Below are 52971 nucleotides of genomic sequence, written 5' to 3'. Positions count from 1 at the left end.
GTCCGCCCCGTTCGCCCCGCTGGCCCCGCCACCTTGACCACCCCGCCACCTCGTCCACCTTGGCCGCCCCATCCACCTTGCCGCCGTGCCACCGTGCCGCCGTGCGATGAGCTTGGTGGCCGACATGCATCCCGAACCCCGAGCCGGCCGAGAGGACTCGATGCCAGGAGCGAGGCCTGTGCGTTGTGTACACCTGGTACATCCGGTACCGGATGTACTAGGTGTACACAACGCACAGGCTCCCGCACAGGAACCGTGGTGGCGGTGGCGACCCTCCAGGAAACCCAGGGTGCCGGTGACCTTGCGGTGGAAGTGGCGGGCGTCCAGGTCAGAAGCTCTTGGTGGCCGGCCACGAGACGCACACGGCCCCAAGCTCATTCAGCCAGTGACCTCCCCGCACAAAGGTGAGAGCCCAGACGCACCGCGCCAGGACACCGGGCACTCTTCGACTAACTGAAGAGCCCGACCCCGCTGGACACCTGAGTACCTGCGGGTTCGCAGGCGCGGATCATCCCGTGGGGTCTGCCTGGTAGACGTCGGGAACCCCGTCGCCATCGCGGTCGGCGCTCTCCGCCTCGTGCAGGCGCCGGTACGTGCGGTTGCGCAGCCGCAGCACGACGGTGGCCAGAACCGCAGCGACCAGGCTGCCCGTGAGCACCCCGACCTTGACGTGCTCGTCCCGCAAGCTTCCCGCCCCGAAGGCCAGTTCGCCGATCAGCAGAGACACGGTGAACCCGATCCCGGCCAGCTGAGCCAGACCGAAGACATCGATCCAGCTGAGGCTTTCGTCGAGTTTGGCGTGGGTGAACCGGGACATGGCGAAGGTCGCGGTGAAGATGCCGATGGTCTTGCCCCCGACCAGGCCGGCGACGATCCCCAGGGCGATCGGGTCACGCAGCGCATCGCCGAGACCATTGAGGCCACCGACGGCGACCCCGGCGGAGAAGAAGGCGAAGACCGGCACCGCGAACCCGGTCGAGATCGGCCGGAACCGGTGCTCGAAGTGCTCGGCCAGACCCGGACCGGCCTCCGGCCCCCCGGCCGCCGGGCTCCGGACGACCGGCACGGCGAACCCGAGCAGCACTCCCGCGACGGTGGCGTGGATCCCGGAGGCGTGCACGAGGGCCCAGGTGATCACGGCCAACGGCAGCAGAAGCCACCAGGAACGCACGCGACGCTGGACCAGGACGGTGAAGAGCCCCAGGGTCAGCGCGGCGAACAGCAAAGGCACGAGGCTCAGGTCGGAGGTGAAGAACACGGCGATGATGACGATGGCCAGCAGGTCGTCGACCACGGCCAGGGTCAGCAGGAACGTGCGCAGGGCCACCGGCAGATGACTGCTGATCACGGCCAGCACCGCCAGGGCGAACGCGATGTCGGTAGCGGTCGGGATCGCCCACCCCTGAAGCGCCCCGTCCCCGGTGCCTCGGTTGAGCAGCACGAAGATCACGGCAGGCGCGATCATGCCGCCGACCGCAGCGGTGACCGGGAGCGCGGCCCGGCGGGGATCGCGCAGATCACCGGCGACGAACTCCCGCTTGAGCTCCAGCCCGGCCACGAAGAAGAAGATCGCCAGCAGACCGTCGGCAGCCCACTGCCCGAGCGTCAGGTCGAGGTGCAGGCGGTGCGGGCCGAAGGTGGCGTCGCGCAGCGAGGCATACCCGTCCGACCACGGTGAGTTGGCCCAGATCAGGGCGAGCACGGTAGCGATCAGGAGCAGCGCTCCCCCGACGGTCTCCTTGCGCAGGACATCAGCGACCCGCCGGGCCTCGGGCCAGGTACCGCGGCCGAACAAGCGAGGCGAAGGCATGGGTGTAACTCCTCAGGAAGGATCGACGAAGACCTTGCCGACCAGACTTCCCGGCGCACCACCGGCCACTATAGCTAGCACCCCGGCCAACCCTTCGCGGCCACCGCCCCAGGAGCGGCTGACCTCTCACTTCGGCGACTGGACCGTACCTGAGAGGATGCCCCGGTGCCTCTGACGCCCTCACCCAAACGCACTGCGGCCTCCTGGATCACCGGCAGCGACGAAGACTGGCCCCAGATCGCCGATTTCGGCCCCAGCGGCCTGTCGGTCCACGCCCGCCTGCTCTTCCTGCCCGACCCCGAGGGCCCCTGGCAGAGCGAGGCCGAGGCACCGGCCCTCCCCGGAGCCCTGTCCGAGAACGACCGGCTGCGTCTGGCCCTCCAGGTCCTCAGCCGCCACACCACCACCCCGGAACTGGCCTATTTCTGCCTCTGGGACGGCTGGGGCATCCCGATCCCGGAGGCCGCGTCCCTGGTACGAGTCCCTCACCGCACCTACCACCTCTTCGAGGGAGCCCTCACCGACCTCGGCGGCTGGGGCGCCCCGTCCGACGAAGACCCGCCCCTGCCCGCCTTCATCTGGCCCGCCGACCGCACCTGGTGCATCGCCAAAGACGTCGACCAGCACTGGGCCGGCATCGGCGCTTCCGAAGGAGCCCTGGAAGACCTCCGAGCCATTCCCGACCTCAACATCGTCAAGGCCGACCCGGCCCAGCCCCAGCCCTTCTACGTCTGAGGCGAAGTCACGGGCGCAGCAGGATCTTGCCGTCGCGCCCGGCCTGGAAGTTCGCCGTGTTGGCCTTGCGCACCTCGTCGAACGAGTAGACGGCGTCGACCGGGAGGGTCAGGGAGCCGTCGATGGCCCGGGTGACGAGCTCGGTCAGGAGCTTCTTACGGTGGTCGGCGGCCATGGCGCGGCTCACCTTGCTGCCCCAGAAGCCCTTCACCGTCACGTTCTTGAAGATGATGGTGCCGGAGCTCAGCTCCATGGTCGGGGAGGCCATCGCGCCGAAGACCACCAGCGTGCCGTCCTCGGCGATCAGCGACAGCACGTCGCCGGCCGAAGAGCCGCCGACGGAGTCCACGCCCACGACGACCGGTGCGCCGCCGGTGATCTCGCGGGCCTTGTCCTGCCAGCCCTCGGCGTCGGTGGCGACGATGTTGCCGATGCCGTGCTTGGCCAGCTCCTCGACGCCCTGGGCGCGGCGCACCAGCCCGAGCACGTTGATGCCACGCGGGGCTGCGAGCTGGGCGACCAGACGGCCGACGGCACCGTTGGCGGCGTTCTCGACCAGCCAGTCACCCTCCTTCAGGCCCAGCGAGTCGATCAGGCTCAGCGCGGAGAAGGGCATGGAGACCAGCTGCGCGGCGATCTCGTCGGACAGTGCGTCAGGCACCGGGATCAGCGAGGTGGCCCTGGCCACGAAGTACTCCGCCCAGACACCGAAAGTGGTGCTGGCTACGACCCTCTGGCCGACGGTCAGACCCTCGACACCGGCGCCGAGCGCATCGACGACCCCGACCGCCTCGGTACCGGCCCGGGCGGGCAGCTCGGGCTTGAAGCCGTAGGTGCCGCGAATGGTCCACAGATCGTGGTTGTGCACGGCGGACAGGACGGTGCGCACGCGCACCTCGCCCTCGGCGGGCTCGGGTGTGGGCACCTCCTCGACGACGAGCACCTCGGACGGGTCACCGAACTCATGATGGACGACTGCGCGCATGATCTTCTCAGCTCTCACTTTCGGGTTGGGTCAGCGTGTGAAGACGAAGTCGAAGATGCCCGCGAGATCGGCAGCCACGTGGGACGACTCCCCGGCGGAGACGGCATTCAGATGACGGGTGAGCACCCACACCACCCCCGCCGCGAAGAACTCCCAGAAGATGTCGTCACGGTGCGCCCACGGCTGGAGCAACGGCTCACGCCGTAACCGCTCAGCCGTGGACGCCACGACACCCGCGTGGAAGAGCTGCCCACCGGAGCTGCCGTTGATGCGGGAGTAGAACTCCGCGTGCGGCTGCATCCGGTCGACGATGACCATGAGCACCGGCGCGAACGCGTCGTGCAGACCGGTCGGGGCCTGCGAGGCCGGCTCGATCCCGACCATCGACTGCTCCAGGCGCACCAGGCCGGCGGCCGCGAACAGCGCCCCCAGGTCGGCGAAGTGCTGGTAGAAGGTGGGCCGGCTCATCGCCGCGGTCTCGACGACATCCTTGACCGAGATCGCCGAGGCGTCCCTTTCGTCCAGCAGCACGGTCGCCGCACCGATCAGCGCGGTCCGCGACCGGGTCACGATGGGGTTCTCGCGCGGCGTCTTACACACGTAAAGAATTTAACATGTGTAAGAGTTGGCCGCGCCCGGAGTCACCCGAACGACACCTGGGACGAGCGGGACGGCACCGCGTCGAGAACCACCAGAGCCTCCTCGTCGAAGGCACCGGCATCCCCACCGATGATCAGGGCCGCACGAGCACCTTCAGGCTCTTGCGGTCGGCCATCTGCCGGTACCCGGCGGGCACCCCGTCCAGGTCGGTGCTCACGTCGAAAACCTTTCCCGGATCGATGCTCCCGTCGAGCACGGCCGGCATCAGCTCGTTGATGTAGGCCCGGGTCGGCGCGGCCCCACCGGTGAGCCGCACGTTGCGGAAGAACAGGCTGCCCAGGCCGATCGGGGCCTCCTCGTACTGCGGCACGCCGACCCGGCTGATCGTGCCGCCGTTGCGCACGGACCCTACCGCCTGGTCGTAGGCCGGCCGGCTGCCGACCGCCTCGATGACCACCGACGTCCCCTGGCCACTGGTGAGTTCCCGCACCCGTTCCGCCCCTTCGTCACCGCGGGCGGCGATCACCTCGGTGGCGCCGAACTCCCGGCCCAGGTCGGTGCGGGCCTCGTGCCGGCCCATCAGCAGGATCTCCTGCGCGCCCAGACGCTTCGCGGCGAGCACGGCCAGCAGACCGACCGCGCCGTCACCGATCACGGTGACACTCGAGCCCGCCGTGACCCCACCGCGCACGGCGGCGTGGTGACCGGTGCCGAACACGTCCGACAGGGTGAGCAAGGAGGGGATCAGCGCCGAGTCGGCCGCGACCGGCAGCTTGACCAGCGTGCCGTCGGCGTAGGGAACGCGGATCGCCTCGGCCTGGGCCCCCTCGTGCGGCCCGTAGCCCCACAGCCCGCCGTGCACGCACGACGTGGTCAGGCCCTCCTGGCAGTACTCGCAGGTGCCGTCGCTGAAGACCCACGGCGAGACGACCAGGTCGCCCTTGCGGACCGACGTGACCTCCGACCCGGTCTCCTCGACGATCCCGATGAACTCGTGACCCATCCGGGCCGGACCGGACCCGGCGGGCATCTGGCCGTAGGGCCACAGGTCCGAGCCGCAGATGCAGGCCGCGGTGACCCGGACCACGGCATCGGTCGGCTGGGCGATCACGGAGTCGGGGACGTTCTCGATGCGCACGTCGCCGGCGCCGTACATCAGGGTTGCGCGCATGGCTCTTGGCTCCTGTTGTCGATGACGGCCCGGAACCGGGCCGATCACCATGCAAGCCCCGGCGCGATCAGGGTGACAGGCTCAGATCACCGGGGGTAGAGGTGCCACCTGCCTCAATGACCGAACCCGACGTACCGTGGACGACGTGAACAACCGAGCATCCGTCCGCGACTTCCTGATGAGCCGCCGGGCCCGCATCACCCCCGCTCAGGCCGGTCTGCCCGTTTCGGGTCACCGCCGGGTGCCGGGGCTGCGCCGCGAGGAGGTCGCCGTGCTCGCCGGGGTCAGCAGCGAGTGGTACGCCCGGCTGGAGAAGGGGCACATCGCCGAGGTGTCCTACGACGTGCTCGACGCCGTGGCCCGCGCGCTGAGGCTCGACGACGAGGAACGGATCTACCTGTTCGACATGGCCCGGGCCGCCCGCGCCGACGAGCCCGGCCGTGCCTGCGGACCCCGCCCGGCCACCGATCTGCCGCCGACCGTGCAGTGGCTGCTCGACAGCATGGCCCTCTCCAGCGCGATGGTCAGCAACAAGCGCCTCGACGTCCTGGCCGTCAACCCCCTCGGCCGGGCCCTGTACTCCCCCATGCTCGAGAGCCCCACCACGCACGAGCACGGCCAGGCGAACCTGGCCCGCTACCACTTCGCCGACCCGGGCTCCCACGACTTCTACGGCAACTGGCACGTCACGGCCGACGTGCTCGTGGGCCTGCTGCGCACCGAGGCCGGCCGCGACCACTGCGACACCGGCATCACCGACCTGGTGACCGAACTGTCGCAGGTCAGCCCGGAGTTCCGCACCCGCTGGGCCGCACACAACGTGGTCATCCACAACCGCGGCACCAAGCTCTTCCGCCACCCCACCGCCGGCCCGCTGACGCTGGCCTACCACTCGATGAACCTGCCGATCTCCGTGCAGGAGGCCGAGATGCTCACGGTCTGCACCGCCGAGCCCGGCTCGGCCGACGAGGACCGGCTCCGGCTCCTCGCGAGCTGGTCGGCTCCCCAGACCCAGTCGTCCAATTAAGGACGATCCGGTCGCCTCGGTGCTGTCCGGCGAGTTCCCGGACGGCACCGAGAACCCACCGGGCCTGATCAGTTGATGTCGTGCCGGGTGATCTCGCCGGTGAAGGCATCGATGCGGAACTTGTGGCGCACCTTGCCGTTCGTCAGCTCGATCCGGTACTCGGCCTTGTCGCTGTGCTCGTCCTTCAGCTCGAACTTGGTGATCGTGCCGCCACCGGCCGCGGTGAGGGCGATCGCCCTGGCCTGATCGGCCGTGATGATGGTCGGCGAGGGCGTGGCCGTCGGCGTCTCGGTCGGAGTCGGCGTCGGAGTCGACGTGGACGTCTCGGTCGGCGTCGGCGTCGGCGTCGGGGTGTCGTCGACCGCGATGCGGGCCGTCACGCTGATCGGCTCGGAGGCCTGCGCCGCGGCCGCGGTCACCGTGGTCCCGACGGCCGCCACCACGACGAATGCGCAGGCGGCCAGGACGACGTTCGTTCCCTTGTTCATGAAACCCCTTACGGAGATGGGCATCGGCGCCCTCACAGCCGTGACCTCGACCGCGCGCCACTCCGGCAACGTAGTTGACGCTTCCGGCGATTCCCAGCAATGTGCCGGAAATGTTCTGATTCACTGCCCGAAAACTGACCTGCGTCCCCCGGGGGCCCGCTGGTTCAATGACCGGATGAGTACGCGTCCATGGGTCAGCGTCCCCAAGGCCCGGGCCGGCGACCGCGTCGCCGTGCTGTCACCGGCGTTCGCCGCCCCCGCGGTGTCGGAGACCGTCCACCAGCAGGCGCTACGGCGCCTCACCGAGGCCACCGGACTGATCCCGGCCGAATACCCGACCACTCGTCAGCTCGGGGCGAGCGCGCAGGCGCGGGCCGCCGACGTCACGGCCGCCTTCGCCGACCCGAGTATCCGGGCCGTGCTCGCGACGATCGGCGGGGACGACCAGATCACGGTCGTCCCGCACCTCGACGCCGAGGTGGTGGCCGCGAACCCCAAGCCGTTCCTGGGCTACAGCGACAACACCAACCTCCACAATTTCCTGTGGAACCTGGGCGTGCCCAGCTACTACGGCGGCTCGACCCAGGTGCATCTCGGTCCGGGCCCGCACCTCGACGACGTGCACCTGACGTCGCTGCGCGCGGCCCTGCTCGACGGTGGGGCCCTGGAGATCACCGACCCGGGCGAGGCGGAGGACTTCGGCGTCTCGTGGACCGACCCCCGTGCCCTCACCGCGTTCGGCGAGCGCGAGGCCACCGAGCCGTGGGCCTGGGCCGGTCCGCAGGTGGTGGCCGAAGGCCGCAGCTGGGGCGGTTGCCTGGAGGTCATCGACCAGATCGCGCTGGCCGGGCGCCTGCCCGCCGTCGCCGACCTCGAGGGTGGGGTGCTGCTGCTGGAGACCAGCGAGGAGCTCCCGCCGGCGGACGCGGTGAAGCGCTGGGTGCGGGGGCTCGGCGAACGTGGTCTGCTGGGGGCCGTGGCCGGGGTACTGGTGGCCCGCCCGCCGGCGAGTTCCCTGGGAACGGCCCTACCCTCGGCCGACGACCGTGCGAAACTGCGCGCCGAACAACGCGACACCGTCATCGAGCAGGTGACCCGGTACAACCCCGGCGCCGTGGTCTGTGTCGGGGTGCCCTTCGGCCACACCCGTCCGCAGTGGATCCTGCCCCACGGCGGCCCGATCCGCCTCGACGGCGCGACCCGCACGGTAAGCGCCGACTACAGCTGAGGCGCGGTCCGGGTTGGTCAGGAAAAGCCGTCCGGCCGTCAGCTTCCCGGCAACGACGGGTTCACATCGCCCCCTTCGCACCGCCACTGGATCCACCAGCGTGCGGGGGCGGTGCCGGACCTGAACGTCGAGAAGGAACGTCGTGACGAACAACCTGATCACCAAGCGGATCCACGTGGTCGACATCAGCTTTCCCGATCATTACGGAATCAACTCCGTGAAGACGGGGCTGATGCGGCCGGAGACCCTGGCCATCCACACCGAGATCGCCGCAGTACGGGAACCTCCGAGATGCCCCTGATCCCGGTTCCCCTGAACCCGATCCGGCACGTCCTGGAAGAAATGTCGCTCGCCGCCTTTCTTGAACGGACGATCCAGATAGCCTAGAGTGCTCCGCATGGCCCGGGTGCGCGAGTTCGATACCGAGGCCGCCGTCGTACGGGCGATGAACCTGTTCTGGACGCGCGGCTTCGAGGCGACGTCGGTGCGTGACCTGACCGAGCACCTGGGCATCGGGCAGGGGTCGCTGTACGCGGCGTTCGGCAGCAAGGAAGGCCTATACCAGGCCGCGCTCACCCACTACCGCGACACCCTGGCCGACGCCGCCCTGGCCGATCTCCAGGCCGGCGGCGACGTCCGGGCGGCGATCCGGACGATGCTGGTGGAACGGATCCGGATCGCGGTGATGCACGGCGGCCAGGGCTGCCTGTTCGTCAACGCGGCCTCCGAGCGCCTGCCGCAGGACGGTCCCACCCAGAAGGCCGTCCGGGATGCGCTCGCTGTCAGCCAGGAATCGCTGGCCGACGTGCTGCGGGCGGCGGCCGCGCGGGGAGAGGTGTCCGACCGGCACGATGCCCAGACTTTGGCGGCCTTCCTGGTCACGTTCCTCAACGGACTACTGGTGTCGTCGAAGGTCACGCCGGACGCCGACGCCCTCACTCCGCTCGTGGAGGTCGCCCTGGGCGCCCTCGACTGACGTTTTCCTGTCCTCAATCTGTAACGATCGATCAAGATAGGTGGCCCTCATGCTCGGCGCAGACCGCTGGAACCAGATCACCGGCACGACGTCCCTGACCGCCCGCGAGTACATCGCCCTCACCCTGCCCCTGCTCCAGGGCACGATCGAGGCCCTGAGCGACCTGGACCGGGAGGTGCTGGCCGACCAGGTCCGCACCACGCTCGCCCTGGGCACCCGGGAGAGCACGATGCCGTTGCGGGCCGGGCTGTCCCGGGCCAACGACGAACTGCTCGGCCAGGCCGAGAGCATCGGGCAGGAGATCGCCGAATGGGCCGTCGAGGCCCTCGACCAGCTCCTGGCCGACCGCAGCCCCTTCCCGGCCGGCCCCCTGGTCGTCCGCAGCCACTGCTACGGCGAGACCCTCACCCGCCCGGCGGCCGAACTCCTGCTCGGGCGACGCGGAGGGCCCGTCGCCATGCAGAACTTCAACGAGTGGATCCACCAGACCGTGCTACTGCGCGACGCGTTGCTGCCCTTCACCAACTGGCAGCAGGTCCCCGTCCACGTGACACCGCTCGGCCTGCGGCATCTCGAGCCGGCCCGCGAGCAGCTCTTCGCCGAGGCGATGTTCCGCAAGATCCGGCACACCACGATCGTCGGATTCGCCCAGCAGGTCGTCACCGGCGAATCCCGTTCCGCCGGATACGGTTTTGACCACAACGGCGCGACCGTCCTCCCCGTCGTCACCGCCGCCCCGGTGCGCACGGCACCCCGCTATCTCCTCTCCTGGAGCCCTTCAAAGGATGCGGTACACACCGCCACCTACGTCAGCGAGCTCGCGGACTACTATGCGGCACCGCGCACGACCCTGTCCTCCCTGCCCCCGGCTACCGCATCCACCGGCGCCCGCCTCGTCGCCGGGCCGGTGATCGAGGGCGTGCGCCGGGCCCGCATCGAGACCGGTTCCTGGTCGGTCGATCTCGGCCAGGCCCTGCGAGGCCACCGCTACGCCCGGTCAGCCCCGGACCTCACCCCCGAACCCGATGTCAGCGCCGCGTCCGCACTGGCCGCCACGGGCCTCGTGGTCGGCAACGGCGCGATCGACACCGCCGGACTGGACGAGCTGTCCACCCTGGCCCTACTGGGCCGCACCTATCCGGAGAAGGTGACCCTCCGTCCCGACGCGATGTCGCTCGACCACGGGGTCAGCTTCCAGCCGTGAGCACGATGCGGCTGCTGCTGTCGGCGGGGCGGTTCCAGGCCTCCTCGACGTGCTCGAGGGCGATCGCCGTGGTCTTCATGGCGAAGGTGCCGCGGGCGATCTCGGCAGCCACGGCGGGAATCTCGGTCGCCATGTCGGCCGTGCCGAGCGATCCCTGACCGCTGCCGAGGATCTGAAGGCCGGACGAACGCAACAGCCCGGCGGGAACGGATGCCTGCGCCCCGGCAATCTCCCCCAGCTGGACCCAGGTCAGGGGCCGGGCGGGTTCGGGCCGGTTCTGGACGAGGGCGGTCATCGCGGCCACGGCTGGCTCACCCCAGACGTAGTCGAGCACGACGTCGACCTCGGCGCCCACCCGCGCGACGGACTCCGGGTCGCCCAGCAGCGCGATGTCGTCCACACCGGGAAGAGCCGCCAGACGGCCGGTGTCGCGCCCCACGGCGATGACCCGGCCGGCGCCGAAATGCCGGGCCACGGGTACCGACATCTGCCCGGTGCCTCCGGTCGCGCCGAGAATCAGCACGTTGTGCCCCTTCTCGAACGGGATGCGGCGACTCAGGACGAGCCAGGACGCGATCGCACAGTTCAGGGTCCCGGCCACCGTCACGGGGTCGGTGCTCTCGGGCAGCATCAGGGCGCGACGGGTGTCGATGACGGTGCGCTCGGCCATCGAACCGGCCCGGGCCCCGAGGGACATGAAGTACCAGAGCCGACCGTCGGGTCCGCGTCCCACACCGTCGATCCCCGGTACCAACGGCAGGTCCTCGGCGCTGCTGGTGTAGTGCGAGCCCTCGGCCTGCATGCGCACGCGGGGATGCAGACCGGCGGCCAGCACCTCGACCACGAGTTCGTGCTCGCCGACGGCCCGGGGTTCCGGGAGATCCAGGTAGCGCGGTGCCTCACCGTAGGCGGTGACGACGGCGGCCTTCACGAGTGACTCCTGCGCAGAAGCTCGGCTACGGCAGAGGCCGCGGCCGGTCGGCCGGGGGCGGCGAATCCACCGTCCGGATCGAGGTAGGCACCGTTGGCCGGGGTTCCGAGAACGGCGAAAAATCGCGACGACAGCAGGTCTCCGGTGTCGAGGGTGTCGTAGCCGAGCGTGTCGATCAGCGCCGCGACCGTGGCCTTCGCCCCGGTGTCGTCGCCGGCCATGGGCAGGGCGCTGCGATCCGGGGCCCCGGCGGGGCGACCGAGCGTGGCCAGATGCCGGAAGAAGATGTTGCTGAACGCCTTCACCACGTGGGCGTCCGGCAACTGGAACTGCATGAGCTCGTGCGGTGTGGTGAGACCGGCGTCCACCGCGGGCAGGTGGCCGGGGTGCTCGGCGGGCTTGTAGTTGGCCGTGTCGATGACGACCTTGCCGCGCAGGGGCCCGGCCGGCACCTGCGCGTAGGCGGTCAGGGGCATCGCCACCACGACGATGTCGCCCTGCTCGGCCGCCTGCTGCGGGGTGGCGGCCCGGGCACCCAGCTCCGCGGCCAGATCGTGCAGGCTGTCCGGCCCCCGGCCGTTACTGAGGACGACGTCGTGACCGGCGTCCACGGCCAGCCGGGCGAGCGTGGAGCCGATCTTTCCGCTGCCGATGAATCCCAGGGTAGGCACAGTGATGTCCTTCGGACGGGGAGGAACCCTTAAACTGCAGGGAGCCCTGCGCCTTACCGCAGGACTGCCTTGACTTTAACGAAGGGACCCCTGCGGTTGTCAACGCCGCGGGGCGACGAGGGATGTGCCATGGCTCCGGAAGACAGCACGACGCGCGTTCGCCGTCCCCAGCGGGCGGACGCACGCCGTAACTTCGACACCCTGCTGGAGGCCGCCCGTGAGGTGTTCGCCCGCGACGGGGCGGCGGCATCCCTCGAGGAGGTCGCCCGGCGGGCCGGGGTCAACATCGCCACGCTCTACCGCAATTTCCCCACCCGGCAGCACCTGTTCGAGGCCGTCTACCTGGACGAGGTCGCGGCCCTCTCCGAGAAGGCCGCCGAGCTGGAGGATCTCGATCCCTGGGAGGCACTGGCGACGTGGTTGCGGCAGTTCGTCAGCTACGCCACCACGAAGAAGGCCATCTTCGACGCGCTCAATCACCAGGACCCGATGTTCGTCGCGGCCCGCGAGCTGATCCACACCGCCGGCGAACCCCTGCTCGCCCGCGCCCAGGATGCCGGAAGCGCCCGGGAAGACGTGAGTTTCGACGATGTCCTGTTTCTGGTCCGCGGCATCAGCGGAGCCGATGCCGTCGAGCCCGCCCAGCGTGACCGGGTGCTGGGCATGGCGCTCGACGGCGTCCGGAAGCAGAAAGGTTAGTCCAGGCAGAACTCGTCAATGGGATGTCATGTTCGAACGCTTGTCACGCTTTCCGTAACGCTGGCGGGCAGCCTCGCCCGAAGTACCCAGGAGGTCGCCGATGGAGCGCCATGAATGCCCAGAAGCGTGCGCTTGACGCACCAGCACGGCAAGCGCACGCTCGGCATCCGATCTCGCCAGCACCGCCTCACGTAGCGCCTCCAGAGAGTCCGCCTCCCGCGCATCCGACGAGGCGGGCTCAAATTTCTCAAATCGGGCGGCGAGTTCGTCCGCATGATCAAGAATCTCTTGCACTGTTCGTGGCACTTGGCATCACCTCAGAAACTTCGGGCGAACGGGCATCGCATGCACGATCACAGGAGCAAGATCCCCCTCGACCACTCCAACTTCAAGCAGCCGAGCCGTTCGATCCGGGCCGATGAACATCCGCAACCCCTCATCGACGTCAAAGATCCGGATCGGATTCATATACGCATGCTGCATGTCCTCGTCACCGACACCATGCTTACGAGCGCTCCCAGCAATGATCGGTTTCATTACGGTAGCCCCCCGACCACCTCGACAACAAGTTAACTTGCGACCGCTCGCAACCCGGGCGCACAGTCGGGATCGCCCCGAGCCCCCGCTCTCCGGGAACTACGCAATCCACAGAGGCTGCTGTCATCGAGACGCGAGTTTCAACAACGAGCCGACTTCAACCGCCACAGGGTTCAAGCACCAAACATGCAGTGCCACAGCCAGTTGCAACTAAAATCACGGCACGCGTCAACTCTAGCAAATTTTGGCAAAACACCAAAATCAGTCGTCTCGGGGGTGTCCGTTCATCCGGAGGAGACCACCCTGCGGTGGAACGGGTCTCAGGGGACGCGGGCCAGCCACTGCGGGTCGCGGTACTTGCTCGTCGCCAGTTCCTCGGCCTCGGCCCGGGTGGCGTCGTCGAGCTGTACCGGGGTGAGGCCGTAGCTGGCCCGGAAGTGCTCGATCATGGCCTCGATGACCTTCTCGCGGGGCAGGCCGGTCTGGCTGCGGATCGGGTCCACGCGCTTGACCGCGCTCTTGATCCCCTTGTCCGACAGCTTCTCCCGGCCGATCCGGATGATGTCGAGCATCTTCTGCGCGTCGATGTCGTAGGACATCGTGACGTGGTGCAGCACCGCGCCCGAGGCCAGGCGCTTCTGGGCGGCGCCGCCGATCTTGCCCGACGGGGAGGCGATGTCGTTGAGGGGCACGTAGGAGGCGTCCACGCCGAGTTCGCGCAGGGCCCGGATCACCCAGGCGTCCAGGAACGCGTACGAGTCGGCGAAGCTCATGCCCTCGACCAGGGTGGTGGGCACATAGAGCGAGTAGGTGATCGTGTTGCCGGGCTCGACGAACATCGCCCCGCCGCCGGAGATGCGGCGCACCACCGTGGCTCCGTGGCGCTCGGCCGCCTCGATGTCGACCTCGTTCGACAGCGACTGGAACGACCCGATGATCACCGAGTTGGACGCCCACTCCCACACCCGCAGGGTGGGGGCCCGCTCACCGGCACCGACCTGCCGGGCGAGCACCTCGTCCAGAGCCATCTGCATGTGGGGGTGCTGCCTGCCGCTGTCCAGGACCTCGAACCGGTGGTCGTGCCATGCACTGGATCGGCCCAGGGCCCGCAGCACCGTCAGGCCCACCGCCCGCGGGTCGAACCCGACCATGACCGCGTCCCGCCGGGCCGTCTCCACCGCCTGTTCCAGCGTGGCCAGCGTCGCGTCGGCCGGCAGGCCCTCCAGCGCCTGCGAGAAACGGCCCAGTGCCTCGTCCGGCTCGAGGAAGAAGTCACCCGACAGCACCACGTTCGACAATCGGCCTTCGCGGACCGTGAGGTCGGCGACCACCAGCTTGCCGCCGGGAACCTTGTACTCGCCGTGCCGGTGGGCGTCGCGCTGTTCTGGCTCGGAAGATCCTGAAGTCACGCCAGCGCCAACAGCACGGGGGCACCAAATCATGCCCGCACCCCCGCGCAACCGGTCACCGACCGATCGTCGTGACCAGATCGTCCGTAATTCCCGCCAGGTGCGACAGCATCCGCTCGGCCGGCCGGTGAGACCCCTGGGCGTCCCGGCCGGCCGCAGCACCCCTGGTGGGGTGCCGGCGGCCCGGACGGCCAGGGGCCCGGTCGGGGTTCAGATCGCTGACGGACGAGGTGACAGGACCGCTGTCGGCTCCAGATGGATCCCCGCCAGCATGCAGCGCACCGATCCACCCGCCGTCTCGATCGTCGGCACGCTCAGGGGCACCAGGGTGGTGTGCTCGGCCAGGCGCGCCCGCTGCCGGCCGGTGAGGGCGGCGTGCGCCGTCACCGACAGGGCCAGCACGGAACCGGCCGGGCCGGTCAGCTCCAGGCAGTTGCCCGCGAACCGGCGGATCTGCTCCCGCGACAGGCGGATCACGTCGCGGCCGCTCGCCTCCAGCGACTCCAGGACGACGGGCCGGTCGCCCTCGTCGACCAGCGAGGCCCCGATCACCGCGAAGGTGGTGCCCACCGCCATCATGACGTTGGTGTGATAGACCGCCTCGCCCCGGTCGGCCGCGTCGAAAACCACCGCCTCGTAACCCAGTTCGTCACAGAACCGGGCCACCAGGCGAGTGTCGGTGCGATGCGACCGGCAGACGTAGGCCGTGCGGGCGACATGGTCGAGCACCAGGGCGCCCGTCCCCTCCAGGGCCACTCCGGGCGCGGCGCCGAGGGCCAGATCGACCACGCGCCGCACCCGGTAACGCTCCCGCAGCAACTCGACCACGTCGTCCCGGCGTTCCAGCCGCCGGTTCGCGACATACATCGGATAAAGGACGACCGTCCCGTCCGGGTGCGTGGTGAACCAGTTGTTGGGGAAGACGCTGTCGGGGGTGCGGTCGGTCGGGTCCTCGAAGAGGTGGACCTCCACCCCGTGACCGCGCAGGGCGTCCGCGACCGCGGTCGTCTCGCGCCACGCGTCCATCGCCGCCGAACCGCCGGACTCCCGCTGGAATCCGTTGTCCGCCATGGTTGCCGGGTTGGAGCGGAACAGGTGCGGGCGCACCATGACGACCGCGGAGGGCGCCTGGTGCAGCCCGGCCTCAGGCGGGAACAGGGGCACCGAGCATCCCGAACAGGTCTTTGGGGTCGTCGGGGCCGGCGATCAGGTCGATGTGCTCGGCGTACCGGGTGCCCGTCACGGCCTCGCGCACGTAGGCCAGGGCGGTGAAGTCCTCGATCGCGAACCCCACCGAGTCGAACACCACGGTGCGCCCGCTGCCCGCCGGGGCTTCGCCGCGAATCACCCGCCACAGCTCGGTCACCGGGAAATCAGCCGCCTGACGCTGGATCTCGCCCTCGATCCGGGTCTGCTCGGTGTGCTCGACGAACACGTCGGCCTCTTCGACGATGCGCGGGTCGAGCTCGGTCTTGCCCGGGCAGTCACCGCCGATCGCGTTCAGGTAGGCGCCCGGCGTGACGTCGGCGAACTGGAGCACGGCGGCGTTGGCCTTGTCGGCGGTGCAGGTGGTGATGATCCGGGTGTCGCGGACCGCGTCGGCGGCGCTCGCGGCCACCTCGATCCCGAACCCGAGACCCCGCAGGTTGCGCACGAACTTGGCCGTGGCCGCGGGATCGACGTCGAACACCCGTAGCTTCGAGATCCCGAGCTGGGCGCGCATTCCCAGGGCCTGGAACTCGGCCTGGGAACCGGCGCCGATCATGGCCATGGTGTCCACGTCGCGCGGGGCCAGCCAGCGGGCAGCCAGGGCCGAGGTCGCAGCGGTGCGCAGCGCGGTCAGGAGGGTCATCTCGGAGATGAAGGTCGGGTAACCGGTGTAGACATCGGCCATCACCCCGAAGGCGGTGACGGTCTGCAGGCCGTGCGCCGGGTTGCCCGGGTGCCCGTTCACGTACTTGAAGGTGTACGCCTCACCGTCCGTGGTCGGCATCAGCTCGATGACACCCACCGGTGAGTGAGCGGCCAGTCGCGGGGTGCGGTCGAACTCCGGCCACCGGCGGAAGTTGCGCTCCAGGGCCTCGGTCATGCCGGAGATGATTGCCTCGGGCCCGGTTTCGGACACCCATCGGGCCATGTTCTGCACGTTGACGAACAGCATGGCCATGAGCGTAGGAATCAGCCCCGCTGCCGGACAACCAGCCAACCGATCGATCTGCGGGGCCGGATCCAGCAGATTGCGCAGTTCCGGCGAGCACATCGCCACCGCTAGAGTGGGCGCGTGCCCGATCTTGACGATCTCGACCGAAAGCTGCTCTCCGCTTTGCGGATTGATGCGCGTGAGCCGGCCGCCGCGCTGGCCCGCCGGCTCGGGGTGAGCCGGGGCACCATCACGCAGCGCATCGAGCGCCTGCAACGCACCGGTGTCATCATCGGTTTCACCACGCGCGTGCGGGAAGACGCGGGCGGTGACGTCCGGGCGGTCTCCTTCATCGAGCTGGAAGGCCGCGCCACCGAACGTGTTATCGCCAAGTTACGGGGACTTCCCGAGATTGTTTCGCTGCACACCACCAACGGCGGCTGGGACCTGGTCGCCGAGACCCGTACCACCTCGCTGGCCGAGTTCGACCGGGTACTGAGCCGGATCAGATCGGTCGAGGGCGTGGTGAACTCGGAGACCAGCCTGCTGCTCACGTCGGTGCTGATGTAGTCAGGGGCGCGGCCAGATGCGGCCGGTATGGCGCTCTATGTCCATGTTGAACCGCCGGAGGAAGGCGCCGAAGTCGGCGATCTCCTCGTCGCTCCAGTCGGCCATCAGCTTGTCCAGACCGTTCCTCATCATCGAGCGCTGGGCGACCAGCAGTTCGGACCCCTGCTGCGTGATGACGAACTTCCGCGCGATACCGCCGTCGGGGTCGGCGATGCGCTCGAGCAGGCCGGCCCGCATGGCCGCCGCCGTCTGCCGGTTGAGCGTGGAGACGTCGAGCCCGAGCGCCTCACTCAGCTCACTGATCGACATCCGGCCCTGCACCTCGATCCGGCAGAGCAGGATGTAGGCACTGCGCTCGAGCAGGTGCTGACGATTGACGGTCACCAGCGAGTGCCGCGCGAGCAGCATCTGCTCGTACTCGATCTCCGCGGACCGATTCATCCCGCTCACTTCCCGAATCTCCAGACCTTGCCCGAGGCCAGTTTCCCATGGGCCACCGGGCCCGCCTACGCCGTCCCGGCGAGTTCTATTGTGTGCACCATGCATGTCATGTGTATCGTACACATGAAACGTCGTAGACCTCTCACCCTGGAGACCGGCTTTGAGCACCCCCGAAAGCACGACCCGCTCCGGTGCGGTGGTGGCCACCCTGGCCTTCGCCGGCACCACCGCGGCCGTCATGCAGACCCTCGTCACGCCGCTCATCGCCGAGCTGCCCCAGATCCTGAACACCACCTCCGGCAACGCCGCCTGGGTCATCACCGTGACCCTGCTGGTGGCCGGTGTCGCCGTGCCGATCGCCGGGCGCCTCGGCGACATGCTCGGTAAGCGCACGATGCTGCTGGCGTGCAGCGTCCCCCTGATCGCCGGCTCGATCATCTGTGCCCTCTCGTCCTCCGTCGTCCCGATGATCGTCGGGCGCGGTATGCAGGGACTGGGCATGGGCATGGTGCCGCTGGGCATCGCCCTGCTGCGTGACGTGGTGCCCGCCGCCCGCCTGAGCAGCTCCATCGCCCTGGTCAGCGCCTCGATGGGCATCGGTGGCGGCCTCGGCCTGCCGATCGCCGCCGCGGTGGCCGAGTACGCCAGCTGGCGCGTGCTGTTCTGGGGCTCGGCCGGGCTGGCCCTGATCGTCGCCGGCCTGATCTACACCTTCGTGCCGACCACCCCGGCCGCCGCGAAGGGCCAGCGCTTCGACTACCCGGGTGCCCTCGGCCTGGCCGTCGGCCTGGTGTCGCTGCTCCTGGCCATCTCCAAGGGCGCCGACTGGGGCTGGACCTCGGCCACCACGCTGATCCTGTTCGCCGTGGCCGTGCTCTCGCTGCTCTCCTGGGGCTTCTGGGAGACCCGCACCACCGACCCGCTGGTCGACCTGCGCACCACCGCCCGCCCCCGCGTGCTCGTCACCAACATCGCCTCGGTGTTCGTCGGCATCGGCATGTACGCCCAGATGCTGGTCTTTCCGCAGCTGCTGCAGTTCCCCTCCGCCACCGGCTACGGCCTCGGGCAGTCGATGCTCGCCACCGGTCTCTGGATGGCCCCCGCCGGCCTGGTCATGATGGTCATCTCCCCCGTCGGCGGGAAGCTCATCGACAGCCGCGGCCCCAAGGCCGTGCTGTCCCTGGGCGCGATCATCATCGCCGCCGGTTACGGCCTCTCCCTGTTCCTGATGGGGGACGCGTGGGGCCTCATGGTCTCGGGCATCGTCATCAGCGGTGGTGTCGCCCTGGCCTACGGTTCCATGCCCGCCCTGATCATGGGTGCGGTCCCGATCTCCGAGACCGCCGCCGCCAACGGGTTCAACACCCTGATGCGCTCGCTGGGCACGACGATCGGCTCGGCCGTCATCGGTGTGGTGCTGGCGCAGATGACGATCGATCTCGGCGGGTTCTCCCTGGCCTCCGAGGACGGGTTCCGCGTGGCCCTGATGCTCGGTGCCGGGGTCTCCCTGCTCGCCGCGGTGCTGGCCGCGCTCATCCCGGCCGCCCAGCCGGTGGCCACCCCGGCCCTCCCGGTCGAGACGGCCGAGGAGCCGGCCACCCAGGCCGCTCACTGATCACGGGACGCGTGCGGGGAGCCACCGATGTCGCCGGTGGCTCCCCGCACTATGCTGGGGCCATGCGTATCGGGGTGATCGCCTCGGTCGCGCACCGCACGCCGCCGTGGTCGTACGGGCCGTGGGAACAAGTGGCGTCGACCCTGGCCGAGGGGCTGGTCGCGCTCGGGCACGAGGTCACGCTGTTCGCGACCGCCGACTCGCTCACCGCCGGCCGGCTGCACGCCGAGAGCCCGGCCGGGTACGAGGAAGACCTCACGCTCGACGCGAAGGTCTACGAAAGCCTGCACATCTCGGCCGCTTTCGAACGGGCCGGCGAGTTCGACGTGCTGTCCAACCAGTTCGACTTCCTGCCCCTGACGTACAGCCGTCTGGTGCGGACGCCGGTGGTCACCACCATTCACGGCTTCTCCTCCCCCGCGATCCTGCCGGTCTACCGGGCCTACGCCGACGTCGGTCACTACGTCTCGATCAGTGACGCCGACCGGCACCCGGACCTGCCCTACCGGGCGACGATCCACCACGGCATCGACCTGGCGGAGTTCACCTTCCGGCCCGAGGCCGGCGTATACCTGCTGTTCCTGGGCCGGATCCACCCGCACAAGGGCGCCCACCGCGCGATCGAGGTCGCCCGGCGCGCGGGCCTGCCCCTGGTCCTGGCCGGAATCATCCAGGACCAGGAATATTTCGCCGATCAGGTCGAACCGCACCTGGGGCCGGACGTCACCTATCTGGGCCCGGTCGGCCCGGCCGAGCGCGACCGGCTGCTCGGGGGCGCGCTGGCCCTGCTGCACCTGATCAGCTTCGCCGAGCCGTTCGGGCTGTCCGTGGTGGAGTCGCTCGCCACCGGCACGCCGGTGATCGCGTACGCCCTGGGGTCACTGCCGGAGCTGGTCCGGCCCGGGGAAACCGGTTTTCTCCCGCACGATCTGGATCAGGCGGTGAAGGCTGTCGAGCAGGTCGCGACCCTGAACCGCCGCACCTGCCGGGAAGACGTCGAGACCCGCTTCACCGCGCAGCGCATGGTCGCCGCCTACGAACAGCTCTTCACCGCCCTCTGAGCTCTCTGGTCAGTGGGGCTTCATGGCGTCGAGCAGTTCCTCGACGTCGGCCCACGCCACCCCGATCCGCGCGTCCCCGATGCCGTACGGAAGCCACAGACGTCCGTCGTGAACCACTCCTCCGCAGGAGTACACGACGTTCGGCACGTACCCCTCACGTTCGGCCGGGGCCGCGCGCAGGAAGGGCTCTTCCAGGTGGGCGAGCACCCGCGTGGGGTCGTCGAGATCCAGCAGCAGCGCCCCGATCGCGTACACCCGCATCGGGCCGACTCCGTGGGTCAGCACCAGCCAGCCCCGGTCGGTCTCGATCGGCGAACCACAGTTGCCCACCTGGAGTACCTCCCACGGCAAGGCGGGGGTCTGCAGCGCGGTGGGCTCCTGCCAGACGAATCCATCGGCCGAGCGGGTCAGGCTGGTGCTCTCCCCGTCCGAGCGGCACAGCGCCAGGTGTTCCCCGCCCACCAGGCGCGGGAAGAGGGCCATGCCCTTGTTCCGCGCGGCCGGGCCGGCCAGCCGGTGCGCGTGAAAAGTGCGCAGGTCGGAGCTGATCAGCAGGCGCGGGGCGATCTGCCGTCCGTCGTAGGCGGTGTAGGTCGCCCGGTACCCGACCGACCCGTCGTCCCCCGTGAACCGCACGAAACGGGCGTCCTCAAGCCCGTTGCTCTCCTCCTCGGAGACCGGGAAGAGCACCTGCTGACCAAGGTCGATGTCGTCGGGGAAGGTCACCTGGTAGGCCGACGTGACCAGGTGACGCAGCAGCTCGGTGGTGGGCCGGCCGCCGAAGTGGCCGAGCCGGTCGTGATGGGCACCGGCCAGGGCGATCTCCAGATCGGCCGCGGTGAACTGCTCGGGCAGGCTGACCAGCACGCTGTGGGCGAGGCCGTCGATCTTCCCCCGGTCGGCCAGCACCGCCCGCAGGTGCTCGCGGTGCCACAGCGCCGGGGAGCTCGTGCCGGGAACCACGGGCAGCGGCCGCGGTTCGAACGTCCACTCCGGTCCGGGCCCGGCCACGGCGGTGCAGAAGCCGATGGACGAGAGATGCCCCTCACCGATGGCCCGCAGGCTGATCGCCAGCCGTAACTGACCGGGTCGAAGGCCACTCTGGTCCGGGTGCGGCACCGCGCTCGGGTTGCACAGCGCCGCTCCCTCCAGCGCGTACTCGTTCGTGAAGGTGGCGCCCATCAGCAGGGTGCGGCTGACCGACATCCGGGCCTCGCCCAGCACGTGCGGGCTGACCAGCGCGGCGTGGGCGAGCAGGAGATCGTGGTAACCGCGGTGCCGCCCCCGGAAGTCGCGCAGGAGTTCGTCCACCAACTGCTCCACCTCGATCTCGGGCAGGGCGAGAACCCGGGCGACCACGGCACCCCGGCGGGAGGTGCCGTGCGAGAGCTCCTCCCCGGGTACGAAGAGCCGGGCGATCACCCGGGCCGGGTCGGGCAGGACCATGTCGGGCAGCGGGTGCGCGAGCGTCATGCCCACACCCCCAGACGGCGCGCCTGTTGTCCGGTGGAAATCACGGCCAGGGTGGATTCCGCGCCCTGGTTGAGGTTTCGGCCGTCTTTCAGCAGACCGTCGTACCCGGCGCCGGTGGCCGGGTCGAACATCGGCACACCGGAGTCGTTCTTGCCCAGGAACCAGGCCCAGGCCGTGCCGACCGCGGTGCGCCAGCGTTCCTCACCGGTCAGGTCGTACGCGCGGGCGCAGGCATCGGCCAGGGTCGACACCTCGATCGGCTGCTGGTCGAACCCGGGCTCATCGGCCGCCCGGTCGCGGCCGTGCACGGGCGTCACCGACAGGTGGCCGTCGCGGGTCTCGGTGCGGACCAGGAAGTCCAGCAACCGCAGTCCGTGCCCGAGGGCGGCCCGGTCACCCAGGGCCGAGCCCGCCACCAGCAGGGCCTCGGCGATCGAGGCGTTGGCGTAGGTGAGCCAGCGTTCGGGCCAGGGCCAGAACGGGTCGGCCATGGCCGGGGAGGGGACGCCGACGGCCCGGACGGCGTCGCGCAGCAGGTCGTGCTCGTCACCCACCTCGAAGGACCCCAGGGCGGCGAACGTGTGGGGCCGCAGATGGGGCGACGGACGGGCGGTCGCGGCCAGCCGGAAACCCCGCAACGCCTCGGCCCGGAACTGTGCCGTCGGCCCGTGGGCACTGGCCACCCCCAGGCCCCAGACGGCCCGGCCCCACCAGTCGCCGGTGCCGGGCTCGGACCAGGTGCCGTCCACGCTCATCCGGTTGTGGCAGGAGCCGTCGGGCCGCAGCGCGGCCAGGGTGAAGTCCAGGTAGGTGCGGGCCAGCGCCTGGACCTGCGCGGACGGGTCCGGCTCGCGGCTGGTCACGACCAGCGCCCGCGCGACATCATCCACGCAGTAGCCGTGTTCGGGACGTGGGTCGGCATGGTCGGCGTGCTCGAACAGGCCGGGCCCGACGGTGAGCCGCCGGAGATGGCCGAACAGCGGCCCGGGGGCGGTACTGGTCGTGGTCATGCGCCCACCCGATCTCGTAACAACTGGTCGGCGAGCGCCAGGTAGCGCCGGGCCACCGCGGGCCAGAGCACGCCGGGCGTGGTGGTGACCGCGGCCCGGCTCATGTCCTCGGCGATGTCGCGGCGGGTCAGGAGGGTGCGCAGGGCGGTCGCCGTGGCGATCGGGTCGCGGTGCGGCACGAGCAGGCCGGCGCCGCCCGCGAGCAGTTCCACGGCGTGCGGGAACCTGGTCGCCACCACGGGTTTGGACGCGGCGACGGCCTCGCTGAGCACGCCGGAGGTCACTTGGTCGGTGGAGTCGTAGGGCAAGAGGACGATGTCCGCAGCGGCCACCAGGGCGTTCAGGTCGGTGGTGGTCAGGTAGCGACTGTCGAAGGTCACGGCGTCGTCCAGCCCCAGCTGCCGGGTCCGGTCGATCAGCCGCTGCCGGTACACGTCCCCTTCGTACGCGAGCACTTTCGGGTGGGTGCGGCCGGCCACCAGGTACCGGGGCGCGGGGCTGAGGTCTCTCAGCAGCGCCATCGCCTCGACGCCCCACTCGATGCCCTTGCCGGGGCCGATCAGACCCCAGGTGAGAATGGTCGGGCGGGTGGTGGCCTCGGCCCGCGGACGGGCGGCCGGCGCCGTCACGACCGGGGCGCCGTGCGGGATCACGCTGACCTTGGCCATGTCGACGGCATACCCGGTGGCGAGCCGGTCGCGGGCGGTCGTTCCCATCGTCACGACGGCCCCGGCCAGCCCGGCCACCATCTCCAGCACGGCCCGCTGACCGGGCGTGGGCTCGCTCAGCACGGTGTGCAGCACGACGATCGAGGGCACGGTCAGGGCGGCCAGCAGGGGCAGGATCTCGTCGCCGTCGATGCCACCGTAGATGCCGTACTCGTGCTGCACGATCGCCACGTCACCCTGGTTGAGCTGCGCGGCGGCCCGCAGACCGCTGCCCGGTTCCCCGGCCACCAGACTACCGATCACCTCGTCGCGGGCGGGTACGGAAGGTTCGTCGACAGCCTGGATCACGCTGCCGCGAGCACCTCGCGCAGCGACCAGTTCGCGGCGCAGGGAAACGGTGAAGGTGGCCAGCCCACACACGGTGGGTGGGTACGAACTCACGAAGCCCATACGGATCGTCATTGCCTGAAGCCTTTCGGTCGGGTGGCACCAGCGGCAGGCACAAGGCCTCACGTGGCCGCTCCGAATCTCACCGGTGACGGCGGAGAACGGCTCTGACGAGCATCGGCACAGATCCGGGCGGTGTCAGCGCACCGGGAACCGAGAGACAACCTGACTGTACTCGCTGTGAGCGAACCCGAAAGTTGACGGGTGAGACCGGCCACAGCCGTGCAGGGCGACTGGACAGTATTGTCATCAAGTGATGACATCGGTTGATGACACGGATGGGAGCTGGTCGGCGATGCCGCCGCGGTGCTTCGACATCCGGCACTTCCGCACCGGGCTCGGCGCGGCACCCGCAGGAGGCACTCCCATCAGCACACCATCGATCACCCTGCCCGATCCCCTGATCGTCGATCCGCGTTCCTGGCGGGGGCGGCTGCTCGTGCCGGTCCTGGCCTACGTCGGCCTGCTGCTGGCCCTGGTCAGCAGCCTCGGGGCGCCGCTGATCCCGACCATCGCCACCGACTACGGGGTCTCGCTGAGCACGGCGCAGTGGTCACTGACCATCACCCTGCTCGTGGGAGCGGTCAGTGCCCCGGTGATCGGCCGACTCGGTGACGGTCCCCGCCGGCTCCCGGTGCTGCTGGTCGCGCTGGGCCTGCTGATCGCCGGGCTCGTACTCGCGGCCCTCCCCTTCACGGTGTTCGCCCTCCTCGTCGCCGGGCGGGCCCTGCAGGGTCTCGGCCTGGCCCTGCTGCCGCTGGCCATGGGCGTGGCCCGCGACCACCTGGTTCCCGAGCAGGCCCGGCCCGCCCTGGCGACGCTGTCCGTGACCGCCGTCGTCGGGCTCGGGCTCGGCTATCCGTTCACCGGAGTCATCGCCGAGCACCTCGGGTTCCACGCGGCCTTCTGGGTCGCGGCCGGGCTCGCCCTGCTCGCGCTGGTGCTGTGCGCCGTGGTCGTGCCACCGAGCCGGCACCGGCGCTCCTCTCCGTTCGACCGGCCCGGCCTGGTGCTGATGGCCGTCTGGCTCGTCTGCGTGCTCCTGGCGATCAGCCAGGGTGAGGACTGGGGCTGGGGCTCGCCGCGGATCGGGGGCCTGCTGGCCGTCGCCGTCGTGGCGCTGGCCGCCTGGGTCCGGCACGAGCTGCGCGCCGCCCACCCGCTGGTCGACCTGCGGCTGGTGCGCAACCGCACGGTGCTGACCGCCGACGTCACCGCGGTGCTCGCCGGGATGGGCCTCTACATGCTGCTGTCGATGGTGATCCGCTACGTGCAGACACCCGCGTCCACCGGCTACGGGCTCGCCGCCTCGGTGGTGGTCGGTGGGCTGGTGCTGCTGCCGATGTCCGCCGCCAGCTTCCTGGCCAGCCGGTTCGTGCCCGGCCTGGCCAACCGCACCGGCTCCTCCCGGATGCTCGCGATCGGCGCCGTCTTCTTCGCCCTGGCTCTGGTCATGTTCGCCACCCTCCGCAGCGACCTCTGGCAGATCTTCGTGGTCATGGGCATCACCGGCCTGGGCACCGGCTGCCTGTTCGCCGTGATGCCCCGGATGATCGTCAGCGCCGTGCCCGGTGAGGAGACCGGCGCCGCCCTGGCCCTGAACCAGGTGCTGCGGACCATCGGGTACTCGCTCGGCAGCGCCGTGGGCGCCACCGTCCTGGCCGCGCACACCCACGCTCCCGACGTGCTGCCGCAGAACAGTGGCTACTCCCTGGGTGCCTGGACCGCGGTCGGCCTGTGCCTGGTCGCGGCGCTGGCGGCCCTGATCCTGCCCAGCCGCTGCGTGATCCGTCTTGACCAGGAACAGGAACTCCTCGTCGAGGAGGCTACGGACGCCGCGGTCGCCAACGTGATTGGCTTCGAGCCGGAAGACGTTCCCGAGACCACCGGAAGTGCCGCCCGATGAGCACCGATAGCGAGACCCGCCGACGGAACTCGGCGCAGAGCCGGGAGATGCTGCTGACAGCGGCCGGGGAGCTGTTCGCCGAGCGCGGCTACGAGAAGACCACGCTGCGCGAGATCGGGGTCCGCGCCGGTGTCGACCCGGCCCTGATCGCAAGGTATTTCGGCAGCAAGGCCAAGCTCTACCTGGCCGCCCTGCGGCTGGAGAGCCAGACCGGCGGCATCGACCCGATCGACCTGCGGGACCCCGCCCGCCTGCGCCGGCTGCTCGACCGGGTCAGCGAGATGGGCGCCAGCCCGAGCCTGTACGCCGCAGTGCACCCGCACCAGGACGACGAACTGCAGAAGGCCGCCGTCGAGATGCTGGAGCACCGGCTGCTCGCCCCGAGCCGGGGGGCGGCCGAGAAGACCGGGCACGACCAGGCCCAGCTGCGGGCCGAGGTGGTCACCGCCGCCCTGGCGGGCGTCGTTCTCAGCCGCGCCTCCGGCACCTTCCGGACCCTCAACCAGGCCTCCTCCGACGACGTCGCCCGTCTGGTGGCGGACATGCTGACGCAGTTGCTCGACGCTTAGACTCGACAGGGTCCTCAGGCTCGTCAGCACACGGAGGTACGACGACGTGACAGCTGGGTCAGGTGTCCGGAACCGGTGGCGTCTGCTGGTGATCGTGCCCGACGACGAACTGCGCACGGGCCTGGTCACGCGACTCAGACCGGCGGGCTACCTGATCGAGCCGGCCCGGACGGGCGCCGAGGCCCTGGAGGTCATGCGGCGCCGGCGCATCGATCTCATCGTCGTCGACGAAGACATGCCGGACAGCAACGAACTCGCCGACCGGCGTCCACAATTCGCCGACCGCCCACCGGTGGTCTGCATGACGGCCTGTGAGTCGATCGACCGCATCCTGCCCGAGCTGGGCACCGCGGTGGAGGACTACGTCACCAAGCCCTATCGCGTGGTCGAACTGCTGGCCCGCATGCAGGTCCTGCTGCGCGACCGCGACAGCCCGCGGTTGGAGCCGGTGTTGCGGCACGGCGACCTCCGCCTCGACGAAAGCCTCTGTCGCGCCTGGCGGGGTGAGCGCAGCATCGACGTCACCCCGGCCGAGTACCGGCTGCTGCGTCATCTGCTGCTCAACGCCGGTCAGGTGCTCTCGAAAGAGCAACTGGCCTGGCAGGTCGGGGGTTCGGGGGCCGGGGCGGTCGAGCGGCTGGTCTCCCGGTTGCGGCGAAAAGTGGACGCGTACGGTCCCGCTCTCATTCACACGCACCGGGGATTCGGGTACCGGCTGGGGTTTTCCTGAACCTGGAAATGTCTGTTTCCTGTCTGGAAGCTGTCCGGGTGCCGTCTGCCGGGTGGGCTTACCTGGAGGGGTCCTTCCGCGCCAGCACCCGGAGGAAACATGCCCACCCCGGAATACCCGATGGCCCGCGAGTCCGGCTGTCCGTTCGCCCCGGCCCCCACCGTCCGCACCATGACCCGCGAGGAACCCGCCGGCAAGGTGCGGATCTGGGACGGCAGCGAGCCCTGGTTCATCACCCGGCACGCCGACCAGAGAGCCCTGCTCAACGACCCGCGCATCAGTATCGACGAGCACCGCGACGGTTACCCGCACATGACGCGCGGGCGGGCCGAGTCGGCACCGCACATCCCCCCGATGATCACCAACACCGACCCGCCCGAGCACACCCGGCTGCGCCGCACGGTGAACGGCCCGTTCATGGTCAAGCGGGTGGAAGCACTGCGTCCGCGCATCCAGCAGGTGATCGACTCTCTCGTCGACGACCTGCTGGCCGGGCCGAACCCGGCCGACCTGGTGCAGGCCGTCGGGCTGCCGGTGCCGACCCTGGTGATCACGCAGATCCTCGGCGTGCCCTACGAGGACCACGCGTTCTTCCAGACCAACAGCAGCAAGACGATCAGCCACGAGTCCACGCCTCAGGAAGCCCGTGAGGCGGGCCAGGCGCTCGGGCAGTATCTCGGCGCACTGCTGGGGCAGAAGATGAAAGATCCAGCAGAGGACGTGCTTTCTGAGATGGGAGCGCGGGTCGCCGCCGGGGAGATGGGCTACGAGGAGGCCGTGCACATGGCCACCGCCATCCTGATCGCCGGCCACGAGACCAGCGCCAGCATGATCTCCCTGGGAACCCTGGCCCTGCTGCAGAATCCGGACCAGCTGGCCCTGCTGCGCGATCGCAGCGACGACCCGAAGTTCGTGGCCAACGCGGTCGAGGAATTGCTGCGGTACCTGACGATCGTGCACACCGGCATCCGGCGGATCGCGAACGCCGACATCGAACTGCACGGCGTCACCATCAAGGACGGCGACGGCATCGTCTTCGACCTGTCCGGCGCCAACTGGGACGAGACCGAGTTCCCGGGCGCGGACCGGCTGGATCTGACCCGGCCGGCCCGGCAGCATCACGCTTTCGGGTACGGCGTGCACCAGTGCCTGGGGCAGTCGCTGGCCCGGGTGGAACTTCAGGTGGCGTACAGCACGCTGTACCGGCGCATTCCGACCCTGGCCCTGGCGGTGCCGTTCGAGGAGGTGCCGTTCGCGATGGAAGGCGTGGCGTACGGTCTGACGTCGCTTCCGGTGACGTGGTCGGCATGAGCCTGAAGGTGGAGTTCGACGAGCCGAAGTGTGTCGCTGCCGGGCAGTGCGTGATGGTCGCTCCGGATCTTTTCGACCAGAGGGACGAGGACGGAGTGGCGATCGTTCTCGACGACAGTCCCTCTCCGGACCAGTACGACGAGGCCCGGGAGGCCGCGGCGGTGTGCCCGGCGGCGGCGATCCGCCTGGTGGAGGGGTGAACCGGATCGTCGTGGTCGGAGCCTGCGCCGCCGGGCTGTCGGCGGCGGAGGCGTTGCGGCGCGAGAAGTTCGGCGGAAAGATCGTTCTCGTCGGGGAAGAAATCGACGCCCCCTACGACCGGCCGCCGCTGTCGAAGCAGATCCTGGCCTCGCAGTGGGAGGCGGAGCGTCTGGCGCTGCGCCCGGCCGAGCAGATCGCGGCGCTGGAGCTCGACCTGCGGCTGGGGGTGCGGGCAACCGGGCTGGACCTGGCCTCCCGCACGGTGCTTCTCGGGGATTCGTCCGTGGAGTACGACGGGCTGATCGTGGCGACCGGGGTGCGACCCCGGCGGCTTCCCGGGTCGGGGGCGCACGTGCTGCGCACCCTGGCCGATGCCCTGGCCCTGCGGGAACGACTGAAACCCGGACGCCGTCTGGCCGTGGTCGGGGCGGGCTTCCTCGGCGCCGAATCGGCCTCCGTGGCCAGGCAGCTCGGGTGCGAGGTGACGCTTCTCGAGCCGGCGCCGGTGCCGCTCGCCCAGGCGGTGGGTGTCCCGGTCGGGGAGGTGCTCGCGCAGGTGCATCGTGATCAGGGCGTCTGCGTGCGGACCGGGGTGACGGTGACGTCAACGTCTCCTACTGGGGTTCAGCTGGGCGACGGCGAATTCGTCACGGCGGACGAGGTTCTCGTGGCCGTCGGATCACAGCCCAACACCGGGTGGCTGGAGGGCAGCGGCCTGGAGCTGGACGACGGACTGGTGTGCGACGAGTTCAGCGCGGCCGCCCCGGGTGTTTACGGCGCCGGTGACGTGGCCCGCTGGCACAACCCGCTGTTCGGGGTGACGATGCGCGTCGAGCACCGCACCAACGCGGCCGAACAGGGTATGGCGGCAGCCCGGAACCTGCTGCGCGGAAGCGACGCCCGGCCGTTCGCACCGGTTCCGTACTTCTGGTCCGACCAGTACGGCCTGAAGATCCAGGCGCACGGCTACCTGCGGGGCCACGACGCGGTCGAGATCGTCGACGGCGACCTGGAGTCACGCCGGTTCATGGCCGCCTATCGCACCGGCGACCGTCTGACCGGCGTGCTTTCTCTCGGTATGCCGCCGAAGGCGATCCGCCCGTGGCGGCAGGCCGTCGCCGCCGGAACTGCGTGGTCAGTTTCCGAGACACTCACAACGAGGTGATGATGGACGTCGTAGTGGTCACCGGTGCCGGTGGCATGGGTACGGCCGTCGCGCGGCGGATCGCCAGCGGCCGCACGCTCGTGCTGGCGGACGCACACGCCGAATCCCTGGAAAGGGCTGTTTCCTCAATGGATTCGGAGGGGTATCAGGTGCGCGGTGTGATGACCGACGTCTCCGACGCCGATGCGGTGTCGCGTCTCGCCAGGACCGCGTCCGCCGACGGCCCTGTCACCGCGGTCGTTCACACAGCGGGTGTCTCGGCCGCCACCTCCACGGTCCGGCAGATCATGGAGGTGGACCTGGCCGGCACGGCACACCTCATCGACGCCTTCCTGCCGGTGGCGTCACGGGGCACGTCACTGGTCTGTATCGCCAGCATGGCCGGGCACTACGCGCAGATCGGCGCCGACGACGAGCAGTTGCTCGCCACCGCACCGACCGTCGATCTGCTGAACCTGCCGGTGCTGGCCTCGGTGGGCGACGATCCGATCGCGGCCTACATTCTGGCCAAGCGGGCCAACCAGGTGCGGGTGCAGGCCGCCGCGCTGGACTGGAACCGGCGCGGGGCCCGCATCAACACCGTGAGCCCGGGTGTCATCTCGACCGGAATGGCCCAGGCGGAGGCCGAGTCCGCCAGCGGTGAGCACATGATGGCGATGCTCGACGCCTGCGGGGCGGGGCGCACCGGCACACCCGGTGAGATTGCCGAGGTGGTAGCGTTTCTCACCGGGCCCGGGTCGCTGTACATCACCGGTACGGACATTCTGGTGGACGGCGGCCAGGCGGCCTGGTTGCGCCGGCACCGGCCTTCCTAGGCGGGGGCTCCGGAGGTCCTGGTCGGCAGGAGGGCGCCGGCGTCCACCCGCAGCTGGGCGCCGGTGATGTAGCGGGCCGCGTCGGAGGCCAGGAAGAGCACGGCCTCGGAGATGTCGCCCGGGTCGAGGGTCTGCACCGGCATGGTGTGCGTGTGCCCGAACGCCGCCTGCGCGTCGTCGTGTCCGGGGTGCTCCAGGTCGGGGCGGAACAGCTGGTACATGGCCTCGTTCTGGAGCATGCCGGTGTCGGTGTTGCCCGGGTGCCCGGCGTTCACGCGGATCGACTGCGGGGCCAGGGTCAGGGCCAGGTCGTGCACCAGCCGGGAGACGGCCCGTTGGGCGAAGGTGTAACCACCCGAACCGGGTCCGGCCTTTCCACCGCCGGTGACCACGCGGCGGTCGTGGGCCTCGACGAGGCGCGCGGTCTCGTTCAGGTCGTCGGGTGTGGCCATGCGGTGGTTGACCGTGTCGAGCTGGGCACAGATGTCGACGGCGACCAGTCGCGGCCGATCGGTGTGGAACGACAGCCCCGCCCAGATCACGTTTTTCGAGGTCGATCACCCGCGGGCCGGCCTGCCGGCAACCTTCGTGGTCAAGGCCTGCGACATCGGGGGCCACCTCGGTGATGTGCTGGAGGTGCGGCGTCGCGGAACCGGCACCCGGGACGATGTCTCCCTCCATCCCCTGAGTGGCCTGGACCTGGTCGGTCTCTGGATCGGGCTCCCCGCCGCCGGGTTCGTGATCGCGGCGGCCTGGTGGCTGGCCCGGGGCCTGATCGGGCTGAAGTGGGACGCCTGGGTGCAGGCAGGCCGCCCGGGCGACGGGGGACGCCGACCCCACTAGCCTTGCCTTTATGGATCCAATCTGGCAAGATATGGATACTGTTGTGATGGAGGAGCGTATGGCCCACCTGCTCGTCGACGAGATCACCGGGCACATCCGCGATCGCATCATGTCCGGCGCGTTGCCGATGGGTAGGCCGATCCGCCCGGCGGAGCTGTCCACGGAGTTCGGCATCAGCCGCACGCCGATCCGCGAGGCACTGCGCCGTCTGCAGAGCGACGGCCTGATCGAGATGCCGCCGAACCGGGCCGCCTGCGTGCGCGTGCCCGCTCCGTGGGAGGTGCGGGAGGCCTACGAGATCCGCGCGCAGCTCGAGGGTCTGGCCACCGCCCGCGCGGCCGGCCGGATGCGCGGGACCGACCTGGACCAGCTGCGCCGGGTGAACCACCAGGCGCACGACCTGACCCCCGGCCAGGCCGGCAGCGCCTGGACCGACCATGCCTTCCACACGCTGATCCTGGACAGCGCCTCGAACGGGCACCTCCGGCGGGCCGTGCGCGACATCGACCAGAGCTTTCCCCGGAACGTGCCGGTGCAGCTGCTGGCCGAGAATCCCCGGCAGCGCGATCAGGCGTTCGGCGCCCACGACCGCATCATCGCCGCCCTGGCCGCCGGTGACGGTGAGACGGCCGCCCAGGAGATGCGTGCCCACGTGATCAAGGTGGGCGAGCACCTGGTGCACTGGTACGAGCGACGCTCGAGCACCGTGTTCCACGGGTAGAAGGGCCCGCACCCCGTCAGTCGTCCAGCGCCGGCCGGCCCGGACGTCAGGCGCCGAAGGCGCTGATCGCGGTCCGGAAGGCGTTCTGCGGGCCGGCACCCTCCGTGCGGTAGTGCCCCGGTCGGCGCGGCGGGCCGGGTCGGCCCCGCTCCGGTCAGGCCGACTGGGAACGACCGCGAAACGTGTTGCGGTAGGCGCTGGGTGAGACCCCGATCTCGGCCTGCAGGTGCAACCGCATCGAGCCGGCAGTGCCGAACCCGGCGGCCTCGGCCACCTCGTCCACCGACAGGTCGCTGCTCTCCAGGAGGGCACAGGCGCGCTCCACCCGCTGTCGCACGAGCCACTGGCCCGGGGAGGTGCCGATCTCGTCGCGGAAGCGCCGGGTGAAGGTGCGGGTGCTGGTCGACTCCTGGGCCGCCAGATCCCGCAGGGTGACGGGGCGGTGCAGGTTCGCCAGGGCCCACTCGCGGGCCCGGGCGGTCGAGGAGATCCGGGGGTCGGGCATGGGCCGGTTCACGTACTGCGCCTGACCGCCGTCCCGATGGGGCGGCACGACGTTGCGGCGGGCCACCTCGTTCGCCACCCGGGCTCCGTGGTCGGCTCGGATCATGTGCAGGCACAGGTCGATACCCGAGGCGGACCCGGCCGACGTGAGCACGTTCCCGTCATCGGTGTAGAGCACGTCGAGGTCGAACAGGACGTCGGGGAACCGCTCGCGAAACTGCTGGGACGAGTGCCAGTGCGTGGTCGCCCGGCGCCCGCTGAGCAGACCGGCCGAGGCCAGCACGAACGAACCCGTGCAGATCGAGGCGATCCGGGCGCCGGGCCGCACCCGCGCCAGGGCGGCGGCCAGCGAGGGGTCCAGAGGGCCGATCGGCGTCTCGTAATCGCTCTGCGCGCCGGGGACCATCACGGTGTCGGCCTCGGCCAGCGCCTGCGGCCCGTGCGCCACGGTGAGGGTGAAGTCGGCGTCCGTACGGATCTCGCCGGGCACGAGCGCGCAGGTCACGACCTCGTAGAGGGCATCGCCGGCGTCCGAGCGGGCGTGACCGAACATCCGGTGCACGAGGCTGAGCTCGAACGGCAGCACCCCGTTGCGGGCCAGCACGGCCACCCGGTGCCGGCCATCCCCTGCGAATACGGCCATGGCCCGATCTTCGCACATGTTGTCCATCGGGCCAGTCGCCATCGGGATCCCACCGTTCGATGATCGGTCCATGAACGTTCTCTGGATCCTGGCCCACCCCGAACCCCGCTCCCTGAACGGTTTTCTCGCCGAGCAGGGGCAGCAGGCCCTGCGCGACGAGGGGCACCGGGTCGAGGTGTCCGACCTCTACGCGATGGGCTGGAACCCCGTCGTCGACACCGCCGGCTACGCCCACGACCCGGCGCAGCGCTTCCAGGTCGCGGCTGCCGCCAAGAAGGCCTACGAGAGTGGCGCACTGAGCGCCGACATCCGCACCGAACAGGAGAAGATCGACCGGGCCGACACCATCGTCCTTCAATTCCCGATGTGGTGGTTCGGGATGCCCGCCATCCTGAAGGGCTGGTTCGAGCGGGTCTGGGTGCAGGGCTACGCCTACGGCCTGCGCGGCCCGAACGGTGAATGGATCGGCTACGGCGACGGGTTCCTCGCCGGCAAGCGCACGCTGACCGTGGCGACCACCGGCGGGTTTGCCGGATTCTTCGGTGAGAGAGGCATTCATGGGTCGATCGACGAGCTGCTCTTCCCCCTGCACCACGGCACCCTGTTCTACGCCGGGGCAAAGGTGCTGCCGCCGTTCCTGATTCACGGGGCCGACCGCTTCACGCCCGAGGAGGGAGAGCAGGCGGCCAAGGAGCTGCGCGAGCGCCTGCTCGCGATCCCGGTCACCGATCCGATCCCCTACCGGACACAGACCGGCGGCGACTACGACAGCCACTTCGTGCTGCGGCCTGAGGTGGCGCCGGGCGTGACCGGTCTGGGCGCGCACGTGGCCTGATCCACCGGTTCCGGGCACCCGCTCCTTGCGGGTGCCCGCCCGGTTGCCGTCACGCCGGGGCCGTGCTGGGCTGCTGCACCATGAGCGACCTGACCGACATCTACCGCAGCTACCTGGATGTGCTGAACGAGCGCCGCTTCCCGGCTCTGGACCAGTACGTCCACGACACGGTCACCTACAACGGCACCCCGCTGACGCGGCAGCAGTACGCGGACCTGATCGAGAACGATGCCCGGGTCATCCCCGACCTGCGTTTCGTACCGGAGCTTCTCACCGCAACGGACGATGTGGTGGCCTGCCGCCTCTGGTTCGACTGCACCCCCGAACACGAGTTCGCCGGCATCACCCCGACCGGCCGGCGCGTCGCCTTCGCCGAGCACGTGTTCTACCGCTTCCGCGACGACCGCATCGAGCAGGTGTGGTCGCTCATCGACGTGGCCGCAGTACGCGACCAGATGCGTAACAGCGACGGTTGACTGGTCGGCGGCCGGCTCCTCCAGGCACCGGCCGCCGCAGGAAGAGTCTTCCCGGAACAGCCTGGGAGAGAGTCCTCCTGACGTGGTGGTGTCGCTACTGCGACTGCGGTAGGCGGTACGGTCGCTACCGTGGGAGAGCGTTCTCACCCGGGGCGTACCCGCACAGGAAGAAGGACTTCATGGAACTTGGTCTGCACATCGCCGACTTCACCTGGACCGGTGGCGCACCCGCCCTCGGCGCGGACCTGGCCCGTCACGTGCGGGAGGCCGAGGCGGGCGGCATCCGCCGGATCACGGTGATGGACCACTTCTGGCAGATCCGCGGCGTCGGCCCGGCCGAGACCGACATGCTGGAGGCCTACGCGGCACTGGGCTTCATCGTCGCCCACACCGAACACGCCCTGCTGCACACGCTGGTCACCGGCGTCACCTACCGCGAGCCCGCCCTGCTGGCCAAGGCCGTCACCACGCTCAACGTGCTCTCCGGCGGCCGGGTCGGCCTGGGCATCGGCGCGGCCTGGAACGACGAGGAGTCACACGGTCTCGGTTTCGCCTTCCCGCCCACCGCGGAGCGGTTCGAGCGGCTGGAAGAGGCGATCCAGGTCTGCCTGCAGATGTGGTCCGGCTCCGAGGAACCGTTCGCCGGTCAGCACTACCGGCTCGACCGGACCCTGAACTCGCCGCAGTCGCTCACCCAGCCCCACCCGTACCTGATGATCGGCGGCGCCGGGGAGAAGAAGACACTGCGGCTCGTGGCCCAGTACGCAGACGCCTGCAACATTTTCGCCAGTCCGGAGGCTGCCCACAAGCTCGAGGTGCTGCGGGGCCACTGCGACACCGTGGGCCGGGACTACGACGCCATCGAGAAGACCACGATCCTGCGCATCGACCCCAGCAGCACGGCCGACGACGTGGTCTCCACCTGCACGAGCATGCGTGAGCTGGGTTTCACCGTCGCCTACGTCTACGCCAGCGGGATCACCGAACGCGAGCGGATCGTCCCCTTGCTCGCCGACGCGCAGGCCCGTCTGAGCTGACCGAGCGGGCCGGACGGTGCCCCGGGCCCCGTCCGGCCTCCTGCGATCAGCGCACGACGTCAAAGATGTTCTTCTGCACCCCGTTGCCGTAGGCCTCGTGCTCGACGAGCTTCAGGTGCTGGGTGTCCTTGTCCGTGTCGCTGAACAGGCGCTTGCCCGCGCCGAGCAACAGCGGGAAGACGAGCAGGTGGTAGCGGTCGATCAGGCCCGCGTCGGACAGGGCGTGGTTCAGATCGGCACTGCCCTGCAACAGGATCGGGCCGCCCTCGCTCTGCTTCAGCTGCGCGACCTCGTCGGGCGAGCGCAGGATCGTGGTCTCACCCCAGTTGGTCGCCAGGTCGGCCTGCGCCAGGGTGGTGGAGACGACGTACTTGGGCATCGCGTTGTAGACGGCGAAGTCGTCCATCGCCGGCCACACCGCACTGAACGCCTCGTAGCTGACCCGCCCCAGCAGCATCGCGCCGGCCTCGGTCTGCTCCTGCCCCTTCATCGCGTAGGCCTCGGGCAGGAACTCGATGTCCTTGAAGGTCCAGCCGGAATTGCGGTACCCGGCCTCGCCCCCGGGAGCTTCCATGACGCCGTCCAGCGAGACGAACGCGGTGCTGATCAGGGTGCGCATACGGGCATTCCTCGAGGTCGGGAGCGGTCCAGGCACCTACGGTAGCGATGATCAGGTCCGCGGCCGGGCTATCACGGCCCGGACCGAAAGAACCTCAGCCGCAGGACAGCGGCTCGGAGGCGTAGTCCACGGGTTGATCACGCATGCCCCAGACGGTCAGCTCCGCGATGTCGCCGTTCCAGGTCAGCCGGTAGGTCCCGAAGGTGATCGGCCGGTAGCCGTCGTCGGCGAAGTAGGAGTTCACCTCACGCGGTGAATGACTTCCGGCGGGAAGTACATAGATCGCGCCCTCCCCCATCAGGAGGACCGAGCGCTCGCCGACGACCACCCGGCAACCGTCGGCGCCGTGCTGTGGCAGCACGGTGTAGGTCGTGAACATGTCGAGGAAGGCGGTGATCAGGAACGCGAGCACCCCTGCTCCGACAGCACACGTCGTGATCGCACCGGCCACGATGCGCCACCGCAGACGACGGGCCCGGTGGCCGCGCCGGGACTCACGGATGTACCAGAGGGCGACCACGAACAGGATGCCCAGGACGAGCAGGCCACCCACCAGATGCCACCGGCGGAGCACCGAGTTCCCGACGACCAGCGGCCCGTCCATGTCCGCGACGATGAAGGCGCTCACGGGAGCGGGCAGGAGGGCCGCCACACCGGCGAGCCAGAGCCCGTCGAATCGCCGTGTGCCCTTCTCGGGTGCGGCTTCCAGAACACTCACGAGTCGGTCATGGTCGCTCGAAAAGCCATGGGCTCACGATAGTTGGCCCGGCCGTTGAGCCTTCGGACTCAGCCCCGCCCTCGCGAGACGGCCGTGAGCGATTCCGTGGCCTCGTTGACGGGGTCGGACGCGCTCACGCTGAGGTCGAACCACCGGGCGTCGGAGGCCGCCAGTTCCTCGCCGACAGCCTTGCCGTACGTCGCGGCGTCGGAGCCCAGCAGGAGGCGCAGCGGTGCGTCCTCCCGTCCGGCGAGCTCCGCGACGATCTCGGCCACCCGCCGCACACCGGTCGGCTCCTGCCCGGAGGACTCCCGCAGCAGGTCGGCGAACCGGCCCACGGTCTGCCGGTACGGGGCGCTGATCTCGGGGACGGTCATCGAGGGACCGGCCCAGTCGGTGCGCATGCCTCCCGGCTCAAGGACCGTGACCTTGATACCGAACGGAGCCACCTCCGCGGCCAGGACCGTGGAGAATCCCCCGACCGCCCACTTCGCGCTCTGGTAGGCGGAAAGACCGACCGTCCCGACCCGGCCACCCAGCGAGGACACCTGGAAGATGTGCCCGCCGCCCTGTTCCCGCAACGCAGGGAGCACGGCCCCCGTGACGTTGACGACGCCGTAGAAGTTGGTCTCCATCTGGGCCCGGAACATGTCCGGCGCCATGTCCTCGAACGCCGCCAGATCACCGTAACCCGCGTTGTTGACCACCACGTCGAGGCGGCCGAAGGCCTTCAGGCCGGCCTGAACCACCTGCTGTGCCTGCTCGGGATCGGTGACGTCCAGAGCCAGTGGCAGGATCCGGTCGCCGTGTTCGGCGGCCAGGTCGTGCAGCTGCGCGGGACGGCGGGCGGTGGCGATCACCCGGTCACCGGCATCGAGGGCATGCCCCACGATCGCCCGGCCCAGGCCGCGGGAACTTCCGGTAACGAGCCAGACCTTCGACACAGTTGCTCTCCTGACGCCGGCGACCAGCCCTTGTGTACCGCCGGTCTCTTGTAGACCGAAGTTACGGTACCGGCGGTCCCGTGTCAACGTACCGACGGTCCTTTAAGATGCCGGGATGACGACCTTCCAGCGGGCACGCAGTGACGAGGCCCGGGAGATCCGTCGCCAGGCGATTCTGAGAACCACCGCCGAGATGCTCGGGGAGCTGTCGGTCGGCGACATCACGCTCAACGAGATCAGCCGCCGTGGTCAGCTCGCCAAATCGTCCATCCTCAAGTACTTCGACTCCCGCGAGGCGATCCTGCTGGAGTTGCTCGACGGCGAGCGCAAGGAGTGGCTCGAAGACCTGGCCAACCGCCCGGGAGCCGAAGGCGCCGCCCTGCCGGACCGTTGCCGCCACCTAGCGGACGTCCTCACCCACTCGCTGCAACCCCGGCGCGTCCTCTGCGATCTGCTCAGTGCCCAGGCGGGCGTCCTCGAGCACAATGTCTCCGCCGACGTGGCCGCGCGTTACAAGCAGGCCGCGATCACCGATGTGAAGACGCTGGCCGCCCTGACCCGCGAGCATCTCCCGGAACTCGACCCGGCTGGGGCCGTTCACCTGTGCGCCGCCGTGACCATGACGATCGGGGCGGTGTGGTCCCATTCCCAGCCCGCCGCCGGGATGCTCGCGGCCTACCGGGCCGATCCGGCGCTCGCCGCGTACCGCATGGACTTCGCCCAGACCCTGCACGGAATACTCAGCCTGCTCATCACTGGCGCCACCGCTTCGTGACGCCTGCGGGTGGGGACGCGACGAATTATCGCTGCCCCACGGGGACATAACGACAGCTGGATCGCGGCCACGTGCATCACTCACGACCTGCCTCTGGCGACGCTGAACGTCAAGGACTACCAGCGCTTCGTCGACCACAACGGACTGCGCTTGATCACGGCCGAACAAGGCTGGTTTCCCACCTACGCCCGATCACGCCAACTTCAGCAAAAGATGGCAACGCCTCGGCCGGCGAGGCTGCGATCTGGTCTTCGATCTCAGGCAGGAACCCCGTCCGGGGCCGTCAGCCTCAGACTTTCCGCATGTTGCGGGGCGTTCAGGCTCCAGGGCTCCTCATCTGGCCAGAGCGCGGAGCTGTACAGGTGTTCTCCGGTGACACCGTCGTGGACGTGCATGACCGTATGCGGATAACTCCGTGACCTACTGATGACCGCAGCTCCCGGGCCGCCCTCCCAGGCGATGACCTCGTCCTCTGCTACTACCGCTCTGGCCCTCGCATCGGTGGCGCATCGGAGGAGGGCGAACTGCAGGCGTTCCTGGAACTCGTCCTCATCGCCGAGCCAGGCGCGGTGCAGGGACTCCAAGCCGGGCAGGAGCACCGGGTCCGTGGGGTATCGCCGGGCAGCCTATTTGATGCCGGTGGTGGCGAGGGAGGCGACGAACCAGCGCTGCCCGACGAGGAAGAGCACCATCAGCGGCAGCTGACTGATCAGGGTGCCGGCCATCAGGACCGGCCAGTTGGTGAAGTGGGCTCCCTGGAAGGACGCCAGGCCGATCTGCACCGTCATGACGTCCGAGGAGGTGTTGACGATGAGCGGCCAGAGGAAGTCGTTCCAGGACGTGAGGAACGTGAGGATCGCCAGGGTGGAGAGGGGCGGGCCCATCAGCGGCAACAGGATGCTGCGCAGGATCCTCAGGCGGCTCGCACCGTCGAGCACGGCGGCTTCTTCCAGCTCGATCGGGAGGGACAGGAAGAACTGGCGCAGCAGGTAGATGCCGAAGGGAGTGACCAGGTTCGGGGCGATCAGGGCGGGGAGGCTGTCGATCAGCCCGAGGTTCCGCATGATCACCAGGCTCGGGATCATCACCACCTGGAACGGCACCATCAGCGTGGCCAGCAGGAGCACGAAGACGACGCCCCGGCCGAAGAACCGGATCCGGGCGAAGGCGTAGGCGGCGAGGCTGCACAGCACCAGGTTGCTGATGACGCAGGCGATCGACACGACCGCGCTGTTGACCAGCCAGCGGTCGAAAGGCCCCTGGTTCCAGGCTTTCGAGAAGTTCGACCAGTGCAGCGCGGATGGTAGACCGGGTGGGAACCGCTGGGTGTCGGCCACGCTCGAGAGGCTGGTCAGCACCATCCAGATCAGGGGGGCGGCCATCACCAGGGCCAGCGGGATCAGCACCAGGTGCCAGGGGCTGGGCCGGCGCGAGACGCGCACCGAGGACTCGCTCATGCCGCACCGCTCTCGTCGTTCGCTCGGGTGAGTCGCATCTGGATCAGCGTGACCAGCACGATCACGACGAACAGCAGGCAGGCCAGGGCACTGGCGTAGCCGGCGTGGAAGTACTGGAACGCCTGCTGGTAGAGGTAGTAGACGACCACCGTGGTCGCGTGCAGCGGGCCACCCTTCGTGGTCACGTAGACCTCGTCGAACAACTGCAGGGCGTTGATGATGAGCCAGGTGGTCAGGAACGCGGTGACGGGACGCAGCTGGGGCACCTGGATCTGCCAGAACGTGCGCACCGGTCCGCACCCGTCCAGGGCCGCGGCCTCCAGCAGGTCTTTCGGAACCGACTGCAACGCCGCCAGATAGATCAGCGCACCGAATCCGATCCAGCCCCAGACCGTCATCGCGACCATGGCGTACAGCGCCTGGTCCGGATCGGAGAAGAAGCCCTGGGCCGGGAGGCCGACCTTCTCCAGAAGCCCGTTGGCCAGTCCGTACTCGGGATCGAGGAGGAAGTTGAAGATGACGCCGGTCGCCACCGTCGAGGTGATCACCGGGACGAACACGGCCAGCCGGTAGATCGAGATCCCCCGGATATTCCGGTTCAGGGCCCCGGCCACCACCAGCGAGCCGACCAGGGTGAGCGGCACGAACAGCACGGTGTAGATCAGGGTGTGCCGCAGCGCCGCGACCAGCACCGGATCACCGAGCATCTGGTCGTAGTTGTGCAGGCCGACCCACTCCGCGGGGGTCTGCAAGTCGTTGCGCTGGAACGACATCGCGAACGACCAGACCAGCGGGACAAGCCCGAACAGGCCGATCAGCAAGACGCTGGGGGCCACCAGCATCCAGCCGGACACATGGTCGGCCGTGCTCCGGCGCCGGGCCCAGGCGGTGATCATCACGAACCGGCCAGCACGGACTGGACGGTCTCGGTGGCGGAGTCGAGCGCCTCCTGCGGCTGGGCCTGACCCAGCAGCACGGACTGCACCATCTCGCCGACCGCCTGCGAAACCTGCGAGTACTCAGGAATGTTGGGCCGGGCGTGCTGGACGTTGTCGAGATTGTCGGTGAATTCCTCGGCGCCCGGATACTTCTTGAGATAGGTGCTGCGGTACTCGGGCAGTTTCGTCTCGGACGTGCGCAGTGGCAGGTCGCCGGTCTGGATCGCGTACTCCAGGTGCACCTTCGGTGAGGTGAGCCAGGTGGTGAACGCCCAGGCCGTGTCGGTCTTGCGGTCCGAGCGGTTGAACATCATGTACAGGTCGGGCCCGGAGATGGATTCGTGGTTGCCGTTGTACCCCGGCAGTCGCACGACCCCGTAGTGAACCTTGTCGAAGCTGCTCAGGTCCCAGGGACCGGTCCACAACATGCCGATCTTGCCGTCGGCGAACAGGTTCGAGTAGTTCTGGTTGCCGGTGTCGAGATAGACCGACCTGTCGGTGACGGCCATGTCGCGCAGCTGGTTCAGGGCGGCGAGCCCGGCCGCGGAGTTGAACGCCGGTTTCTTGTTGTCGGCGGTCAGCAGTTCCCCACCGGCCTGCCACAGCATCGCCAGGTAGCGCCAGACCGTGTCCTCGGTACCGTCGTTGACGTACGACCAGCCGTACACACCGGCCTCCTTGTCGGTCAGGGCGGCGGCTGCCTGCCGGAAGTCCTGCCAGGTCCAGTCCGGGGTGGGCTCGGCGATACCGGCCCGGGCGAAGAGATCTTTGTTGTAGACGAGCGCCAGGTTGTCGACCAATGCCGGCACGGCCACGACCTTGCCGTTCACCGTCGAGGCATCCTTCACCGCGGGGAAGAAGTCGTCCCAGTCCACGGCCGGGTCCTGGGAGCGCTCGGTCAGGTCGGCCAGCCGGGGCTGACGGCTCAGCGGCCCGACCGACGAACCGTACTCGTACGCCACGTCGGGGTAGTTCCCGGCGACGAATCCCGCGGTCGTCTTCTGCAGCACGTCATCGTTCCCGCCGTCGAACACGAGCGTGACCGCCTGGTCGGGATGCTCGGCGTTCCACTGCTTGCCCAGCGCGGTGATCGCTTCGGTCTGCGCACCGGTGTACCCGTGCCAGAGCGTGATCTTCGCCGTCCCGTCGTCGACGTCGCCCGACCCTCCACAAGCACCCAGTGCGACGGCCACCGTCAGCGCACCGGCACAGGTCACTGCGAAACGACCCTGTTGACGCATGAGAACTCTCTTCGCTGGGAGAACGGACGCAGTCACCGTGCCGGGACGCTCGTACCGACCAGACCTCCGGGCCTGAAGGGTGCGCGCATCGGTCTGTACCGACACCATCGAGCTGATTTGCTCATTCAGTGTGCGCAATCTTGCACACGCCCTTCTCGGCCGTCAACGACTGGTTACCTGCCGGAAATCTGGCCGGCCACTCGGCCCACGGCTGCTCACACCGGTTCGGAACAGGGATAATTGAGGACGACGGCGAGACTGCGGACGCGGGTGCGGCCAGGCGGTCGAAGGGGCGCGGAGGTCGATCCGGAGGATTGACGAGGATGCGCATTTCTGATCGTATGTTGCTCACAACGATCAATATCGAGCCGCGAGCAGGCCTGTGGCACTTACCGTCACCCGTCCGCGGTGACGGCATTCGCCCGGGTTCAGAGGAGAACACGTCGATGTCACACGAAAAGCCGGAGCCCGTGGTGTGTTTCGTCGGTGCGGGCTCGGTGGAGTTCACCCGGCAACTGCTGCGCGACCTGGTCTCCGAACCGGAGCTGGCCGGCTGCCGGATCGTTCTGCACGACATCGACCAGCGCCGCCTCGACCTGGCCGAGAAGATCGCCCACGTGACGATCCGGCACCACGGTGCCCGGGCCACGGTGACCGCCACCACCGACCGCCGCCAGGCGCTGGCCGGTGCGGACTTCGTCATCAATGTGGTCAACATCGGTGGCCACGCCGCGACGCTCACCGACTTCGACGTGCCCGAGACGTTCGGGATCCGCCAGACCATCGGCGACACCCTCGGCGTCGGCGGGATCTTCCGGGGCCTGCGCACCTTCCCCTTCCTGGCCGCCCTCGCGCAGGACATGCTCGATGTCTGCCCGCAGGCCTGGCTGCTGAACTACACCAACCCGATGGCGATGAACGTCGCCTACCTCAAGGCGGTGGCCCCCGACCTGAAGGTGCTGGGGCTGTGCCACTCCGTCTACTGGACCATCCACGACCTGAGCGCGCTGGTGGGCGCGCCGCTGGACGAGGTCACCTTCCGCAGCGCCGGCGTCAACCACCAGGCCTGGGTGCTGGAGTGGCAGCACAACGGTGAGGACCTGTACCCCCGGCTGGACGCGCTGATCGCGAACGACGAGCAGCTGCGCCGCCGGGTGCGCGTGGACATGTACCGCCGCCTGGGCTTCTACCCGACCGAGACCAGCGAGCACTCCTCCGAGTACGTGCCCTGGTACCTGCACGACGAGTCCGAGATCGAGCGCCTGCGCATCCCGCTGCGCGACTACGTGGGGATCAGCGCCGGCAACGCCGGCCAGGTGGCCCAGCTGGAGGCGTCGATCGACGCCGGCGAGTACACCGAACCCGAGGAGGAGGCCGCCGAGTACGCACCGCAGGTCATTCACTCGATCGTCACCGGCCGGCCCCGGGTGATCCAGGTGAACACCGTGAACACCGGGCTGATCACGAACCTGCCGGCCGGGGCGCCGGTCGAGGTCCCGTGCGTGATCGATGCCCAGGGTGCCCGGCCGCTGTACGTCGGTGAGCTGCCGCCCCAGTGCGCGGCGCTCAACCGCTCGGTGCTGAACGTCGCCGACCTGACCGTGCGGGCAGCCGTCGAGGGCCGCCGTGACCACGTCGTCCAGGCCCTGATGTGCGACCCCGCCACCTCGGCGCAGTTGCCCGTCGGCCGGATCGCCGATCTGGCCGAGGCGATGTTCGCCGCGCACGCCGATCTGCTGCCGGCCTCACTCCAGGCCTGAAGAGCCTGGTGAAGCGCCTGGTGAAGCGCCTGGTGAAGCGCCTGGTGAACAGGTCAGACCTGGTGTACCCGCAGACCGGCCCGGCGCAGCTCGGCGACCGCGTCGGGGTCGGCCGTGGAATCGGTGACCAGGTCGGAGACCGCGGTGATCTCACTGATCCGGGCGAAGCAGCGGCGGCCGACCTTGGTGCCGTCCGCGACCACGATCACCATCTCGGCGGAGAGCAGCATGGCCCGGTTGGTCTGGGCCTCCACCTCGTGGTGCGTGGTCAGGCCGACACGGGCGCTGATGCCGTCCACACCGATGACCGCGACATCCGGATTCAGCCCGCTCAGGGTCGCCTCGGCGATCGGGCCGATCAGCTCGTAGGACTCGGCCCGGGCGCTGCCGCCGCACACCACCAGGTCGATGTGCGTGCGGACGGCCAGTTCCGAGGCGATGTTCAGCGCGTTCGTCACCACGCGCAGCCGCGGCCGGGTGACCAGCACCCGAGCGACCTCGGTGGTGGTCGAGCCGCCGTTCAGGGCCACCGACGTGACCTCGGCCGGGATCAGCTCCGCGGCCCGCAGGGCGATCAGGCGTTTGGCATCCTGGCGCCGTCCGCCGCGATACTTCATCGGCAGCTCGTACAGCACCCCACTCGCGACAGCGCCGCCGTGAGTGCGGGTGAGCAGGTTCTGCTCCTCCAGCCGGGCCAGGTCACGCCGGACGGAGGCCTGCGAGACCTCCAGCTCCCGGGCCAGCTCCGGCACCCCGACGGTGTTCTGGCGGCTGAGGCGCTCCAGGATGAGGCCCAGCCGATCTTCCTGACGCATCTGCCCACCCTAGTTCATCGTGATCACAAACGCGCAGATGCCTGCGCATTTCGCGCACGGCCACCCTCCTCGCCCCCACCACACCGAAAGGACTCCCGATGAGTTCCGAAGACCTGAGCGCCCTGGGCGCCGCGTCGACCGCCGAGGAGATCACCCACCAGCCGGCCGTCTGGCGCCTCCTCGCCCAGGACCTCCAGGAGCGGGCGGACACCGTCCGTGCCTTCCTGGAACCGCTGCTGAGCCGGGCCGATCTGCGGATCGTGCTGACCGGAGCGGGCACCTCGGCCTACGCCGGGCAGGTCCTGGCGCCGGGCCTGAGCCGCACCCTGTCCCGTCGCGTCGACGCCGTGCCGACCACCGACATCGTCAGCCATCCCCAGCAGATCTTCGCCGAAGACGTCCCCACCCTCCTGGTCTCCTTCGCCCGCTCCGGCGACAGCCCGGAAAGCCTGGCCGCCGTGCAGTTCGCCGAGAGCCAGCTCTCGGACGTCCACCACCTCGTCCTCACGTGCAACCCGGACGGCGCCCTGGCCCGGCAACGGCCGGAGCGCTCGCTGGTTCTCGTCATGCCCGAGGGCACCAACGACCGCGGCTTCGCGATGACCTCCAGCTTCACCAGCATGCTGCTGGCCTGCCGGATCGTGCTGGGTGGGAACACCGGCCGGATGGAACACGCCGCCCGCGCCGCCGAGCAGGTGCTGTCGGTCATGAGCGGCCCGGACGGCCTGGCCGCCCAGCTGGCCGCACGCGAGTTCGAGCGCGTGGTCTACCTCGGCAGCGGCGCCCTCACCGGCCTGGCCCGCGAATCCGCGCTCAAGCTCACCGAACTCACCGCCGGTGCGGTGCCCACCTGGGCCGAGTCGGCCCTCGGGTTCCGGCACGGACCCAAGGCCGTGCTCACCGGTTCCACCCTGGCGCTGGTCTACCTCTCCAACGACCCCTACACCCGCCTGTACGACGAGGACATCGTCACCGAACTGCGCACCCAGCTGGGCAGTTCGCAGGTACTCGTCATCGGTGCGTCCGCTCCCCGCGACGCCACCGGGCTGACTCTGGTGCCGGACGGTCTCGGAGCAGTGGACGACGCAGTGCTCGCCGCGGTTTTCGTGGTGGCCGCTCAGGAACTGGCCCTGCGCTTCTCCCTGGCCCACGGAATCGGCTCGGACAACCCTTTTCCCGGCGGCCAGGTGAACCGGGTCGTCCAGGGCGTGACCCTGCACCCGCTCCCCGCATGAGCCGGCGACTGTTCCTCGGCATCGACGGCGGCGGCACCAAGACCGCACTGTGTCTGGCCGACGAGGAGGGCACGGTGCTGGCCGGGAGCCGGATCGGCAGCGTGTACAGCGTGGGTCCCGACCGGCTGACGCACATGGCCACCGTGTTGCACGAGGGCGTGACCGACATCTGCCGCAGTGCCGGATTATCCCCGCAAGAAATCACTTTCGCTTTCCTCGGTCTGCCCGGCTTCGGCGAGGACAAGGCCGACGTCCCGATCATCGAAGGCCTTCCCCGCTCGGTGCTCGGGCACGACCGGTACCGGTGCGACAACGACACGGTGTGCGGTTGGGCCGGCTCACTGGCCGGGGCCGACGGCATCAACGTGATCAGTGGCACCGGGTCGATCACGTACGGACGACGCGGTGGCCAGGGCGTCCGGGTCGGCGGATGGGGTGAGGTCTTCGGTGACGAAGGATCCGGCTACTGGCTCGGAGTGCACGCGCTGCGAATCTTCTCGCAGATGAGCGACGGCCGGGCCGAGCCCGGCCCCCTGCTGCCGATCCTGCGCGAGCACCTGGGTCTGGACGACGACCTGGACCTGGTCGGGCTGGTCATCAACGAGTGGAACGCCGACCGGACCCGGATCGCGTCCCTCTCGAGGCCCCTGGTCGAGGCGGCCCGGGCCGGTGACCAGTCCGCGCGGGCCCTGATCGCCGAGGCCGGCACCGAACTCGCCCGGTTGGTGAGAACGACCGCCCGCCGTCTGGGATTCGATGCCGGGGAACCGTTCCCGGTGTCCCACTCCGGAGGTGTCCTGGGAGTGCCCGAGGTGTACGAGGCATTCGCGCGAGAACTGGAACCGGTCGGCTGTGAGCTGAAGACCCCGATCCTGTCGCCGGTTCTGGGGGCGGTCCTGCATGCCGCCCAGCTGGCCGGGCACCCGATGACACCGGCGGCGCTGGAGAGCCTACGCCGGAACGGGGATTAAATTATTCCCAAATGCACGTAGATCAACAGTTTCTGGGTATCCCTGACAGTCATCTGTGCATAGGCTTTCCCCAGTTTCGTGGAGAGCCCAGCCGGCGGAGGATGCGTCACCGAGCATCCTTCGGCCCGGCCCGGTCGCCAGAGAATCACTCGAGGCGGGGTATCCACAGCAGGGACACGAACATGCGTCTTTTCTCGTCAATGCGCTCCCGATTCGCACTCGCCGGGGCCGCCGGGGTGGTCGTCCTGGTCGGCGGCCTGAGTTTCGTCTCGGCCGGCTCGGCCTCCGCCGCCGTCGTCAAACCGCCCGTCAACGGCCAGTTCGACTACCAGATCGGCGGCGCGTACACCCCCGCCGCCAGCGTGCAGATCGTCGACCGTGACCGCTCCCAGAAGCCGGTCAGCGGCAAGTACAACATCTGCTACGTCAACGCGTTCCAGACCCAGCCCGACGACAGGTCGTGGTGGTCGACCAACCACGCGGACCTGCTGGTGAAGAAGTCGAACGGCTCATTGCTGGTCGACCCGGACTGGCCCGACGAATATCTGATGGACATCTCCACCGCGGCCAAGCGCGATGCCCTGATGGCGATCGTCGGCCCGTGGATCGACGGCTGTGCGACCTCGAAATTCCAGGCGGTCGAGCCCGACAACATCGATTCCTACACCCGCTCGAACGGCGTCCTGACCCAGACGAATGCCATCTCCTGGGCTACCGCCCTGGCCTCCCGGGCTCACGCCAAGGGCCTGGCGATCGCCCAGAAGAACACCGCCGAACTGGGCTCCCTCGGTCGCGACACGGCCAAGTTCGACTTCGCCATCGCTGAGGAGTGCAACGTCGCGGACTACAACGAGTGCGGCGACTACCAGGCCGTCTACGGCAACAACGTGATCGAGATCGAGTACACCGACAACGCGAAATCGGCCTACACGAAATCGTGCTCGACGCGTGGCAGCGCCATCTCCATCATCCTGCGCGATCGTGAGGTCGTCCCGGCCGGAAACTCCGCCTACCACTACGAGTACTGCTGACCGCACGGAATCGAACGAACGGTGCGTCGTCGCATCCGCATCGGCGGCGCACCGTCTTTCACGTCATGCCCGTCCCCGTCGCACCACCCGCGCGTTCCGGAAATACCTACGCACCGTGCGGCGTGACAACAGCACCATGGCTGTCAGGGTCAGCAGGATGCTTCCCGCCTGGAGCACGCTGATGACGATCAGGCCGGCGGAGAGTGATTCCACCAGTCCGAGGCCCCGGAGCGTGACACCGACCACGCTGAGCAGAAGGTAGAGGATCCAGGCCCAGGTAGCTCCTGCGGTGATGAAGACCGTCAGGACCGCCGGGAGGATGACCGTGATGACCTGTCCCACGATCAGGGGCACGATCTCCGACCGGTACTGCTCGAAGTACAGCGTGACGATGAAGACGACAGCCATGATGCCGAGTACCACGACGGCCCAGATGCACGCCGTGGCGGCGAGTACCGGCGCCGGTGGCCGTGCCGACGACCTGGTCGCTTCAGATGACATGGAACCTCCGGAGATCATGCGGGGCACGGGTCGTCTCCTTGCGGATCAGTGGGCTTCGCCCAGGGGTCGTAATTTTCGAGGGTGATGCCGGAAGCCGGGCGGTCGAGGAGCTTCAGTAGCGGCTCGGCCAGCCCGAGCACGGTGAAGAGCAGATTGCGGGCATAGATCCCGCTCCAGGTTCTGGGAACGAGAAGCCTCGCCGCGTTGACTTTTTGGGATACCCGAACGTGGTCGCGACAGTTTTCCTGGTAGGCCGCGAATGCCACGGCATGATCGCCGCCCGCTTGAGCCAGCTCTCCGGCCAGGACATACGCCCCGACCAGGGCCAGTCCCGTGCCGTAACCGCCGAGGGTGTTGCCCCAGGCGGAGTCGCCCACCAGGACGATCCGCCCGTGCGACCAGTTCCCGACCACGGCGCGACTGACGGAGTCCATGAAGAACCCGGTCGCGCCGGGTAGTTGCGCGACGAGCTCGGGGATACGCCAACGGCCGTTGCGCAGTGCGGTCGCCGTCTGCCGCTTCTGAAGGTCGACGTCACCACGGGCGGACGGCAGGACAGGTGAGGCGAAGGCCAGGAAGGCGGGCGCCTTGGTCGCCCCCAGAGTCACCATCAGGCCGGGCTGGCTGTAGGAGACGATCTCGGGTCCGACATCAAGGTCGGCCAGGACGTAGTAGGCCCCCAGGTGCGAGACGTAGTCGCGTTCGGGGCCGAAGACGAGCCGGCGGACCGTGGAGTGCATGCCGTCCGCCCCGACGACCAGATCGAACGTTCGCGGTTCACCCGCCCGGAAGGTGACATCCACACCGTGCGGCATCTCGGCCAGAGTGGCGATGGAATCATCGAAAAGGTACTCGCAGTCTCTTTTCGTGCGCTCGTACAGGATGGCGACGAGGTCGCCGCGAGGGATATTGACATCCCCGGCGCCCAACGCGCCCGGGATCCGGCCGACTCTGCGGCCGGAGGCGTTGACGATCGCCACATCCGCATCACGGACGTCGGCATCCCGAACGGCGCTGAAGATGCCCATCTTTCGCAGGATGGACATCTGAACCGGGCCCTTGAGATCAACCGCCTGACCACCGGCGCGCAGTGCCTGGGCCTGCTCGACGACGGTGACCTGGAACCCGTAGCGGTTCAGCCAGTACGCCAGAGTCAGGCCGGCGATGCCGGCACCGGAGATCAGGATACGAGAACGGTTCATCAGCAGGCTCCTGAAGCATGGCCGCGACCGGGGGTCCAGCTGCGGACATCGAGTGAGGTGATCGGTGGGCCGACCGGGCGTCGCGGTCGCAGCTCCCGACCGCTTCATGAAGTGAATATTTACCTAGTCGGTAAAATTACGCAACCCGTAGTAGATTGCCTCCATGACTGCACCTCCCTCCCCGAGACGTCCCGGGGCCACCACTCAGGGGTTGAGAGAACTCAAGAAACTGCGCATGCGCCGGCTGATCTCCGATACCGCGACGAGGATGTTCCTCGAGCGGGGGTTCGACGAGGTCCGGGTGGCCGACATCGCCCGGGCCTGCGAGGTCTCGGAAAAGACCGTGCACAATTACTTCCCGAGCAAGGAAGCGCTCGTGCTGGACGAGGAGGAGGGGCTGGCCGAGGCCGTGCGCGCCGCCGCTTCCGACCCGGACAGATCGCCGGTCGAGGCCATGCTCGTGGTCCTGCTGGACCGGACTCGCGAGCTCGCTGACAGCAAGAACGCACACGAGGGAATGACGGCCATGGCTGCCGCTCGGCAGTTCTTCGACCTCGTCGAGCAGACACCGTCGCTGCGGGCCCATCACCGCGACAGTGTCGACCGGCTCGTGACGGTCGCCGCCGACGGCCTGGCCCGGCGCACCGGAGAACCTGTCACCAGTCCGGAGATACAGGTGACGGCCTACGCTTTGATCTCCCTGTGGCGTGTGCAGACCCAGTCCCTGCACCACCACGCCCGCAATGCGCAAACGCCCCAGCAGGTCGCGCAGCGGGTCCGCACCGATGTGCAACGAGCCGCCCAGTTGGTCGACATCGGTCTCGCTCCCTTCTGGCAGAACCACCTACAGCTCGGCGACGACCAGCCTGCACCCGATGCCCCCGACACCGCGGATCACCCCGCCCGGTGACATCTCGGCCTCAGCCCCCTGGCCAGCCGGGGCCCTGTGCAGGAGGCTCACCTTCAGGTAACCGCCTCACCAAAAAGTGCCTTCTTCCGCGATCATCGGGCAGTTCCTAACCTCGCCACCATGAACACCACCGCCCTGAGCAACCGCATCGCCCTGGTCACCGGCGCCTCGAAGGGCATCGGCGCGCACATCGCCACCGAGCTGGCCGCGGCCGGCGCCGCCGTGATCGTGAACTACCGCACCGACGAGGCCGGCGCCGACCGGGTGGTCAAAGAGATCGCCGAGAACGGCGGCCGGGCCGTGGCCGTACGCGCCGACGTCGGCCGGAGTGACGAGGTCAAGGCCCTGTTCGCCACTGCACGAGAGACTTTCGGAACAGTGGACGTGCTGGTCAACAATGCGGCCATCTCCGAGTTCGGTCCGCTGGGCTCCTACACCGACGAGCAGTACCGCCGGCACGCGGACACGAACTTCTGGGGTCCCATGCTGACCATGCAGGAACTGATCGGGCAGACCGACCTGGGACCCGCGTCCATCATCAACATCTCGACCGCCGGAACCACCACCCTGCCGCCCTACGCCAGCCTGTACGTGGCGACCAAGGCAGCGCTCGACGCGGCGACCGTGATCGCCGCCAGGGAACTAGGCCCGCGCGGCATCCGGGTGAACACCCTCGCCCCCAGCGTCTCGGACACCGACGGCACCCGCTCCAGCGGTTTCATCGGCTCCCCGCTGGCCGACCAGGCCGTCGCGCAGATCCCGCTCGGACGTCTGGGCACGCCGGACGACTACGGCCAGGTCGTGGTCTTCCTCGCCTCGGACGCCGCCCGCTGGATCACGGGCGCCCACCTCCACGTCAGTGGCGGGCAGCGCTGAGTTCGCCCGCCTGACGGTCGTGCCCGGCCTGGGCCTCGAGAATGCCGGACGCGTTCTGCCCGAACCAGTGGATGAGTTGCGTGAGCGGGGTGGCCAGGCTCACACCCATCGGGGTGAGTGAGTAGGTCACCTGGGGCGGGACGGTGGGCTCCACGTCACGGTTCACCAGTCCCGCCCGCACGAGCGTCTTCAGATTGTGCGACAGCATCTTCTGGCTGATCCCGTCGACCCGAGCGTGCAGCTGAGAGAACCGGTGCGGCCCCTTGATCAGCGCCGCGATGATCAGGGTGCCCCACCGGGTCGTCACCTGATCCATGATCGCCCGGCTCGTGCAGGTGCGGTCGAGGATGTCGGCCGCCAGCAGGGTGCCGGCCACGGCCAGCTCGTCGTCACCGGTCATCCCCGCAGATTACCCCGGGAAAGCTACTTACTAAAGGTGAGCTAGCTGGTCATCACCCGTCTGAAACTCGTCTCAGTGGGTCGATGTGTACCCCGTGCGGTCTTTCGCGGTGATCTCCCGCAGCACGCGACCCGGGTTGCCGGCGAAGACCACGCCCGCCGGAACGTCTTTCGTGACCACCGACCCGCCACCGATGACCGCACCGTCGCCGATCGTCACCCCCGGCAGCACGGTGACCCCACCCGCGATCCAGACCCCGTTCCCGATCGTGATCGGCCGCGCCCAGCATCCGCCCGCGATCCGCTCCTCCAGGTCGAGCGCGTGGTTGGACGTGTACAGCCCCACCTTCGGGCCGATCAGCACGTCGTCACCGATCACGATGGGGGCGCCGTCGAGCATCACGCAGTCGAAGTTGGCGAAGAACCGCGCGCCGAGGTGAATGTTGCGGCCGAACTCGCAGCGGAACGTCGGCTCGAAGTTCGCGCCCTCTCCCGCCGACCCGACGACCTCCTTGAGCAGGCTCTCCCGCTCGGGTGACGGCCGGCCGTAGGAGGCGTTGTACCCGTTCGTCGCCAGCACCGCCCGGGTGCGGGCCTCCAGCAGCTCCGGGGTCAGGTCGTCGTACATCCCGCCGGTCGCCATGTGCGCGAACTGCTCGGTCAGATCCACTGCGTCTCCCTGATAACTACCGCTGCGCCGGAACACCCCTGAGCCTAATCCGGCGCCCCCTCGGGACCAGCGGCGGACGTCGTCCATGATCACGAACAAGGGGACGATCCAACGCACGTCTGCGTCAGACGCGACCCCGCAGTTCGTCCTGCGTGATTGCTCGCGTCACCCGGCACGGCACCCCCACCGCGACGCTCATCGGCGGGATGTCGTGCGTGACCACGCTGCCCGCACCGATCACCGACCCGTACCCGATC

The 52971-nt window shown here is 69.2% G+C and carries 59 protein-coding genes (1 of these 59 cut by a window edge); 29 read left to right on the top strand and 30 right to left on the bottom strand.

The window, feature by feature from the left end; all coding sequences use genetic code 11:
- Positions 1 to 508: 508 nt before the first annotated feature.
- Positions 509 to 1810 (bottom strand): Na+/H+ antiporter NhaA, encoded by a 1302-nt coding sequence (gene nhaA, locus LR393_RS28700; protein ID WP_231488059.1) that lies wholly within the window; start codon positions 1808 to 1810, stop codon positions 509 to 511.
- A 165-nt stretch (positions 1811 to 1975) separates the two neighbouring features.
- Between nhaA and LR393_RS28695 the strand changes: the two genes are divergently transcribed.
- A complete protein-coding gene (locus LR393_RS28695; protein ID WP_231488058.1) occupies positions 1976 to 2545 on the top strand; it encodes a hypothetical protein in 570 nt (189 codons plus the stop codon).
- A gap of 7 nt (positions 2546 to 2552) precedes the next feature.
- Here the strand turns inward: LR393_RS28695 and LR393_RS28690 are convergent, their stop codons facing one another.
- The 3 genes from LR393_RS28690 to LR393_RS28680 all read right to left on the bottom strand — a co-directional run bounded on the left by LR393_RS28690 (position 2553) and on the right by LR393_RS28680 (position 5301).
- Entirely contained in the window at positions 2553 to 3530 is a 978-nt protein-coding gene (locus LR393_RS28690) for a zinc-binding dehydrogenase (RefSeq protein ID WP_231488056.1), read from the bottom strand.
- A gap of 30 nt (positions 3531 to 3560) precedes the next feature.
- Complete coding sequence (locus tag LR393_RS28685) at positions 3561 to 4130, bottom strand: TetR/AcrR family transcriptional regulator (protein WP_231488054.1); 570 nt, start codon at positions 4128 to 4130, stop codon at positions 3561 to 3563.
- A 133-nt stretch (positions 4131 to 4263) separates the two neighbouring features.
- Positions 4264 to 5301, bottom strand: a complete 1038-nt coding sequence (locus tag LR393_RS28680) for a zinc-binding dehydrogenase (RefSeq protein ID WP_231488053.1) — start codon at positions 5299 to 5301, stop codon at positions 4264 to 4266.
- A gap of 136 nt (positions 5302 to 5437) precedes the next feature.
- Here LR393_RS28680 and LR393_RS28675 point away from each other — a divergent pair, with 136 nt between their 5' ends.
- Positions 5438 to 6328: a helix-turn-helix transcriptional regulator gene (locus tag LR393_RS28675; RefSeq protein ID WP_345718867.1), complete on the top strand. Its 891-nt coding sequence runs from the start codon at positions 5438 to 5440 to the stop codon at positions 6326 to 6328.
- Positions 6329 to 6396: 68 nt separating this feature from the next.
- Here the strand turns inward: LR393_RS28675 and LR393_RS28670 are convergent, their stop codons facing one another.
- A complete protein-coding gene (locus LR393_RS28670; protein WP_231488043.1) occupies positions 6397 to 6816 on the bottom strand; it encodes a PepSY domain-containing protein in 420 nt (139 codons plus the stop codon).
- A 175-nt stretch (positions 6817 to 6991) separates the two neighbouring features.
- On the opposite strand from LR393_RS28670, the gene LR393_RS28665 reads away from it, so the two are divergent.
- From LR393_RS28665 to LR393_RS28650, 4 genes are all read left to right on the top strand, one after another.
- Positions 6992 to 8044 carry a S66 family peptidase gene (locus LR393_RS28665; RefSeq protein ID WP_231488041.1) on the top strand — a complete coding sequence of 351 codons (1053 nt, stop codon included), beginning with the start codon at positions 6992 to 6994 and terminating at the stop codon, positions 8042 to 8044.
- A 142-nt stretch (positions 8045 to 8186) separates the two neighbouring features.
- A complete protein-coding gene (locus LR393_RS28660; protein WP_231488039.1) occupies positions 8187 to 8345 on the top strand; it encodes a hypothetical protein in 159 nt (52 codons plus the stop codon).
- A 96-nt stretch (positions 8346 to 8441) separates the two neighbouring features.
- Positions 8442 to 9020: a TetR/AcrR family transcriptional regulator gene (locus tag LR393_RS28655; RefSeq protein WP_231488037.1), complete on the top strand. Its 579-nt coding sequence runs from the start codon at positions 8442 to 8444 to the stop codon at positions 9018 to 9020.
- Positions 9021 to 9069: 49 nt separating this feature from the next.
- Entirely contained in the window at positions 9070 to 10224 is a 1155-nt protein-coding gene (locus LR393_RS28650) for a hypothetical protein (RefSeq protein WP_231488035.1), read from the top strand.
- Here the strand turns inward: LR393_RS28650 and LR393_RS28645 are convergent.
- Positions 10208 to 11155, bottom strand: a complete 948-nt coding sequence (locus tag LR393_RS28645; protein ID WP_231488033.1) for a quinone oxidoreductase family protein — start codon at positions 11153 to 11155, stop codon at positions 10208 to 10210. The two genes, LR393_RS28650 and LR393_RS28645, sit on opposite strands and share 17 nt — an antisense overlap.
- Positions 11152 to 11826 (bottom strand): NADPH-dependent F420 reductase, encoded by a 675-nt coding sequence (locus LR393_RS28640; protein ID WP_231488032.1) that lies wholly within the window; start codon positions 11824 to 11826, stop codon positions 11152 to 11154. Before LR393_RS28640 ends, LR393_RS28645 begins: the two co-directional genes overlap by 4 nt.
- A 129-nt stretch (positions 11827 to 11955) precedes the next feature.
- On the opposite strand from LR393_RS28640, the gene LR393_RS28635 reads away from it, so the two are divergent.
- Positions 11956 to 12525, top strand: a complete 570-nt coding sequence (locus LR393_RS28635; RefSeq protein ID WP_231488030.1) for a TetR/AcrR family transcriptional regulator — start codon at positions 11956 to 11958, stop codon at positions 12523 to 12525.
- Positions 12526 to 12540: 15 nt separating this feature from the next.
- On the opposite strand, the gene LR393_RS28630 is transcribed toward LR393_RS28635, so the two are convergent.
- From LR393_RS28630 to LR393_RS28610, 5 genes are all read right to left on the bottom strand, one after another.
- Positions 12541 to 12831 (bottom strand): hypothetical protein, encoded by a 291-nt coding sequence (locus LR393_RS28630; protein WP_231488028.1) that lies wholly within the window; start codon positions 12829 to 12831, stop codon positions 12541 to 12543.
- A 6-nt stretch (positions 12832 to 12837) separates the two neighbouring features.
- The gene (locus LR393_RS28625) at positions 12838 to 13062 is read right to left on the bottom strand and encodes a hypothetical protein (RefSeq protein WP_231488026.1); all 225 of its coding nucleotides are present in this window, start codon (positions 13060 to 13062) and stop codon (positions 12838 to 12840) included.
- Between the two features lie 320 nt (positions 13063 to 13382).
- Complete coding sequence (locus tag LR393_RS28620; protein ID WP_231488024.1) at positions 13383 to 14471, bottom strand: lipoate--protein ligase family protein; 1089 nt, start codon at positions 14469 to 14471, stop codon at positions 13383 to 13385.
- A 210-nt stretch (positions 14472 to 14681) separates the two neighbouring features.
- Positions 14682 to 15635, bottom strand: coding sequence for a citrulline utilization hydrolase CtlX (gene ctlX / locus LR393_RS28615; RefSeq protein ID WP_231488022.1), 954 nt, complete (start codon positions 15633 to 15635; stop codon positions 14682 to 14684).
- Positions 15616 to 16632 (bottom strand): ornithine cyclodeaminase, encoded by a 1017-nt coding sequence (locus tag LR393_RS28610; protein ID WP_231488018.1) that lies wholly within the window; start codon positions 16630 to 16632, stop codon positions 15616 to 15618. The genes ctlX and LR393_RS28610 overlap by 20 nt, the downstream gene beginning before the upstream one ends.
- Before the next feature lie 120 nt (positions 16633 to 16752).
- Between LR393_RS28610 and LR393_RS36720 the strand changes: the two genes are divergently transcribed.
- Positions 16753 to 17181, top strand: a complete 429-nt coding sequence (locus LR393_RS36720) for an Lrp/AsnC family transcriptional regulator (protein WP_231488013.1) — start codon at positions 16753 to 16755, stop codon at positions 17179 to 17181.
- Here the strand turns inward: LR393_RS36720 and LR393_RS28600 are convergent, their stop codons facing one another.
- Positions 17182 to 17622, bottom strand: coding sequence for a MarR family winged helix-turn-helix transcriptional regulator (locus tag LR393_RS28600; protein WP_231488012.1), 441 nt, complete (start codon positions 17620 to 17622; stop codon positions 17182 to 17184).
- 160 nt (positions 17623 to 17782) lie between these two features.
- Here LR393_RS28600 and LR393_RS28595 point away from each other — a divergent pair, with 160 nt between their 5' ends.
- The gene (locus LR393_RS28595; RefSeq protein ID WP_231488008.1) at positions 17783 to 19237 is read left to right on the top strand and encodes an MFS transporter; all 1455 of its coding nucleotides are present in this window, start codon (positions 17783 to 17785) and stop codon (positions 19235 to 19237) included.
- 62 nt (positions 19238 to 19299) lie between these two features.
- Positions 19300 to 20298 (top strand): glycosyltransferase family 4 protein, encoded by a 999-nt coding sequence (locus LR393_RS28590; RefSeq protein ID WP_231488006.1) that lies wholly within the window; start codon positions 19300 to 19302, stop codon positions 20296 to 20298.
- Positions 20299 to 20307: 9 nt separating this feature from the next.
- Here LR393_RS28590 and LR393_RS28585 read toward each other — a convergent pair whose 3' ends face one another.
- Genes LR393_RS28585 through LR393_RS28575 form a run of 3 tightly spaced genes read right to left on the bottom strand, consistent with a single transcriptional unit; the run spans position 20308 to position 23911 of the window.
- On the bottom strand, positions 20308 to 21771 hold the full coding sequence (locus tag LR393_RS28585; RefSeq protein ID WP_231488005.1) for a glycoside hydrolase family 130 protein: 1464 nt from the start codon (positions 21769 to 21771) through the stop codon (positions 20308 to 20310).
- Positions 21768 to 22781, bottom strand: coding sequence for a hypothetical protein (locus tag LR393_RS28580; RefSeq protein ID WP_231488004.1), 1014 nt, complete (start codon positions 22779 to 22781; stop codon positions 21768 to 21770). The genes LR393_RS28585 and LR393_RS28580 overlap by 4 nt, the downstream gene beginning before the upstream one ends.
- Positions 22778 to 23911 carry a glycosyltransferase gene (locus LR393_RS28575; RefSeq protein ID WP_231488003.1) on the bottom strand — a complete coding sequence of 378 codons (1134 nt, stop codon included), beginning with the start codon at positions 23909 to 23911 and terminating at the stop codon, positions 22778 to 22780. The genes LR393_RS28580 and LR393_RS28575 overlap by 4 nt, the downstream gene beginning before the upstream one ends.
- 241 nt (positions 23912 to 24152) lie before the next feature.
- Between LR393_RS28575 and LR393_RS28570 the strand changes: the two genes are divergently transcribed.
- The 7 genes from LR393_RS28570 (at position 24153) to LR393_RS28540 (ending at position 30593) form a co-directional block, all read left to right on the top strand.
- Positions 24153 to 25802 (top strand): MFS transporter, encoded by a 1650-nt coding sequence (locus tag LR393_RS28570; protein ID WP_231488002.1) that lies wholly within the window; start codon positions 24153 to 24155, stop codon positions 25800 to 25802.
- A complete protein-coding gene (locus LR393_RS28565; RefSeq protein ID WP_231488001.1) occupies positions 25799 to 26371 on the top strand; it encodes a TetR/AcrR family transcriptional regulator in 573 nt (190 codons plus the stop codon). Before LR393_RS28570 ends, LR393_RS28565 begins: the two co-directional genes overlap by 4 nt.
- A gap of 46 nt (positions 26372 to 26417) precedes the next feature.
- Positions 26418 to 27101 carry a response regulator transcription factor gene (locus tag LR393_RS28560; RefSeq protein ID WP_231488000.1) on the top strand — a complete coding sequence of 228 codons (684 nt, stop codon included), beginning with the start codon at positions 26418 to 26420 and terminating at the stop codon, positions 27099 to 27101.
- 99 nt (positions 27102 to 27200) lie between these two features.
- Positions 27201 to 28412: a cytochrome P450 gene (locus LR393_RS28555; protein WP_231487999.1), complete on the top strand. Its 1212-nt coding sequence runs from the start codon at positions 27201 to 27203 to the stop codon at positions 28410 to 28412.
- A 2-nt stretch (positions 28413 to 28414) separates the two neighbouring features.
- Positions 28415 to 28612: a ferredoxin gene (locus LR393_RS28550; protein ID WP_345718910.1), complete on the top strand. Its 198-nt coding sequence runs from the start codon at positions 28415 to 28417 to the stop codon at positions 28610 to 28612.
- The gene (locus LR393_RS28545) at positions 28609 to 29778 is read left to right on the top strand and encodes an NAD(P)/FAD-dependent oxidoreductase (RefSeq protein WP_231487997.1); all 1170 of its coding nucleotides are present in this window, start codon (positions 28609 to 28611) and stop codon (positions 29776 to 29778) included. The genes LR393_RS28550 and LR393_RS28545 overlap by 4 nt, the downstream gene beginning before the upstream one ends.
- On the top strand, positions 29778 to 30593 hold the full coding sequence (locus LR393_RS28540) for an SDR family oxidoreductase (RefSeq protein ID WP_231487996.1): 816 nt from the start codon (positions 29778 to 29780) through the stop codon (positions 30591 to 30593). Before LR393_RS28545 ends, LR393_RS28540 begins: the two co-directional genes overlap by 1 nt.
- Here LR393_RS28540 and LR393_RS28535 read toward each other — a convergent pair.
- The gene (locus LR393_RS28535) at positions 30590 to 31045 is read right to left on the bottom strand and encodes an SDR family oxidoreductase (protein ID WP_231487995.1); all 456 of its coding nucleotides are present in this window, start codon (positions 31043 to 31045) and stop codon (positions 30590 to 30592) included. The two genes, LR393_RS28540 and LR393_RS28535, sit on opposite strands and share 4 nt — an antisense overlap.
- On the opposite strand from LR393_RS28535, the gene LR393_RS28530 reads away from it, so the two are divergent.
- Positions 31044 to 31436, top strand: coding sequence for a hypothetical protein (locus tag LR393_RS28530; RefSeq protein WP_231487994.1), 393 nt, complete (start codon positions 31044 to 31046; stop codon positions 31434 to 31436). The two genes, LR393_RS28535 and LR393_RS28530, sit on opposite strands and share 2 nt — an antisense overlap.
- A 46-nt stretch (positions 31437 to 31482) precedes the next feature.
- The gene (locus LR393_RS28525) at positions 31483 to 32157 is read left to right on the top strand and encodes a GntR family transcriptional regulator (RefSeq protein ID WP_231487993.1); all 675 of its coding nucleotides are present in this window, start codon (positions 31483 to 31485) and stop codon (positions 32155 to 32157) included.
- A gap of 154 nt (positions 32158 to 32311) precedes the next feature.
- Here the strand turns inward: LR393_RS28525 and LR393_RS28520 are convergent, their stop codons facing one another.
- On the bottom strand, positions 32312 to 33331 hold the full coding sequence (locus LR393_RS28520; RefSeq protein WP_345718911.1) for a GlxA family transcriptional regulator: 1020 nt from the start codon (positions 33329 to 33331) through the stop codon (positions 32312 to 32314).
- A gap of 43 nt (positions 33332 to 33374) precedes the next feature.
- On the opposite strand from LR393_RS28520, the gene LR393_RS28515 reads away from it, so the two are divergent.
- The 3 genes from LR393_RS28515 (at position 33375) to LR393_RS28505 (ending at position 35652) form a co-directional block, all read left to right on the top strand.
- The gene (locus LR393_RS28515; RefSeq protein WP_231487991.1) at positions 33375 to 34139 is read left to right on the top strand and encodes an NAD(P)H-dependent oxidoreductase; all 765 of its coding nucleotides are present in this window, start codon (positions 33375 to 33377) and stop codon (positions 34137 to 34139) included.
- Positions 34140 to 34219: 80 nt separating this feature from the next.
- On the top strand, positions 34220 to 34615 hold the full coding sequence (locus tag LR393_RS28510; protein WP_231487990.1) for an ester cyclase: 396 nt from the start codon (positions 34220 to 34222) through the stop codon (positions 34613 to 34615).
- A 179-nt stretch (positions 34616 to 34794) separates the two neighbouring features.
- Positions 34795 to 35652, top strand: a complete 858-nt coding sequence (locus tag LR393_RS28505; RefSeq protein WP_231487989.1) for an LLM class F420-dependent oxidoreductase — start codon at positions 34795 to 34797, stop codon at positions 35650 to 35652.
- Positions 35653 to 35698: 46 nt separating this feature from the next.
- Here LR393_RS28505 and LR393_RS28500 read toward each other — a convergent pair whose 3' ends face one another.
- The 3 genes from LR393_RS28500 to LR393_RS28490 form a co-directional block, all read right to left on the bottom strand.
- Positions 35699 to 36271 (bottom strand): dihydrofolate reductase family protein, encoded by a 573-nt coding sequence (locus LR393_RS28500; protein ID WP_231487988.1) that lies wholly within the window; start codon positions 36269 to 36271, stop codon positions 35699 to 35701.
- 94 nt (positions 36272 to 36365) lie between these two features.
- Positions 36366 to 36989 carry a hypothetical protein gene (locus LR393_RS28495; RefSeq protein WP_231487987.1) on the bottom strand — a complete coding sequence of 208 codons (624 nt, stop codon included), beginning with the start codon at positions 36987 to 36989 and terminating at the stop codon, positions 36366 to 36368.
- Between the two features lie 68 nt (positions 36990 to 37057).
- Positions 37058 to 37933: an SDR family NAD(P)-dependent oxidoreductase gene (locus LR393_RS28490; RefSeq protein WP_231487986.1), complete on the bottom strand. Its 876-nt coding sequence runs from the start codon at positions 37931 to 37933 to the stop codon at positions 37058 to 37060.
- Positions 37934 to 38048: 115 nt separating this feature from the next.
- Here LR393_RS28490 and LR393_RS28485 point away from each other — a divergent pair, with 115 nt between their 5' ends.
- Entirely contained in the window at positions 38049 to 38708 is a 660-nt protein-coding gene (locus tag LR393_RS28485; RefSeq protein WP_231487985.1) for a TetR/AcrR family transcriptional regulator, read from the top strand.
- 626 nt (positions 38709 to 39334) lie between these two features.
- On the opposite strand, the gene LR393_RS28480 is transcribed toward LR393_RS28485, so the two are convergent.
- The 3 genes from LR393_RS28480 to LR393_RS28470 are packed head-to-tail and all read right to left on the bottom strand — an operon-like array spanning position 39335 to position 42344.
- Entirely contained in the window at positions 39335 to 40165 is an 831-nt protein-coding gene (locus tag LR393_RS28480) for a carbohydrate ABC transporter permease (protein ID WP_231487984.1), read from the bottom strand.
- Entirely contained in the window at positions 40162 to 41061 is a 900-nt protein-coding gene (locus tag LR393_RS28475) for a carbohydrate ABC transporter permease (RefSeq protein WP_231487983.1), read from the bottom strand. The genes LR393_RS28480 and LR393_RS28475 overlap by 4 nt, the downstream gene beginning before the upstream one ends.
- Entirely contained in the window at positions 41061 to 42344 is a 1284-nt protein-coding gene (locus LR393_RS28470; RefSeq protein ID WP_231487982.1) for an ABC transporter substrate-binding protein, read from the bottom strand. The genes LR393_RS28475 and LR393_RS28470 overlap by 1 nt, the downstream gene beginning before the upstream one ends.
- 446 nt (positions 42345 to 42790) lie before the next feature.
- Here LR393_RS28470 and melA point away from each other — a divergent pair, with 446 nt between their 5' ends.
- Complete coding sequence (melA, locus tag LR393_RS28465; RefSeq protein WP_231487981.1) at positions 42791 to 44104, top strand: alpha-galactosidase; 1314 nt, start codon at positions 42791 to 42793, stop codon at positions 44102 to 44104.
- Between the two features lie 53 nt (positions 44105 to 44157).
- Here the strand turns inward: melA and LR393_RS28460 are convergent, their stop codons facing one another.
- Positions 44158 to 44919 carry a DeoR/GlpR family DNA-binding transcription regulator gene (locus tag LR393_RS28460; RefSeq protein ID WP_231487980.1) on the bottom strand — a complete coding sequence of 254 codons (762 nt, stop codon included), beginning with the start codon at positions 44917 to 44919 and terminating at the stop codon, positions 44158 to 44160.
- A gap of 98 nt (positions 44920 to 45017) precedes the next feature.
- Between LR393_RS28460 and LR393_RS28455 the strand changes: the two genes are divergently transcribed.
- The 3 genes from LR393_RS28455 (at position 45018) to LR393_RS28445 (ending at position 48156) form a co-directional block, all read left to right on the top strand.
- Positions 45018 to 46154, top strand: a complete 1137-nt coding sequence (locus LR393_RS28455) for an SIS domain-containing protein (protein ID WP_231487979.1) — start codon at positions 45018 to 45020, stop codon at positions 46152 to 46154.
- The gene (locus tag LR393_RS28450) at positions 46151 to 47125 is read left to right on the top strand and encodes an N-acetylglucosamine kinase (RefSeq protein WP_231487978.1); all 975 of its coding nucleotides are present in this window, start codon (positions 46151 to 46153) and stop codon (positions 47123 to 47125) included. The genes LR393_RS28455 and LR393_RS28450 overlap by 4 nt, the downstream gene beginning before the upstream one ends.
- A gap of 200 nt (positions 47126 to 47325) precedes the next feature.
- Positions 47326 to 48156: an endo alpha-1,4 polygalactosaminidase gene (locus LR393_RS28445; protein ID WP_231487977.1), complete on the top strand. Its 831-nt coding sequence runs from the start codon at positions 47326 to 47328 to the stop codon at positions 48154 to 48156.
- A 63-nt stretch (positions 48157 to 48219) separates the two neighbouring features.
- Here LR393_RS28445 and LR393_RS28440 read toward each other — a convergent pair whose 3' ends face one another.
- Both LR393_RS28440 and LR393_RS28435 read right to left on the bottom strand, forming a co-directional pair.
- On the bottom strand, positions 48220 to 48657 hold the full coding sequence (locus tag LR393_RS28440) for a hypothetical protein (RefSeq protein ID WP_231487976.1): 438 nt from the start codon (positions 48655 to 48657) through the stop codon (positions 48220 to 48222).
- A gap of 14 nt (positions 48658 to 48671) precedes the next feature.
- Positions 48672 to 49859 carry an FAD-dependent monooxygenase gene (locus tag LR393_RS28435; protein ID WP_231487975.1) on the bottom strand — a complete coding sequence of 396 codons (1188 nt, stop codon included), beginning with the start codon at positions 49857 to 49859 and terminating at the stop codon, positions 48672 to 48674.
- A 163-nt stretch (positions 49860 to 50022) separates the two neighbouring features.
- On the opposite strand from LR393_RS28435, the gene LR393_RS28430 reads away from it, so the two are divergent.
- Positions 50023 to 50769 carry a TetR/AcrR family transcriptional regulator gene (locus LR393_RS28430; RefSeq protein ID WP_231487974.1) on the top strand — a complete coding sequence of 249 codons (747 nt, stop codon included), beginning with the start codon at positions 50023 to 50025 and terminating at the stop codon, positions 50767 to 50769.
- A gap of 120 nt (positions 50770 to 50889) precedes the next feature.
- A complete protein-coding gene (locus LR393_RS28425; RefSeq protein WP_231487973.1) occupies positions 50890 to 51645 on the top strand; it encodes an SDR family NAD(P)-dependent oxidoreductase in 756 nt (251 codons plus the stop codon).
- Here the strand turns inward: LR393_RS28425 and LR393_RS28420 are convergent.
- The 3 genes from LR393_RS28420 to LR393_RS28405 all read right to left on the bottom strand — a co-directional run.
- The gene (locus LR393_RS28420) at positions 51626 to 52045 is read right to left on the bottom strand and encodes a winged helix-turn-helix transcriptional regulator (RefSeq protein ID WP_231487972.1); all 420 of its coding nucleotides are present in this window, start codon (positions 52043 to 52045) and stop codon (positions 51626 to 51628) included. The genes LR393_RS28425 and LR393_RS28420 overlap by 20 nt on opposite strands.
- Before the next feature lie 72 nt (positions 52046 to 52117).
- Positions 52118 to 52714, bottom strand: a complete 597-nt coding sequence (locus LR393_RS37280) for a sugar O-acetyltransferase (RefSeq protein ID WP_345718868.1) — start codon at positions 52712 to 52714, stop codon at positions 52118 to 52120.
- 124 nt (positions 52715 to 52838) lie between these two features.
- Positions 52839 to 52971, bottom strand: partial view of a sugar O-acetyltransferase gene (locus tag LR393_RS28405; protein WP_231487971.1) — the end only. The gene runs 458 nt beyond the window's last position; the window shows 133 of its 591 coding nt (coding positions 459-591); the start codon falls outside the window, past its right edge — the gene reads right to left on this strand; its stop codon occupies positions 52839 to 52841.

Origin of the sequence: Kineosporia mesophila (assembly GCF_021129235.1) — a bacterium.
Taxonomy (GTDB): domain Bacteria; phylum Actinomycetota; class Actinomycetes; order Actinomycetales; family Kineosporiaceae; genus Kineosporia; species Kineosporia mesophila.
This window is presented reverse-complemented; position numbering and strand designations above follow the sequence as displayed.

Bases quoted from the DNA above. Each gene is read 5' to 3' on its own strand.
- nhaA (WP_231488059.1), bottom strand. From the start codon at position 1,810: ATGCCTTCGCCTCGCTTGTTCGGCCGCGGTACCTGGCCCGAGGCCCGG.
- LR393_RS28690 (WP_231488056.1), bottom strand. From the start codon at position 3,530: ATGCGCGCAGTCGTCCATCATGAGTTCGGTGACCCGTCCGAGGTGCTC.
- LR393_RS28680 (WP_231488053.1), bottom strand. From the start codon at position 5,301: ATGCGCGCAACCCTGATGTACGGCGCCGGCGACGTGCGCATCGAGAAC.
- LR393_RS28670 (WP_231488043.1), bottom strand. From the start codon at position 6,816: ATGAACAAGGGAACGAACGTCGTCCTGGCCGCCTGCGCATTCGTCGTG.
- LR393_RS28665 (WP_231488041.1), top strand. From the start codon at position 6,992: ATGAGTACGCGTCCATGGGTCAGCGTCCCCAAGGCCCGGGCCGGCGAC.
- LR393_RS28655 (WP_231488037.1), top strand. From the start codon at position 8,442: ATGGCCCGGGTGCGCGAGTTCGATACCGAGGCCGCCGTCGTACGGGCG.
- LR393_RS28650 (WP_231488035.1), top strand. From the start codon at position 9,070: ATGCTCGGCGCAGACCGCTGGAACCAGATCACCGGCACGACGTCCCTG.
- LR393_RS28635 (WP_231488030.1), top strand. From the start codon at position 11,956: ATGGCTCCGGAAGACAGCACGACGCGCGTTCGCCGTCCCCAGCGGGCG.
- LR393_RS28625 (WP_231488026.1), bottom strand. From the start codon at position 13,062: ATGAAACCGATCATTGCTGGGAGCGCTCGTAAGCATGGTGTCGGTGAC.
- LR393_RS28610 (WP_231488018.1), bottom strand. From the start codon at position 16,632: ATGCTGTTCGTCAACGTGCAGAACATGGCCCGATGGGTGTCCGAAACC.
- LR393_RS28600 (WP_231488012.1), bottom strand. From the start codon at position 17,622: ATGAATCGGTCCGCGGAGATCGAGTACGAGCAGATGCTGCTCGCGCGG.
- LR393_RS28590 (WP_231488006.1), top strand. From the start codon at position 19,300: ATGCGTATCGGGGTGATCGCCTCGGTCGCGCACCGCACGCCGCCGTGG.
- LR393_RS28585 (WP_231488005.1), bottom strand. From the start codon at position 21,771: ATGACGCTCGCGCACCCGCTGCCCGACATGGTCCTGCCCGACCCGGCC.
- LR393_RS28580 (WP_231488004.1), bottom strand. From the start codon at position 22,781: ATGACCACGACCAGTACCGCCCCCGGGCCGCTGTTCGGCCATCTCCGG.
- LR393_RS28575 (WP_231488003.1), bottom strand. From the start codon at position 23,911: ATGACGATCCGTATGGGCTTCGTGAGTTCGTACCCACCCACCGTGTGT.
- LR393_RS28570 (WP_231488002.1), top strand. From the start codon at position 24,153: ATGACATCGGTTGATGACACGGATGGGAGCTGGTCGGCGATGCCGCCG.
- LR393_RS28565 (WP_231488001.1), top strand. From the start codon at position 25,799: ATGAGCACCGATAGCGAGACCCGCCGACGGAACTCGGCGCAGAGCCGG.
- LR393_RS28555 (WP_231487999.1), top strand. From the start codon at position 27,201: ATGCCCACCCCGGAATACCCGATGGCCCGCGAGTCCGGCTGTCCGTTC.
- LR393_RS28540 (WP_231487996.1), top strand. From the start codon at position 29,778: ATGATGGACGTCGTAGTGGTCACCGGTGCCGGTGGCATGGGTACGGCC.
- LR393_RS28530 (WP_231487994.1), top strand. From the start codon at position 31,044: ATGCGGTGGTTGACCGTGTCGAGCTGGGCACAGATGTCGACGGCGACC.
- LR393_RS28535 (WP_231487995.1), bottom strand. From the start codon at position 31,045: ATGGCCACACCCGACGACCTGAACGAGACCGCGCGCCTCGTCGAGGCC.
- LR393_RS28525 (WP_231487993.1), top strand. From the start codon at position 31,483: ATGGAGGAGCGTATGGCCCACCTGCTCGTCGACGAGATCACCGGGCAC.
- LR393_RS28520 (WP_345718911.1), bottom strand. From the start codon at position 33,331: ATGGACAACATGTGCGAAGATCGGGCCATGGCCGTATTCGCAGGGGAT.
- LR393_RS28515 (WP_231487991.1), top strand. From the start codon at position 33,375: ATGAACGTTCTCTGGATCCTGGCCCACCCCGAACCCCGCTCCCTGAAC.
- LR393_RS28510 (WP_231487990.1), top strand. From the start codon at position 34,220: ATGAGCGACCTGACCGACATCTACCGCAGCTACCTGGATGTGCTGAAC.
- LR393_RS28505 (WP_231487989.1), top strand. From the start codon at position 34,795: ATGGAACTTGGTCTGCACATCGCCGACTTCACCTGGACCGGTGGCGCA.
- LR393_RS28500 (WP_231487988.1), bottom strand. From the start codon at position 36,271: ATGCGCACCCTGATCAGCACCGCGTTCGTCTCGCTGGACGGCGTCATG.
- LR393_RS28485 (WP_231487985.1), top strand. From the start codon at position 38,049: ATGACGACCTTCCAGCGGGCACGCAGTGACGAGGCCCGGGAGATCCGT.
- LR393_RS28480 (WP_231487984.1), bottom strand. From the start codon at position 40,165: ATGAGCGAGTCCTCGGTGCGCGTCTCGCGCCGGCCCAGCCCCTGGCAC.
- LR393_RS28475 (WP_231487983.1), bottom strand. From the start codon at position 41,061: ATGATCACCGCCTGGGCCCGGCGCCGGAGCACGGCCGACCATGTGTCC.
- LR393_RS28470 (WP_231487982.1), bottom strand. From the start codon at position 42,344: ATGCGTCAACAGGGTCGTTTCGCAGTGACCTGTGCCGGTGCGCTGACG.
- melA (WP_231487981.1), top strand. From the start codon at position 42,791: ATGTCACACGAAAAGCCGGAGCCCGTGGTGTGTTTCGTCGGTGCGGGC.
- LR393_RS28460 (WP_231487980.1), bottom strand. From the start codon at position 44,919: ATGCGTCAGGAAGATCGGCTGGGCCTCATCCTGGAGCGCCTCAGCCGC.
- LR393_RS28455 (WP_231487979.1), top strand. From the start codon at position 45,018: ATGAGTTCCGAAGACCTGAGCGCCCTGGGCGCCGCGTCGACCGCCGAG.
- LR393_RS28450 (WP_231487978.1), top strand. From the start codon at position 46,151: ATGAGCCGGCGACTGTTCCTCGGCATCGACGGCGGCGGCACCAAGACC.
- LR393_RS28445 (WP_231487977.1), top strand. From the start codon at position 47,326: ATGCGCTCCCGATTCGCACTCGCCGGGGCCGCCGGGGTGGTCGTCCTG.
- LR393_RS28440 (WP_231487976.1), bottom strand. From the start codon at position 48,657: ATGTCATCTGAAGCGACCAGGTCGTCGGCACGGCCACCGGCGCCGGTA.
- LR393_RS28435 (WP_231487975.1), bottom strand. From the start codon at position 49,859: ATGAACCGTTCTCGTATCCTGATCTCCGGTGCCGGCATCGCCGGCCTG.
- LR393_RS28430 (WP_231487974.1), top strand. From the start codon at position 50,023: ATGACTGCACCTCCCTCCCCGAGACGTCCCGGGGCCACCACTCAGGGG.
- LR393_RS28425 (WP_231487973.1), top strand. From the start codon at position 50,890: ATGAACACCACCGCCCTGAGCAACCGCATCGCCCTGGTCACCGGCGCC.
- LR393_RS28420 (WP_231487972.1), bottom strand. From the start codon at position 52,045: ATGACCGGTGACGACGAGCTGGCCGTGGCCGGCACCCTGCTGGCGGCC.